We start from the raw sequence: 56,665 nt of genomic DNA, 5'->3' as shown, positions 1-56,665 counted from the left end.
ACCCGACGCCGCGCGCGTTTTCATTATCCCGCTTCCACCAGGATATGCGCATTCGTCTCGCCCGACAGCCCGACGCGCTGCTGGGCACCTCCACGCACGATACCAAGCGCGGGGAAGACGCCCGGGCGCGTCTCTATACCCTGACGGAAGCCCCGGAACTATGGGGTGACAACCTGGCCCGCTGGCGACAGATGAACCAGACCCAGGTGCGTTTTCTCAATGACGGTACCGCGCCGAACGCCGCCGATACGTGGATGATCTATCAGGCGCTGGCGGGCGTCTGGCCCGCCACGCTGTCTCCGGACGACGCCGACGGGCTGAAATCGCTGGAAGAACGTTTCCTCGGCTTCCTCGAGAAAGCGCTGCGGGAGGCAAAACAGCGCACCGACTGGATCGACAGCAACGAGAGCTATGAGAGCGTGGTGCTGAGCTACGCGCGGCACCTGCTTTCCCCGGACAACGCCCTGTTCCTGCAGGATTTTAGCGAGGCGATGCAGCTTTTTATCCGGGCCGGGCTGATGAACAGCCTCAGCCAGACGGTAATCAAGCTGACGGCGCCTGGCGTGCCGGACATCTATCAGGGCAGCGAGGCGCTTAACTTTAGCCTCGTCGACCCGGATAACCGACGGGAGCCGGATTTCAACGCGCTGGTGCAGAACCTCAGCGCGGCGGATGCCTCGGTGTTTGACAACCCGGCCTGCTGGCGAGACGGGCGCGTTAAGCAGTTCGTCACCGCCACGCTGCTGCGGCTTCGACCGCATTACGACGCGCTATTCCGCTACGGCGACTGGCTGCCGCTTAAGGTCTCCGGCGAGCGCGAGGAGAATCTGATTGTCTATGCGCGCGTTAAGGACGAGGAGGCGCTGATTGTCGCCGTGCCGCGTCTGGTTTTTGATGTCACCGATAATCATCAGCTGTGGGTCAATACCACGGTAGCGATACCCGACGAACTGGTCGGGAAGCGCTATCGGGACCTGTTCAGCGGTGAGAGCCGCATTCTGCAAGAGACGCTGGATTTAACGTCAGAAAAGGGATGTGTACTGGTTCTGCTTACCTGCGAATAATCGTGGAGAACGAAAATGGCAAAGGATACTACGTTTGAAATTCGGGCCGGTCATGGCCAGCAGTTGGGGGCGAATTATGATGGGAAAGGGGTTAACTTCGCGCTGTTCTCCGCTCACGCCGAGCGGGTAGAGCTCTGTCTTTTTGACCCGTCCGGGAAAACGGAAATCGCCCGGCTGGAGCTGCCGGAATATACCCATGAGGTCTGGCACGGCTATGTGCCGGACCTGAAGCCCGGCGCGCTGTACGGCTATCGCGTCTACGGACCCTACGATCCTGAAAACGGTCACCGCTTCAACCCGCATAAGCTGCTTATCGACCCGTACGCGCGTGAACTGGTGGGTGATATCGACTGGAACGACGCCCATTTCGGCTATGAGCTTGGGCATGATGAACTGGATCTCAGTTTTGATACGCGCGACAGCGCGCCGTTCACGCCCAAATGCAAGGTTATCGATCCGGACGCCTTCGACTGGCAGGACAACAACCGGCCGGAGGTGCCATGGCCGCATACCGTCGTCTATGAGAGCCACGTGAAGGGCTTTACCCAGATGAACCCGGCTATTCCGCCCGAGCTGCGCGGCACGTTTGAGGGGATGGGACACAAAGCCTCGGTCGATTACATCAAGAGTCTTGGCATCACCTCGGTTGAGCTGCTGCCGGTTCACTGGTTCCCGGACGACCAGCATCTGCTCGACCGGGGCCTGAAAAATTTCTGGGGATATAACACGCTGGGCTTTTTTGCCCCGGCGTCGCGGTATTACGGCCCGGCGGGGATCCAGGGCTTCCGCGACATGGTGCGCGCGTATCACGATGCGGGCATCGAGGTGATTCTGGACGTGGTGTACAACCACACGGCGGAGGGGAATGAGCTTGGCCCCACGCTCTCGTTTAAGGGGATTGATAACTACAGCTATTACCGCACCCTGCCGGACCAGCACCGGTACTACATCAACGACACCGGGACGGGAAACACGGTCAATACTTCGCACCCGCGCGTGCTGCAGATGGTGATGGATTCGCTGCGCTACTGGGCGGAATCGATGCATATTGACGGTTTTCGTTTCGACCTGGGGACGATACTGGGCCGCGAGCCGGAAGGGTTTGACCCGCGCGGCGGTTTCTTCGACGCCATATCGCAGGATCCGGTGTTATCGAGACTTAAGCTGATTGGTGAACCCTGGGACATCGGTCCCGGCGGGTATCAGGTCGGCGGTTTCCCGCCGGGCTGGGGTGAGTGGAACGACAAATACCGTGATACCGTACGCGAGTACTGGAAGGGTGATAACGTCTCCAACGACTTTGCCGCACGCCTGCTGGGCTCCGGGGATCTGTACGACCTGCGCGGACGTCGTCCGTGGGCCAGCGTCAACTTCATCACCGCTCACGACGGCTTTACGCTGAATGACCTGGTGTCGTACAACGAAAAGCACAACGCCGACAACGGCGAGGACAATAACGACGGGCATAATGACAATCGCTCGTACAACTATGGCGAAGAAGGGCCGACGGATAACCCGGATATTATCGCCACCCGGGAGCGGCAGAAGCGTAATTTCCTGACCACGCTGCTGTTTTCCCACGGCACGCCGATGCTGTTGGCGGGGGACGAGTTTGGCCGCACGCAGAAGGGCAACAATAACGGCTACTGTCAGGACAGCGAGATCTCGTGGATCGACTGGAAGGGGCTTTCCGAAAACGACGCCGCGCTGCGCGAGTTCACCCGACGGCTCATCGCCCTTCGCGCGCAACAGCCGCTGCTGCGCCGTGAAAGCTGGCGCGACGGGCTGGAGATCCGCTGGTTTAATGCCGGAGGCGGCCCGCAGCAGGCCGAACAGTGGGATGAAGGTTCGACGCTCGGCGTCTCCATCAGCAGGCCGGATCTGCGGCAGGAGGACGGCATCTGGCACGACGTGCTGATGCTGTTCAACCCGTTTGAAGGGACCGTGCCGTTCCAGATCCCGCAGTTTGGCGAAGGGGGATGGGTGCTGGAGCTCTCCACGGCGGATGACGCTGCCGCAGGGACCGCGATCACCGAAACCGTAGAGTACGAGCTGGCCGGACGGAGTATTACCCTCTTCAGACGTCCTTAGCGTTAGAGTGATGCCGCCGCGCGGGCGGCGGTGTCATACAGGGAGGAGATCGTGCGTAACAGCTGCGCGGTTTCTCCAATCGACTTCCCGGCAATGCCGCTCTCCGCGTGGATCGCAATCAGACACGCTTCCCGCACGTCCCGGTACTTCATGCACAACGCTTTCCCTTCCTCGGTGGTATAGAAAAAGAGCTCTTTGCCCGCTTTCTCACTCGTCACGTAGCCCGCTTTAACCAGCTTTTTAAGGGCGTAGGTCACCACGTGGGTATCTTCCACGTTGAGGACGAAGCAGATATCGGCCAGCTTTTTCTTGCGGTCGCGGTGGTTCACGTGATGCAGCAGCGAAACGTCAAAGGCGCCCATATCGGGCTCACCGGCTGCGGTCATGCAGCGCACCATCCATTTGTTGAACGCGTTGCTGGTCATGATCAGCGCATATTCCAGCTCTGACAGTTCCGCGCAGCGCTCGGACACCAGATGGCGGGAAGAGACGATCCGGCCATCGTTGATATCGTCGCGATCGGGTGAAGCACTCTTTTTCGAGTTCATAACGTTCCTTAGCCAGAAATGTAAACTCATCGATAAAATAAGAACATTTTATTGATAATTTGTTTACATGTTTTTGAGGTTCAGATATAGCTTTTTAGCGCAGGTTTTGTGAAGCCTGCCAACAAAACACAACATCGCTCGCCGCAAATTAAAAAAATAGCCGCCGGCGCGCAACGCTCACTTTCGATAGGGTAAACGTTATGGACGGTACTACGCTGCTGCCGCTGATCGGGATACCGATCGTGGTTATTGGTTTTGCACTACGCTTCAACCCGCTGCTGGTGGTCGTGGTGGCGGGGCTGGCAACGGGTCTGCTGGTCGGGATGGATTTCGGGATGCTGCTGGAGACCTTTGGCGAAAAGTTCGTGAATAGTCGCTCGCTGGCAACCTTCATTCTGATCCTGCCGGTGATTGGTCTGCTGGAATACTACGGGCTGAAGGAGCGCGCCCAGGCCTGGGTGGCGAAGATCGCCAGCGCCACCTCGGCGCGAATTCTGATGCTCTATTTTGTCGCGCGTGAAGGTACCGCCGCGCTGGGGCTGATGTCGCTGGGCGGTCATGCCCAGACGGTGCGTCCGCTGCTGGCGCCGATGGCCGAAGGGGCGGCGCTGAACGAATACGGCGAGCTGCCGCAGCACATCCGCGACAAAATCAAAGCCCATGCCGCCGCGTGCGACAACATCGCGGTCTTCTTTGGCGAAGATATCTTTATTGCCTTTGGCGCGGTGCTGCTGATCGACGCGTTCCTGAAAGAGAACGGTATTCCGGGCATTGAACCGCTGCATATCGGCCTGTGGGCCATTCCAACCGCCATTGCGGCATTAATTATTCATATGACGCGCCTGCTGCGTCTGGATGCCAGCATCCGTCGCGACGTCATGGCCTGGCGCGCGGAGCAGGGCACGCAGGGGGCCGCGCAATGATGACGCTTATCACCATTAACCGCGTGTACTACCTGATCGGCTTTGTCGTGATGCTGCTGGTTGTGATGACCCTGCGCGATCGCGCCAATCCGAAGCGTTTTACCACCGCGCTGTTCTGGTTTTTATTCGGCGGGATCTTCCTGTTCGGCGACCTTATGGTGCAGGAGCTGGGGAAATCGCTGGCGTACCGGATAATCGGCGGGGGCGTCATCGCTATCGCGCTGCTGGCGGGCTTTGGTCTGGTCGGAAAAGGGCACTATAAAATGTCGACCGAAGACGAACGTCTCGCGTCGTCAAACCGCCTTAAAAACTGGCTGTTCCTGCCCGCGCTGATGATCCCGGTGGTGACGGTTATCGGGACGCTGTTTCTGAAGGGCGTGTCGATTGGCGGCGTGTTCCTGCTCGATCAGAAACAGCTCACCCTGGCGGCGCTTTGCGTGGCCTGCGTCGCGGCGATCCTCACCGGCTGGTGGCTCACCAAAGGCACGCCGCTGCACGCCATTCGTCAGTCTCGCCGTCTTGTCGATACTATTGGCTGGGCGGTGATCCTGCCGCAGATGCTCGCCATGCTCGGCGGCGTGTTCGTGGCGGCCAACACCGGTGATTCGGTGCAGAAGGTGGTGAGCCTGTTCGTTAACCCGGATAACCGCTTTATGCTGGTGGTGATTTACTGCGTGGGGATGGCGCTGTTTACCATGATTATGGGCAACGCCTTTGCGGCCTTCCCGGTGCTGAGTGCCGGCATCGCGTTACCGTTTCTGATCAATGTGCATCACGGCAACCCGGCGCCGCTGCTGGCGATTGGCATGTACGCGGGCTACTGCGGCACGCTGATGACGCCGATGGCAGCGAACTTCAATATCGTTCCCGCCGCGCTGCTGGAGCTCAAAGACAAATATCAGGTGATCAAGATTCAGATCCCGACCGCGTTAACCCTGCTGGTGGTGAACGTGTTCCTCATGTATTTCCTCGTGTTTCGCTAAGGAGCTGTTATGGAATTAACGCAACATCAGGCTGACGCGTTTGCCCGCATGCCTTTAACCTATTTGCGCCAGGAATACCCGAACCACATTATGCACCTGCTTAATGATGATGGCGACGTTCTGCCGCCGCGCGAGCTGCACCCCATTTTCTACGGCTGTTTTGACTGGCATTCTGCGGTGCACGGCTACTGGCTGCTGCTGCGCTGCGTGCGCCTCTATCCGGAACTGCCGAGCCGTGACGCGATCGTCGCGCTTGTCGACGAGCACCTGACGGAAGAGAACGTGGCGAAGGAGTTGGCCTATTTCACCGCGCCTTTCCGCGCCTCGTTTGAGCGCCCGTATGGCTACGGCTGGCTGCTGGCGCTGGCCCAGGAGCTAAAGCAGTCGTCGCTGCCGCAGGCTGCGGTCTGGTACCGGACGCTGGAGCCGCTCACCCAGGATATTCGCGACAGGCTGGTGGATTATCTCGGCAAGCTCACCTATCCGATCCGCGTCGGAACGCACTACAACACGGCGTTTGCCCTGGCGCTGGGGCTGGACTACGCCCGAGCTGTAGAAGATAGCGCGCTTGAGCAGGCGATTGTCACGGCGGCGGAGCGGTTTTATCTCGCCGACACGCGCTATCCTGCGCACTACGAACCGGGCGGCGATGAGTATATTTCCGGGGCGCTGACCGAGGCGCTGCTGATGAGCAAGGTGTTAAAAGACTTCCCGGCCTGGTTTGACGCGTTTCTGCCGGATGTCGGCTCCGTTGCGGCACTGATGAATCCGGCGGAAGTGAGCGATCGTACCGACCCGAAAATTGCCCATCTCGACGGGTTAAACCTCAGCCGCGCCTGGTGCATGAAGCATATTGCCCGCGCGCTTCCCGCAGACCATCCTGGGCAGCAGGCGCTGCGTGAGTCTGTGGCGAAACACCTGACGGCAAGCGTCGAGCATGTGGTCGGCAGCCACTATAGCGGCGGGCACTGGCTGGCTAGCTTTGCGCTGCTGGCGCTGGAGTAAACAAACGCGCCATCTTTCTTGCCGGGTGGCGCTGCTCTTACCCGGACTACATTGTGCAACGCTTACCTGCGGGCGTGCAGGGCGCAGCCTAAATTTCTTTGATTTTTAATGCGATTAATACCTTAGTCGAATATTTTTCCGTCATTTCTCTGGAAACAGATATCTTTTTTACCATCGCAAAAGTGTACGATACGCGCCATATACCCATAGTAGATGGAAGGTTAATGTGGCTGTCATACCTTTGTTACCTAAAGAAGGAGTCGCACTTGTGTTGGCAAACATGAGGATTGCAAGAGCGCATGGTATGAGTAGAAACATGGCTATCCCTACGACCTATCTTTGGTTTTATCAAAAAGTAAGAAATAAGGGGCCGTGGGATTACAAGCAAGGACACCCGGAGTTAGCAAATTTTGGGAACTTCAATTATGGTTCGGCTGGCTATGCTGCCGGGATACCATCAGAAACGTTATTGATGGGTGCTGGATGGGCGCAGGAAAGAGCTAAAACCTCCAAAAAGAAATGGGGGCACTGGTATCAAAAACCGCCTTATGGGGATGATCCTCACGATCAGTTTTGGATAAGGCAAGGTATAGAATATGCAAAGAAATACGGTTATTAAACGGCTCCATTGCTTACTCACAACGATTCTATTGCTCGTTGTTTGTGGGTTTCTGACATATCAATACTATTTTAATGCACCTCCTCAAGATAGTTTTGTCAGCAAACAGAAACTCTCTGATACCGTCACACTGTACATAACTAAGTATGATGATGGAGGCGCTACGGTGTCGGATGTTTACCGCTTCTATTTAGAAAAAGACAACAGCGGGAACATTATGAAAGCCCTTGAAGATCGATCACCATTCCTTGAAGCCAACACAAGCAATGTTACTGCTTCAGCTTATGGAAACACGGTAAATGTAAAAATCACCGGCAAGATTTATTCATTCACTAATTCTGATCTGTTCTATGCAGATGGTGTAGCGATCATGCCTGTAATTAACCTCATAGCCAATGGAATAAGAGATTAATTAACATAAGGAGTTATAGAAATGGCTGTACCAGTACACCTCTTTTTGAAAGACGATGGCGGAGCAATGATCCGTGGCGGTTCTGATGTTGCAGACCGTGAAGGAAGTATAGAGCTCAGAGATCTGATTCATAACCTGAGCATTCCAACAGATGATGCAACGGGTAAACTTACAGGTACAAGGCAACACTCAGCTTTCAGTCTAACAAAAGCAATTGATTCATCTTCACCCTATCTATACAAAGCAGTGGCTACAGGTCAGACGCTTCATAGTGCTGAATTAAAGTTCTACCACATCAATGATGCTGGTCAGGAAGTGGAATACTTCAATATCCTTATGGAAGGGGTGAAGGTCATTTCAATAACTCCAATAATGCATGATACAAGAGATTGTCCCGGTACAGGTCACATGGAAAATGTATCTTTGCGATATGCAAAAATCACATGGAAAATTCTGGACGGAAATATTCAGTACACTGATGCGTGGAACGAACGCCCTACAGCGTAGGCATTATAAATAAGCAGCGCCGAAAGACGCTGCAACAGTTTACGCTGACGCCCGAACCGCAGGGCGCAGCCGGCTCAGGCTGAATAACACCGAAGCCATTGAGGCGATGACGCCTATCCACAGCGCAACATGGACGGCATGTTGAGGGTCCGATCCTGCCTCTGCGGCCATCAGAACCCCTACCACGGCCGCCCCCAGACACTGCCCAAACGTCCTGACGATAGACAACACGCCGGAGGCATAGCTGGCATATTCCCGCGCCACGTTAGAGAGCATCTCCCGGTTATTGGGGCTCTGGAAGCAGCCAAACCCAATCCCGCAAACCAGACTGCGCAGGCAGATATTCCATGCGGAAGGGCTGTCCGGCAACGTCGCCAGCAGGACCAGCCCACCGACAAAAATCATCAGCCCGATTGTCGAGATCAGCGGCGCGGAAATCGTATCTGCCCAGCGCCCCGCGTGCGGCGCGATCAGCACGATGCCAATCGGCCACGGGGTGAACAGCAGCGCGGAGACCACCGGGCTGTAGCCATACACGCTCTGAAACAGGAACGGTAGCGCGACAAAGGTGATGCCCTGACTGACAAACGAGGCCAGCGAGGTCAGCGCGGCGAGGGTAAAGCGCCCGTTTTTGAAGATAACAGGCGGCAGTATGGGATTTTTTGCCCGCCGAATCCGCCAGATAAAGGCGAAGGCGCTGACCAGCGTGAGAACACCCCAGCATACGGCCGCCGGGCTAATCGGGCGCGTCACGCTCTGAAGGCTGTCGGCCAGCATGATCGCCGAACCTAACAGGACGGCGGAGAGCACGGCGCCCGGCGCGTCAAAGGTTGAGCGGTCAACGGCCGATTCCCGCGGCAGGGCCCGCCATGCCAGCAGCAGGGCGATGCTGCCCGGGACAATGTTAATGGCGAACAGCCACTGCCAGCTCAACATGTCCAGTATGGTTCCGCCGAGTACCGGGGCAATAGCCGTGCTGGAGGCGATAAGCAGGGCGTGCAGCCCCAGAATGCGGCCCAGAAGCCGACCCGGAAAAACGGATCGCAGGATCGCCGGAGCGATACTCAGGGTCGCCGCGCCGCCGATGCCCTGCAGAATTCGCATCCCGGTTAACATTTCCGGCGTTGTTGCCAGCGCGCAGCCGAGCGAGGTGAGCGTAAAGGTAGCAAGCCCAACAAGAAACACCGGGCGATAGCCCACGCGCGCCGCCAGCGCCGCGAAGATGGCTAGCGTCATTGCCGCTGACAGCAGGTAACCGTTGGCGAACCAGACCGCAACGTTCGCGGGAACCTGCATCGCCCTTGCCATGGAGGGCAGCGCGATGTTGATCATGGTGCCGTCAAAGACGCCCATCAGCGTGGTGGTCATGACGGCGGCCATCACCCGGGCGCGTTCATGACCGGGTAAGCCTTCATCGCCGGGCAGGTTTGAAAATAGCGTCATCGTCGTTACTCCGGATAAGAATCGTGATGACGAAACTATAATCATGCGGTATACAGGGCGGAAGACGCAGCATTTGCACTTAATCATTGCACGTAACGCCACATCTGAGGAGCCACCGTGTCCGATCCTGATTTTAACCTTCTGGTTGCGCTCGACGTTCTGCTGGCAGAAGCCAGCGTGGCGGGCGCGGCGCGACGTTTGAACCTCAGCACCTCCGCCATGAGCCGCACCCTGAGCAGGCTGCGGGAGGTGACCGGCGATCCTATTCTCGTGCGGGCCGGCCGTCATATGGTGCTGACGCCCTGGGCCGAAGCCACGCGGGACCGCGCCAGAAGCGCCGTACATGAGGCGAGGGCGGTGCTGCAGCCCTCCACCGACACGCTGAAGGTGGAAAATCTCGAACGGCTGTTCACCATCCGGGCCAACGACGGTTTTGTGGTGGCGTTTGGTCCAATGCTAATTGCTGCGGTGGCGAGCGTTGCGCCCGGGGTATGCATCCGCTTCTCACCGAAACCGGAAAAAACGTCACGCTACTTGCGGGAGGGGCTTGTCGATCTGGAGATCGGCGTGCAGAACAATATGGGGCCTGAAATACGGCTGCAAAGGCTCTTTCAGGACCGGTTTGTTGGCGCGGTGCGCAAGGGACATCCGCTGTCATTTCAGCCTGATGTCAGCCTTGACGATTATGTCGCGTGGGGCCATGTGGTGGCCTCTCCGAACGGAGCCTTACATGGGGCTGTCGATGACGCGCTGGCGGAACGGGGGATGAAACGCAAGATCGCCAGCGTAGTGCCCGGATTTCCGACGGCATTATCCGTGGCGCTGGCGTCCGATTTGATTGCCATGGTGCCGGCGCTGTACCTGCTCAATCAGCCGATGAACGAGCATGTACACGTCTTTGAGCTGCCGTTTAAAACCCGGACCATTACGGTGTCGCAGATGTGGCATCCGCGCATGGAAAGGGATCCGGGGCATCGCTGGCTCAGGGAAAAGGTACTGGAAGTGTGTCGGACCGTGTGCTGACGCCTCAGGCCACTTTTCCCGGCACGGAGAGGATGAAGCGCGTCGATACCGCATCCGACTCCACGCGGACTTTTCCGTGGTGCGCCGTGACGATGGACTTCACGATGGCAAGCCCGATCCCGCTGCCTTCACCTTTGCGCTGTCTGGACGGATCGACGCGATAAAACCGGTCAAATAGCTTCGACAGATGCTCTTGCGGGATCGGCGTACCGGGATTTTCTATCATCAGCTCAACGTCGTCATCCCGTTCTCTGATGGAGACCGTCACCGCTTTCCCGGCTGGCGTATAGCGCAGGGCGTTGGAGAGCAGATTATTTACTGCTCTTCTGAACATCTGCGGATCGCCTTCTATCAGGCAGGGCATCCCGTTAAATTTCAGCGTAACGTTGCGTTCTTCCGCCCAGGCTTCGAAGAAATCGAAGACTTTTATGACCTCCGCACTTAAATCAAACATCACCCGGTCAGGGATGAGCTGATTATTATCCGCCTGCGCCAGGAAAAGCATGTCGCTGACCATGCGGGTCATCCGGTTGTACTCTTCAAGGCTGGAGTACAGAACATCTTCCAGCTCTTTCTGGGAGCGGTTCTGGCTCAGCGCGATTTCCGTTTGCGTCACCAGGTTGGTGATGGGGGTTCTGATTTCGTGCGCGATGTCAGCGGAAAAGTTCGCCTGGCGGGTAAAGACATCTTCAATCTTTTCGATCATCTGGTTGAAGGAGATGACCAGCTGTTCCAGCTCAACGGGCACGCGAGACGGCTCCAGACGGGCATCCAGGTTTTCTGAAGTGATATTTTTAATGGCGTTGCTGACGTTACGCAGGGGCAAATGGCCCTGACGAACCGCGATGCGAATGACAAGAATAATCAGCAGGCTGATCGCCGCGGCAATCATCAGGAGATTCCTTTTCAGCGCCTCAAGGTAGTGCAGATGAAAATTAATCGAGAGCCCGATAAGCATCACGTAACCCTGCGTTTTGCCCTGCAGCGTCGCCGTGCCTGAAGAGGCGATAATCCGGTACGTTTCCATTTTCATATCGGACCCGGCGTGCATGTTTTCGGCAGGGTCTTCAACCGTCCAGAGAAACACATCCTGCGCGCGGCGGTGTTCGCTAAAGCCTGCCGCGTTCATTGCAGGGCGCAGTGCCGCCCCTTGCGCCGAGCTGAACAGGGTATTTCCCTGCGGATCCAGGAGCAGGACGGCCACGTTGCGGTAGCTGGCGATCGACTCTTTGATTTTACTGATTTTCTTTTGGTCAGGATCGACCGGAGACTGCAGGATGCGGTGCATCGCGGTGCTGATCTGCTCAAGGTCGCTGATATCCTGCTCGGCAAAGTGCTTCTCAACGGAGTGCAGCATGAACCAGGTAAAGGCGAAGAAGGCCAGAATGGTGGAGAGGCTGATAAAAAAGGTCAGCCGCAGGGCAAGCGAAAAAGGGCGCCCGGGAAGCTTAACGCGCATCCGGCACCTCCAGCATATAGCCCACGCCGCGCACCGTCTGGATCAGCTTCGGTTCAAAATCGTTATCGATTTTCGCCCGAAGCCGCTTTACCGCCACGTCAATCGCGTTTGTGTCGCTGTCAAAATTCATGTCCCACACCTGGGAGGCAATCAGGGACCGGGGAAGCACCTCTCCCTGATGACGCATGAAAAACTCCAGCAGGCTGAACTCTTTGCTGGTTAACGAGATGCGGCTTCCAGCCCGGCTTACCTTTCTCGACACGAGGTCAACCGTCAGATCTGCCACCTGAAGCTGGCTTTCCGCAATCACCGTATTACCGCGCCTTAACAGCGTCCTTACCCTGGCGAGCAGTTCGGCAAAAGCGAATGGCTTAATCAGATAGTCATCCGCGCCCAGCTCAAGCCCTTTAACCCGGTGTTCAATCGTGCCGAGAGCCGTGAGTAACAGGATGGGCATCCCTTTTCCCGCAGAGCGGAGCATGCGGACAATGTCCCAGCCGTTCACGTCGGGCAGCATGATATCCAGAATCAGCAGATCGTATTCCGCGGTCATGGCGAGATGGTAGCCGTTCAGGCCATTATCCGCGTGGTCCACCACAAACCCCGCTTCAGTCAGCCCCTTACTCAGGTACTCACCGGTTTTCATTTCGTCTTCGACGATCAGTATTTTCATCGTGCTCCCCTGACTGGCTGCTGAAGACATTCTAGTGAGCGTACCGCCGTTAACAATGACTTACGCTAAAAATGACAACATTGTCATTATCCTGTCACCCGTCAAACAGGATGCGTTGCGTAGAGTAGCCATAAAACTACTCTGGACTTTATTTGAACCGTTATGTTCCTGTTAAAACGACTAAGCATCAGTACGGTATTTATTCTGGCAGGCTGCGTCTCGCTGGCCCCGGAGTACCAGCGGCCGGAAGCACCTGTCCCCCGGCAGTTTTCGCTCTCCCGAAACGGCCTGACGCCCGCGGCGGCGGGGTATCAGGACACCGGCTGGCGCAACTTCTTCGTCGACCCTCAGGTTGCCGGGCTGATTACGGAGGCCCTGAAGAACAATCGCGATCTAAAAATGGCCGCTCTGAAGGTTGAGGAAGCCCGGGCGCAGTTCAACGTGACGGATGCGGATCGCTATCCTCAGCTGAATGCCTCCTCGGGCATCACGTACAGCGGCGGGCTGAAAAGTGACAAACCCACCGCGCAGCAGTACGACGCGGGCCTTGCGCTTAGCTATGAACTCGATTTCTTCGGCAAGCTGAAGAACATGAGCGAGGCCGACCGACAAAACTTTTTCGCCAGCGAAGAGGCCCGTCGCGCGGTGCATATCCTGCTCGTCTCTAACGTTTCCCAGAGCTATTTCAACCAGCAGCTGGCGTACAAACAGCTGCGCATCGCGCGGGATACGCTGAACAATTACCGGCAGTCCTATGCGTTCGTTGAGCAGCAACTGGTGACGGGCAGTACGAACGTCCTGGCGCTGGAACAGGCCCGGGGACAGATCGAAAGCACGCGGGCAGAGATTGCCAAAAGAGAGGGGGAGCTGGCGCAGGCCAATAACTCTCTGCAGCTGGTCCTCGGCACGTATCGCGCGCTGCCGGGTGACGGCGGCATGAACGCCAGCGACGTTGCGCCGGTAAAGCTGCCTCCTCATCTTTCCTCCGCGATACTGCTACAGCGCCCGGATATTATGGAGGCGGAGTATCAGCTTAAAGCGGCCGATGCGAATATCGGTGCGGCGCGCGCCGCCTTTTTCCCGTCAATATCACTCACCAGCGGGCTTTCAACCGGCAGCACGGAGTTGTCCAGCCTGTTCACGTCAGGGAGCGGGATGTGGAACTTTATTCCTAAAATTGAAATTCCCATTTTTAATGCGGGCAGAAATAAGGCCAACCTGAAGCTGGCCGAAATTCGCCAGCAGCAGTCGGTGGTTAATTACGAACAAAAAATTCAGTCCGCCTTCAAACAGGTTGCCGACGCGCTCGCGCTGCGGGACAGCATTAACCAGCAGCTTGCTGCACAGCAGCGGTATCTGGATTCGCTCCGCATCACGCTTCAACGTGCCAGAGGGTTATATTCCAGCGGCGCTGTCAGCTATATCGAAGTGCTTGACGCGGAGCGTTCTCTTTTCTCTACCCAGCAAAATATTCTCGACCTTATTTATGCCCGACAGGTTAACGAAATTAACCTCTTCACCGCGCTCGGCGGCGGTTGGGTCGAATAATCTTACTTAATTAAACAGGAAAATAACCATGCGCAATTCACTTAAGGCCGTTGTATTTGGTGCGATTTCTATTGTGTTTTCTGCCGGCCTCCAGGCTGAGGTTCATCAGCACGAGATGATGAGTGCTGCCAGCGAAGGGGCCTCAGAGCAGGTCATCAGGGGAACCGGTATCGTGAAGGGCATTGATCTGACGAATAAAAAAGTCACGATTTCCCATGAAGCGATCCCGGAAATTGGCTGGCCCGCGATGACCATGCGTTTTACCTTTATTCAGGCTGACGAGAGTATTAATTCTTTAAAAGTCGGCAGTCACGTGAATTTCTCGTTTGTTCAGCAGGGCAATCTCTCTTTACTCAAGAGCATTAAATAGCGAGACGCGGCATGGCCTCATTAAAAATAAAATATGCTGCCATGATAGTCAGCAGCCTGATTGCGGGAGGGCTGATATCGGTGACGGTATGGCAGGCGCTTCATTCATCTGCAAAAACGGAAAATAGCGTCTCTGAAAGAAAGGTGCTTTTCTGGTATGACCCGATGAAGCCAGACGTGAAATTCGATAAGCCCGGCAAATCGCCGTTTATGGATATGGATCTGGTTCCGAAATATGCGGATGAAGACGACAGTAAAAGCAGTGCCGGTATCCGTATCGATCCGACGCAGGTCCAGAATTTAGGATTAAAAACGCAAAAAGTGACGCGCGGAACGCTGAACTATGCCCAGACGATCCCGGCTAACGTCAGCTATAACGACTATCAGTTTGTCATTGTGCAGGCGCGCGCGGAAGGCTTTGTGGAAAAAGTGTATCCGCTGACGACGGGCGATAAGGTGAAGAAAGGCACGCCGCTCATTGATATAACCATTCCTGACTGGGTAGAGGCGCAGAGCGAGTTTCTGCTGTTGTCCGGTACCGGCGGAACGCCGACGCAAATCAAAGGGGTTCTGGAACGGCTTCGTCTGGCGGGTATGCCGGATGACGATATTCAGAGACTGCGTGCGACCCGTACCATCCAGACCCGATTTACCATCAGGGCGCCGATCGACGGAGCGATCACGGCCTTTGACCTGCGTACCGGCATGAATATTTCGAAAGATAAGGTGGTGGCGCAAATTCAGGGGATGGATCCGATCTGGATCGGCGCGGCAGTGCCTGAATCCATTGCTTATCTGCTGAAAGAGACCTCGCAGTTTGCTGTTTCGATACCGGCTTATCCGGATAAATCCTTCCCGGTTGAAAAATGGAGTCTTCTGCCGAGCGTGGATCAAACCACCCGTACGCTACAGGTGCGCCTGCAGGTATCCAACAAGGATGAGCTGCTGAAACCGGGCATGAATGCCTACCTGAAGCTGAATACTCGAAGCCAGGAAATGCTGCTGATCCCCTCCCAGGCCGTTATTGATACCGGCAAAGAACAGCGCGTGATTACCGTCGATGCGGACGGGAATTTTGTACCGAAAAGGATCCACGTACTGCATGAATCTCAGCAGCAGTCCGGCATTGGTAGCGGGCTGGAAGAGGGGGAGTCGGTAGTGGTCAGCGGTCTGTTCCTGATTGACTCGGAGGCCAATATTACCGGCGCGCTGGAGCGCATGCGCCACGCTGAAGCCGCTGACGACGCGAATTCTGGCCATTAAGGAGACGATGATGATTGAATGGATTATCCGGCGGTCGGTCGCCAACCGTTTCCTGGTCATGATGGGGGCGCTGTTCCTCAGCGTCTGGGGCACATGGACGATTATTAACACGCCAGTTGATGCCTTGCCCGATCTCTCTGACGTTCAGGTGATTATCAAAACCAGCTACCCCGGCCAGGCCCCGCAGATTGTTGAAAACCAGATGACCTATCCACTGACTACCACCATGCTGTCGGTTCCCGGCGCAAAGACCGTGCGCGGTTTTTCGCAGTTTGGCGATTCGTACGTGTACGTCATTTTTGAAGACGGCACCGATTTGTACTGGGCCCGTTCGCGCGTGCTTGAGTATCTGAACCAGGTTCAGGGCAAGCTGCCTGCCGGCGTGAGCTCTGAAATTGGTCCTGATGCCACGGGCGTGGGCTGGATATTTGAGTATGCGCTGGTGGATCGCAGCGGAAAACACGATCTCGCTGAGTTGCGCTCATTGCAGGACTGGTTCCTGAAATTTGAGCTGAAAACGATCCCGAACGTGGCCGAAGTGGCCTCCGTCGGCGGCGTGGTAAAGCAGTATCAGATCCAGATCAATCCGTTAAGGCTGGCTCAGTACGGCGTTAGCCTGCCGGAGGTTAAGCAGGCGCTTGAGTCGTCTAACCAGGAGGCGGGGGGATCGTCAGTTGAAATGGCGGAAGCGGAGTATATGGTCCGGGCCAGCGGCTATCTGCAGACGATGGACGATTTCAATAACATCGTCCTGAAAACCGCCGAGAACGGGGTACCGATTTACCTTCGCGATGTTGCCCGCGTACAAACGGGGCCGGAAATGCGGCGCGGTATTGCCGAGCTGAACGGGCAGGGGGAAGTTGCGGGCGGCGTGGTGATCCTGCGTTCGGGCAAAAACGCGCGCGAGGTCATCACGGCGGTGAAAGATAAGCTGGAGACGCTGAAGGCCAGCCTGCCGGAAGGCGTTGAGATTGTGACCACCTACGATCGCAGCCAGCTCGTCGATCGGGCAATCGACAACCTGAGTTCCAAACTGCTCGAAGAGTTTATCGTGGTGGCGATTGTTTGCGCCCTGTTCCTCTGGCACGTCCGCTCCGCGCTGGTGGCGATTATCTCTCTGCCGCTTGGCCTGTGTATTGCCTTTATCGTCATGCATTTCCAGGGGCTGAACGCCAATATCATGTCGCTGGGCGGGATTGCCATTGCGGTCGGCGCGATGGTGGATGCCGCCATCGTCATGATTGAAAACGCGCACAAACGGCTGGAGGAGTGGGATCGCCAGCATCCGGGAGAGCAGATTGACAACGCTACGCGATGGACGGTGATCACCAACGCCTCTGTCGAGGTTGGCCCCGCGCTGTTTATCAGCCTGCTGATCATTACCTTGTCGTTCATTCCCATCTTTACCCTCGAGGGGCAGGAAGGGCGGCTGTTCGGCCCGTTGGCCTTTACGAAAACGTACGCCATGGCGGGCGCGGCCGCGCTGGCCATTATCGTCATACCGATTCTGATGGGGTTCTGGATCCGGGGAAAAATTCCCGCGGAGACCAGCAATCCGCTGAACAGACTGCTGATTAAAGCCTACCACCCGCTACTGATTAAGGTGCTCCGCTGGCCAAAAACAACCCTGCTGGTTGCGGCCTTATCCCTCATCACGGTGATCTGGCCCCTGAGCCAGGTGGGCGGGGAGTTCCTGCCGAAGATTAATGAGGGCGATCTGCTGTATATGCCGTCAACGTTGCCGGGCGTCTCTCCGGCAGAAGCGGCCGCGCTCCTGCAGACCACGGACAAACTCATCAAAACCGTGCCAGAAGTGGCCTCTGTTTTCGGCAAGACGGGTAAGGCCGAAACGGCTACGGATTCCGCGCCGCTCGAGATGGTGGAAACCACCATTCAGCTCAAACCCGAGAATGAGTGGCGGTCCGGCATGACGATTGACAAGATTATTGACGAGCTCGATAAGACCGTTCGGTTGCCCGGCCTGGCGAACCTCTGGGTTCCGCCCATCCGTAACCGTATCGATATGCTTTCCACCGGGATAAAAAGCCCGATTGGTATCAAGGTGTCAGGTACCGTTTTGTCGGATATCGACGCCACGGCGCAGAGCATCGAGGCGGTAGCCAAAACGGTGCCGGGCGTGGTGTCTGCCCTGGCTGAACGCCTTGAGGGCGGGCGCTACATTGATGTCGATATCAACCGGGAAAAAGCCTCCCGCTATGGGATGACGGTGGGTGATGTGCAGCTCTTTGTCTCCTCGGCTATCGGCGGGGCGACGGTGGGGGAAACGGTGGAAGGCGTGGCCCGGTACCCGATTAATATTCGCTATCCTCAGGACTACCGGAACAGCCCGAACGCGTTGAAGCAGATGCCGATCCTGACGCCGATGAAACAGCAGATCACGCTGGGCGATGTTGCGAATATCAACGTGGTTTCCGGCCCCACGATGCTGAAAACGGAGAATGCCCGGCCTGCGAGCTGGATTTATATCGATGCTCGCGGCAGGGATATGGTGTCGGTGGTGAACGACATTAAGACGGCCATCAGTCAGAACGTAAAGCTGAGGCCGGGCACCAGCGTCACATTCTCCGGGCAGTTTGAGCTGCTCGAGCACGCCAACAAGAAACTGAAGCTGATGGTGCCGATGACGGTAATGATCATCTTTATTCTGCTGTATCTGGCGTTCCGCCGCGTGGATGAAGCGCTGTTAATCCTGATGAGTCTGCCGTTCGCCCTGGTCGGTGGGATATGGTTCCTCTACTGGCAGGGCTTCCATATGTCTGTGGCAACCGGCACCGGTTTTATCGCTCTGGCCGGGGTGGCAGCAGAATTTGGGGTGGTCATGCTGATGTATTTGCGCCATGCCGTTGAAGCGCATCCGGCGTTGTCCCATCGGGACACGTTCACCGAACAGGGGCTGGATGAGGCGCTTTATCATGGCGCCGTGCTGCGCGTGCGGCCAAAGGCAATGACCGTCGCGGTGATCGTTGCCGGTCTGCTGCCCATTCTGTGGGGTACCGGTGCCGGGTCAGAAGTCATGAGCCGGATAGCGGCGCCCATGATCGGCGGGATGATCACGGCGCCGCTGTTATCGCTGTTTATTATTCCGGCGGCGTATAAATTAATCTGGTTGCGCAGGAAGAGAACGACGACGGCCGTTAGTAAAGAGGAGAGGTGGGTAATACCTGATAAATAAGCTATTCATATGCGCAATGTCTTGCGGCATTGCGCAGCCATCTGGACGAGGCGAGATTAAGGATATCGCCTCCGGGGTAATATGGTTACCGCCCTCGCGTAATGGCGGGATTATTCAGCGATTCGCCAGCACGTCTACGTATTGCTTGTTATTACATTAAACACTAATATTGATAACTCACAGCAATCCCCCAATACCTGAAATAACATTAATTCCTTTTTTCTCTCCAGAAATCAGCGGCCCGAGAAAAGAAATGGATTGAGACCCGTCAAGCCTGCATATCTTGCCATTAAATACTCTTTTTTAGTCTCATTTGACACTGTGTTGTTGTTGAAGCAGCCCCCTCGAAAGGGAAGAATATATACACATTGCTCTTGTCAGAAAAACTGAGAAAGCAATGAACCCAAATGGGCAATATCTTATTGAAGAGAGTTCTTATATGAAGGCAAAGAAAATCGCTCTCGCGATTGCGATGATAGCTGGTGCTATGATCGCAAATGCGAATGCAAAAGATCAGGGACATGGTACCGTAACGTTTACGGGTTCTATTATTGATGCGCCTTGCTCCATTACACCGGACAGTGCTGATCAAACCGTTGATTTGGGTCAGATCTCTAACCTGGCGCTGGAAGATGGCGGTACCTCTATTCCTCAGGTTTTCGCTATCAAACTGCAACAGTGTAATACCGAAACCAAGAAATCAGTGACCACCACGTTCTCTGGCACCGCATCTGCAGCTAACCCGGATCTGCTCGGTATTCAGGGCACCGCGAAAGGCGCTTCTGTTGAGATTACCACGGACACCGGTACGCCGATTAAACTGGGCCAGGCTTCTCCGGCGCAGGCACTGCTGAATGGTGATAACGACCTGACGTTTGCTGCTTTCCTGAAGGGTGATGGCGCGTCTGCGACAATCGTCCCAGGTAAATTCCAGGCCATTGCAAGCTTCGCTCTGGATTACCCATAATCCCGGCATGACTTATTACGCAAGTAATTAACCTTGTTGTTGTGCTGGTGATTAGTCAACTGTCTTAATCACTGGCACTTTTTTCATGAAACCAGAGCGTATTTTAATGATTGTATTATCTGGACTTCGGGTGATTATATTTCCCTGTATATTGATACCCTGCATAGCGGCGGCAAATAATCCCCGCCATGCGCTGACCGATCAAGGTCACGGTATTGTCAATATGCAGGGAAGTATAATTGATACCCCATGCGCTATCGCCACCGCGGATCGTGAGCAAAGCATTGAAATGATGACCACGACCGTGGGTGAAATTATTCACAACGGCCGTGGAAATAAAAATCCCTTTTCGTTAACGCTGGGTCAATTGCAATCTGCATATAAATAAGGATGCGCAAACCCTGTCATCCCATTTCCAGACGACTTTTGATGGTCCATCTTTAGATGGACTTTTTTCCGTGGACGGCGCCTCAGGCGTAGGGATTGAAATTACGGATGACGCCGGAAATGTGGCGCAACCTGGGAAAGCGCTCCCTCCGGGTACATTGAGCAACGGTTCACAAATTCTTAAATACCAGTTGCGTCTTATGAGTAATCGCGACCGCCTGAAAGTGGGTGAGTATACGGCCACGATACGCTTCAAAGTTGATTACTTTTGAAAATGAAAAAAGTCAATAAAACCATCTTTCTGGGCAAGTTACACCCTGTAGCGATTGGTGTGTTTCTTGCGTTTCTTGCAGTCAAAGGCGTTCACGCTGAAGAGAATGTCGAATTTAACACTGATGTACTCGACATTAAAGAGCGGAATAATGTTGATTTGAGCCAGTTTTCCCGGGCGGGTTATTTAATGCCCGGTAAGTATCAGCTTACGCTAAAGGTCAATAAAACCGACATACCGGATCAGACGGTAGAGTATTTCCCGCCTGAAGACGATCCGAAAGGGAGCGAAGTTTGCCTCACAGCCGAGCATGTCTTACAAATTGGCCTGAAAGAGTCCATCGTTAAGGGTGTTTCATGGTGGCATAACGGACAGTGTCTGGATCTTCATTCTCTGGAAGGAATGGTAGCCAGAGCCGATCTGGGAACAAGTACCCTCTATCTCAGCATTCCTCAGGCATACCTTGAGTATACGGCAGAAAACTGGGATCCGCCTTCTCGCTGGGATGAGGGAATTCCGGGCGTACTGTTTGATTACACCGTCAATGCAACGTCGTCGAAACAACAGGAACAGCGTTCCAGTTCCGTCACGGGTAACGGCACGACGGGAGCGAATTTGGGTGCCTGGCGCCTGCGAGGTGACTGGCAAGCGCAATACATACGCAATACCGGAAATGAGAGTCAAAAACAGCAAAGCTGGGACTGGAGCCGGGTTTATACCTATCGGGCTATCACTGCACTGCGGGCAAAACTGGTGCTGGGAGAAGACTATTTAAATTCCTCTCTGTTTGACAGTTTCCGTTTTACCGGCGCCAGCCTGTCTACAGACGATAACCAGTTGCCGCCCAATCTCCGCGGATATGCGCCGGAAGTGGTGGGGGTCGCGAAGACGAACGCCAAAGTGACTATCAGCCAGCAGGGGCGCGTGATTTATGAAACCACTGTCGCGCCAGGTCCGTTTCGTATCCAGGATCTCAACTCGGCGGTATCCGGCAAGCTGGATGTCAAAGTGGAAGAGCAGGATGGCGGAACCCAGACTTTCCAGGTCGACACCGCCTCCATTCCCTATCTGACGCGACCGGGGCTGGTGCGCTACAAAATAGCGATGGGCAAACCGTCTGATTATGACCACCATTCTCAGGGGCCAAATTTTGCTACTGGCGAAGCATCATGGGGCGTGAATAGCGGCTGGTCATTATATGGCGGAACGCTACTTGCAGGGGACTATAACGCGCTCTCCTTAGGGGTCGGGCGCGATCTGTTGATGTTTGGGGCAATTTCCTTTGACGTCACGCAGTCCCGGGCTGCGATTCCTAATCAGGACACATTAAGCGGTAAATCTTATCGCGTCAGCTATTCGAAACGCTTCGATGAGTTTGACAGCCAGGTGACCTTTGCGGGTTACCGCTTCTCAGAACGTGACTTTATGAGCATGTCTCAGTATCTGGACCGCCGCTATCACAACGGCGATAACGGTGGGCGCGATAAAGAACTGTACACCATCACCATGAATAAACAGTTCCGCGAACAGAACATGAGCGCGTTTCTGAACTATAGCCACCAGACTTACTGGGACAGGGAAGCGACGAACACCTGGAACGTTTCGGTATCGAGCTTTTTTGACGTCAGTCGGTTTAAGAACATCAGCCTGACACTGTCTGCCTACAGAACTGAATATGACGATTCTAAAGATGATGGCGTCTATCTGAGCTTATCTGTGCCGTGGTCCAACGGCGCAACATTAAGCTACAACAGTCAGTACAGCGGAGACAGCAGTAGCAATACGGTGGGTTATTACCAGCGCATCAATGCCAACAATTATTACCAGGTTAATGCCGGCAGCACGACTGACGGCCGAGGTACCGGGAGCGGGTACTTTACCCATGATGGCGATAGCGCAAGTGTGACCGCCAATGCCAGCTATACCGGCAGCAAATCCAGCGCCGCAGGTCTTTCGCTACAAGGAGGCGTTACCGCTACCGCTAAAGGTGCGGCGCTGCACAGAACCAATTCGGCAGGCGGAACCCGAATGCTCGTTGATACGGCAGGGGTGGAAGATGTTCCCGTGCAGGGCATGGCGGGGATTGTTCGTACCAATGCCTTCGGTAAGGCGGTCGTTGCGGATGTTAGCAGCTACTACCGAAGCAGCGTGAGCGTTGATCTGGACAGCCTGCCGGAAAACGTCGATGCCACACGTTCAGTTGTGCAGGACACGTTAACGGAAGGCGCGATTGGCTACCGTGCCTTTGGCATTCTTGCCGGACAGAAGGGCATGGCGGTGATCAAACTGGCTGACGGCAGCGAACCGCCGTTTGGCGCAGAAGTACGCAATGGAGACAACATGACAACAGGGATTGTCGCCGAAAACGGCAGCGTCTGGCTTTCAGGTATGCGTCCTGGAGAGCGCATGGACGTGTACTGGGGCAACGACGCGCAATGTTACATCGAGTTGCCACCATCGCTGCCGGAAACAATCAACAATCTGTTGTTGCCTTGCCTCTCACGCTGATCGTCGTGATGGGGTCAGGCAAAACCGTCATTATCATTTTGTAATAAAGAGAGTGAGTTATGTGTTTTGTGCAGAAAAAGATCGGTTTAACGCTGGGTGTACTCGCACTGGCGTTAGTCGCACAGCAGGTGAATGCGGCCATTGCGCTTGATCGCACCCGGGTGATTTATAGCGGCAACCAGAAATCAATGAGTGTCACCGTGACGAATCAAAATAAATCCTTGCCGTATCTGGCGCAGTCCTGGATTGAGGACAGCAACGGTAATAAAACCGAGACGCCGTTTATGGCATTACCACCGGTACAACGCGTTGAGCCCGGCACGAAAGGTCAGGTAAAAATTCAGGGTAATAACGCCCAGGCGTTACCGCAGGACAGAGAATCGCTGTTCTATTTTAACGTACGCGAAATTCCGCCGAAGAGTTCTAAACCCAATACGCTTCAGCTCGCGTTGCAAACCCGCGTCAAACTCTTTTACCGCCCGGAAGCGTTGCAGTTACAAAACGGGATGGAGAACGAGGCCGCGAAAAAACTCACCTTAACTCATCAGGGTGAAGGATTCCAGTTAACCAATCCCACGCCTTACTACCTGACGATTGTCGCAGCAGCGACGTCAGAGAAGGGCGGTGATATTGAGAGTTTTAAACCTGTAATGGTCGCGCCTAAAGAAAGCATTGCACTGGGCATAACCGCGGCTTCACTGGGCTCACATCCGGTACTGACCTCCGTGAATGATTACGGTGGTCGGCCGAAACTTGTTTTTAACTGTGCAGGGAATACCTGTTCAGTGGACCATGTTAACGCGGGCTAAGGAGAAAGACCTGTGAACGGAAAAGCATTTTACCGCTACTCGCGCACGTGTGCGTTGAGTCTGCTCCTGAGCGGCAGCGTGGCGAGTAATGCTCTGGCTGTCGATGACTGGAATGTCCAGGGTGAGAATGGACAGTTGCACGTTCACGGCGTTCTGCGTAACGGAAGTTGCCTGATCAGCATGCGTTCAAAACTGCAGGATGTGGTAATGGATAACTCGGCGCTAGGGGCGATGAAACGCCCGGGCGATACCGGTAAACCGACACAGATCGTATTTCGTCTTCTGGGTTGCGAAAGCACCGGTGGTCTGCAGCGCAGTAATCGGGTAGGGCCATCGACATGGGATGAAACCCAACCGGTGGTCACAGTCAGCTTCGTTGGTGCAACGGATCCTGACGATCCTACGTTATTGCTGATCGCCGGGATGTCTGGCGTCGGCCTTCGCATCCTTGACAGTAACGGCAGAATCGTAATTCCCGGCACTCGCGGCAAACCGCAGTTTGTGACGACGGGCAGTGATGAACTGACCTATACCGTTATCCCTGTTCGTACCATCGCCCCGCTGATTGCGGGAGAATTTCGCGCCTCAGTTGATTTCGGAATCAGTTATGACTAATTCACGCGTGATGACGTTTAAACGCCTTGTCCGTACACCGCTCCTCGCGCTGGTGCTGCTGGCCCCGACGGTATGTCAGGCGAATAAAGGCGACACCTATAAGCTGACGATCAATATCGATGGCACCCTGGTGGCAAACGGTTCTTGTCAGTTTAATCAGGGCGACAGCCTGACGGTCGACTTTGGTGATGTGAAATTGCTCCCGGAAGGGACGGACACCATGACGCTGGATGGGAATTACCGTAAATCGATTACCAGCGCTTTTACCTGTACTGGTGACACTGCCGGACTCTTGCAAATGCAATTGGCTAGCCTATCAGGAAGCTATAAAGCTTATAACGGAACCGACGTGATTGAGATAGACAAAGGTATGCTTGGCGTCGAACTGTTAGTAAATGGCGCTCCGCAGGCGTCGGGGAAGTGGTTCACCATCGACCAAAGCAAGCCACCCACGCTTGAGGCAGAGTTAGTACAAATCAGCACAACGAACAGCAAACAGGTGACAAATGGCGATACGTTCACGGCTTCTGCCACATTGCAACTTTCGTTTAATTGAGCAGACAGTTATGAAGAGAATATTTCACATTGTCACCTTATCTGGCTTGCTGCTGACCGGGACGCCGCAGGCCGCGCAGGTTGGCGATCAGATGTCTGTCAATTTTAAAGGCACATTTATCATTACCACGCCCTGTACGGTTTCGGGCGATGAGGTGATAGATGTATCGTTTGGCAGCATCAGCGTGGGTAAAGTAAACGGCATCGACAATAAACAGGACATTCCTTATACCGTTGACTGCCACGGCGCGCCGGATGATTCCGCGCTCAATATTCAGGTGAGCGGGGTGGCCGAAATTTTCGATGACGCCGCCGTTACGACCTCTGCTGACGGGCTGGGTATCCAGATTCAGGCTAACGGCGTGCCGATGAAACTCAACCAGCCTCTGAAGACGACGCTTGGCGGCCTGCAATCCCTGGTGCTGAGCGCGGTACCGGTGAAGGATCCGGCAAAAGTATTGAGCGAACAGACATTTTCCGCCACTGCCACCCTAACCGCTGATTATTTCTGAGGCACAAAATGAACAGTCACAGAATGAAGATAACTTGCTTGGGCGCGGTTGCGCTCATTCTCCTGGCCGGTCTGCCTGCCAGGCCGGCGCTGGCTCTCGAAGACAATCTGCATTTTAGCGGCACGCTGACCAGTGCACCCTGCGGGCTGGATCCGCTGACCACCGATCTGAACGTCGATTTCGACATGATCATGGAGCCGGATATGTATGCCTATGCCCGCTCAAAAGGGGTGCCGTTTACCATTACCCTGACGGACTGTGATTTGTCGATAGCCAGCAAAGCGACGATTACCTTCAAAGGTACAGAAAGTTCGGAATTACCCGGGTTTTTAGCGGTGACGGGAGAAGCAGCAGGTATTGCTATCGGTATGGAAACGCAGAACGGGATCGCCGTACCCTTTAATACACAGACGCCGGAACACGTGCTGACCAGCGGAGATAACAGCGTAACCCTGATGGCGTATGTCCGGGGGGAGCCGACCGCTCTGCGTCAGGAGAAAATCACACCTGGCAATTTTTCTGCGGTGACAACCTTTGTGCTGGCTTACCCCTAATTAAGAGATAACAGCGTGACTATTTTTAAACGATTTAAACGTAATATGAAGATGACGATCAATATCCTGCTTTTCGCGATAATCATTATTACGGGGCAGGGAAAGTCTATGGCTACGATATTAGGTGGTACCTTCAATGGAATATGTGCTCCTACCACTATACCTCCATCGTATAACGATTTATATACATTTGCTTTAGGTCAGTGCTCGATTACATTGAGTAAGACTGTTTACCCTCCCGTTTCAGGTTATTACTCCCTTGGTATCGGGGAGGTTTATTATAATGGTTCGCTTGGTTACCAATTATTTTCTTCAACCTTAACTTATCTCGATGCATCTAAGCCGCTAAATAGCCAGGATATGAGGCCTGGCTATAGTGTATATTATTTTCACGAATATAGTGGTGGTCTTGCCTGTAATTTGCTTAAAGCGCCAGACGGAAAAATCTATACCCTTGATTTAGGATATCAACTCTGTAAAATTAATTCTTCGCCACCTTTGCCACCTACGCCTCAGGTCGACACCTCCTGTACCATTAACAGCGGTAACGCATTAAGTGTGTCGTTAGGTTCACTGGATCGCGCCACGCTACCCACCACACCAAGCTCAGGCACCGCCAAGCACATCAAGATCCCGGTGAGTTGCACAGGCGGAGACGTCACCGTCTCGATGAATATCACCTATACGGCGATTACCATTGGCAGCACGCAGGCAGTAAAAACCTCGGCGAATGGGGTAGGCACGGCGATTATTTATAACAACGCCGCCGTAACCCCAACCAGCAAAGCCACAATTAACTTAAAAAGTGGATCGAATACGGTCGATCTGGGTTTTCAGGCAATTCGTGACTCAGCGGTGGCAGTGAAGGATATTCCCACCGGGGCGTTTACGGCCAGCGCAGTCATGGTAATGACTCAACAGTAATCCCCAAATAATTCTGCTTACCTTTAACGGGACGGAAATGATTTTTCGTCCCGATATTTATGAATACATTCATGTTAAATATAAAGTGCAATTATTATTCAACATGACAGGCTGGATTTTGACCGCCACGTAGCTCTGCTGCTGCGGTTCAATTTGACCAGAGATCCTGATTTATTAACTCGCTTCCAGTCCTGGGCCGAGCACTATCGGAAGGTTCACAATAGTCCTGATGTCAACTTCAGCCTGATGATGATCTACAGGGCGCAACACAGCGAAAAAGCAAAAGAGATATGTATGCAAAGCAACGCACTGTGGCCAGAGGATATGCGCTTTAGATGCGAGAAGTTTTAGCGCTCATCTGACGGGAGGACGAGGGAAGGATATTGGGTTGTATGGCCGTTAGTGGTCTACATACCACAGATTAAATTTAACATAATATACATTATGCGCACCAATATGGAACCAGAAGAAATCTGGCATTTTATGGGCATCGTTTTCCTGGATGCTAATAGCCTCAACATAACCTGCACGTTCAGAAAGAGTTGAAAAATGTCTGATATACTTCAGCTTTTGATAAACGCTGTTGTAAGCAAATGGAAATTGAATTAAATAAAAGTGTTAAAGAGAGAGTTTTCCACGCTGTCATTTTTGAAGTGACGGCCAACGTTATCATCGCGCTGTCACTCGCCTGGCTGATGAACGTGTCGGTACTTCAGTCAGGCTCGTTGTCCGTGATATCTGCACTTACCGCAACGGTCTGGAATTTTATTTTTAATAAGCTCTTTGATTCCCTGCAGAAAAAACATCAGTTTCAACGCACATTTCTCGTTCGCGCAATCCATGCGGTTGGTTTTGAAACGGGACTTATCATCTCCTTAATCCCTGTGGCAATGGTTATGCTGAACCTGACCGTGACGGAGGCATTTTTTGTCGAGATTGGCCTGGTGCTGTTTTTCCTGCCCTATACGATGCTGTTTAACTGGCTTTACGACTACCTGCGCTGGACGTTCGTTGGACGAAAGCGTTCGGCGTTATAGCTAAGTGAATCAATGTAAAAAATGAAGAAGCGCGTGTAGCTCAAGGCTTCTTCAGTCACTCTCTGAGGTCAACACGACGGAGACCCCTTTTTCAGATACCGCGCGGATCCAGTCCCGATCGGTATTGTCTTCAACGACGATGGTGTTCACCGATGACACATCGCCAATCACAAACGAAGACGCTGTGTTGACCTTTTCCGGAGAAGCCAGGACGACCGTCTCCGCGGCTCTGCCGGAAAATGCACGTTTGATGCACGCTTCTTCGAAATCGCCGGTTGTCAGCCCCGCATCAGGATGGATCCCGGTCACGCCCATAAAGAACAGATCTGCATGAATATTCTCGATGCCTTTGATGGCCGCAGCGCCGACCGCAACAATGGAGTGCTTATACAAGCGACCGCCGATCAGAATCACCTCGATGGAAGGATGATTCACGAGCCTCAGGGCGATGCTCGGGCTGTGCGTAACCACCGTAATGCGCAGGTCAGGAGGGAAAAACGTAATCAGCTCCGAAGTTGTCGTGCCGCCGTCAACGATCACCACCTGCCCTGATGAAATCAGCTGAGCCCCTTTCCGGGCGATCCTCTTTTTTGCATCCATCTTCACGGATTGCCGTTCGGCAAATGGCGCAATAGCAGAAGATGACGGCAGCGCGCCGCCGTGTACCCGCTGTAAACGCCCTTCTGCCGCCAGCTCGCGTAAATCACGTCGAATGGTGTCTTCAGAGACGTCAAAGAGCATGCTGAGTGCTTTTGACTGGACCTGACCTTCGGCGCCGAGCTTTTCGAGGATTAATTGTTTTCGCTGACTGGTGAGCATCATGAATTCCTGATGTTGCATGTTTTATCTTGAAAGTGCACTATAATGCTGTTTATGATAATTACTCTACGTAAGGAGGAACAAACGTGCAATCAAAACGTGCAGATGTGCGCATCATTGACAGTGAAACCCTGTCCGATCACTGGTACAACCTAAAAAAATACACCTTCGACCTGCAGCGCCGTGATGGTGAATGGCAGCGGCAGCAACGGGAGGTCTATGACCGTGGCAACGGCGCGACTATTCTTCTCTACAACCGTGAGAAAAAGACGGTGATCCTGACGCGCCAGTTCCGTTTCCCTGTCTTTATCAACGGGCATGAGGACGATTTAATTGAAGCCGCGGCGGGACTGCTGGACAACATGGATCCCGAAAGCCGCATAAAAGCAGAAGCGGAAGAAGAGACAGGATTTCACGTTTCGAGCGTGCAGAAAATCTTTGAAGCCTATATGAGCCCGGGCTCCGTCACGGAAAAACTCTATTTTTATCTTGCCGAGTATCAGCCAAAAGACAGAACCGGCGCAGGCGGCGGGATCAAGTCTGAGGGAGAAGATATCGACGTGCTGGAAATGACGCTTGAAGAGGCATTACGCGGCATTGAAACAGGCAAGATTGTCGACGGTAAAACCATCATGCTGCTTTATCATATTGCTCTTAAAGGCATTATGTAGACTGCTGGTTAAAATCCTGATTTGAATCTGGGTCGGTACGCTTGTCCAATACTCGAATGTAAAGCGGAAAACCTCCTAAATTTTGCAGCCTACTATATTTAGTGAACGATTCGGGATTTGACAAAATCTTCAAAAATTTGCTGAGTCATCTGCGTTTACCATTAGAAATGCCACAAGTTGACCAGGCTACCAGTTGAGGTAGCCTGTCTTATCTGTTGGCTGGATTAAAATGCGACTCGCTACAGATAACGAAGCATATTATACTTGCTCCTCCACTCGAACAGGAGGCAAGCAACTCACGTGAAGGATACATATTACAACGACATAGCGATCAATACGCTAATTCAGAGTGAGCTGGACGCGTTTTTTGAGGATTTCAAAGGGATCGTCTTCGCCTACGCCATTATGAACAAGAAAGATCCTTCACAGATGCGGATAATCAATAACAGCCCCGAGTGGTTTGATATCTACCTCGACAGGAAATATCAGTTCATTGACCCTGTTATCATTCGGGCTTTGCGCTGTGTTGAAGATTTTTTTTGGGAAAGTGATGTCGTCCTGTCGGATGGTTATAACCTGACGCGCATTTTCAACGAAAGCGTCCAGTATGATATTTACCAGGGGCAGACTTTCCCTCTGCATGACTATCTGAATAATCTTGTTGTATTATCCGTCATCAGTCCAAAGCATTCTGGGATTGATATAGAAAGATATCGGCCACAATTTCTAAGCTTCCTTGTTCAATTGCATCAGAAGACACTAAATCTGTATAGCCAGCATCAACAGAAAAAGAATGTTTTTCTGTCGCCACGTGAGCGACAAATCCTTAAATGGGTCAGCGCCGGGAAAACCTACGCAGAAATTTCTGTTATTTTATCTATTGCTGAACGCACCGTTAAGTTCCATATGGGAAATGTAATGAAAAAGCTCGGTGTGAATAATGCCAGACACGCAATAAAACTCGGAACAGAACTACGGTTACTGGACGACTGAGCCTCAGCCACTGGCTATAAGTAGCGTAAATGCTCCAGCATTTCGCTAAGCCAGTGGCTGGATTTGTCTTTGCTAATAATGTCTTCAATAATGTTGGTGTTGGCAGGCATATAAATATAATAAATAACCTCCCCTTTTTCAGAGACACCGCGCTGAATAACGTCAACTTTCCAGTTTGCATGGCGAAATATGGCATACATGCCACGACTGGCTACTGCGTACATCCCATGATATTTATTCTTTATGCAATACATATTCATCGCAAGAAACAACGCTTTACTGGCAGGCACGCCTTGTAGACTTGCAGAGTCCCGTGTTTCTTTATCTAAAAATAAACGGCTCACTTCACAGCAGGGAACATCTGCTGGAAAAACAATAGGATTATCGAAATAATTGTGAAAGATTTCGCTTATCATTGTCGGCTTCGTCGAATTAATAAATCGCGCGCCGCATAACAGCTGTCCATCATACATACCCAGCAGGTATGTCGTGTTATGGGAATCAAAGCGATCTTTTTCCAGGCCTTCGACGCATTCCACTTTCCAGTCGAGCCGGTCCCGAAAGGTTTTTCTTCTCAGCCGGTAGAGTTCGCGCGCTAATGCTGGTGGTAAATCATCGTAGCCGTGCAAAAAAAATTCAATGACAGAATTCATTCTCTTGTTCCTGATAATAACACCTGAAACTATTATCACCTGTCTTTAAGGACAGCTTTCATTGTGCCGCATATTCCCTATACTTAAAAAGTACCTGACCACAAAGTTCTCGCAAAACTAAGCGGTCAGGAGGTCAAAGACCTACGAAACACCAGGGATATACCCATCGATGATTATCTAATATTTAAAGTTTCGGGTACAGAGCATAAGAAGCACTTTGCCGTTAAAATATTAAAAAACAATAATCATAAAATTATTACAATAAAAGCATTGCCCCTTAATTTTTTAAGGGGTAATATTTCTGTTTTCATGTTTTTTTGCCTCATCTTCGTTTAGTCCACTCTGATGACTTCATCTACGTCTACTCAAACATCCTCGCCGATAGGGTTTTCCGGGCACCTCCCTGTGCTATTCTTGCAGAAGCATGCAAAACGGAGAACAAATAATGGCCGACTGGAATCCCTCTCTTTACCTGCAATATGGCGCTGAAAGAACGCGTCCAGCTGCCGAATTGCTCGCCAGAATTCCTCTGGATGAGGCCGACACTATCGTCGATCTGGGCTGTGGGCCAGGAAACAGTACGGCGCTTCTGAAGCATCGCTGGCCTTCTGCTCACATTACCGGGGTAGATAACTCCCCTGCTATGCTCGTGGAAGCGCGCGCCGCCTTACCTGACTGCCATTTTGTTGAGGCCGATATCCGCCAGTACAAGCCCGGCCAGCCGCTGAGCCTGATTTATGCCAACGCGTCGCTGCAATGGGTTCCTGACCATTACGATCTCCTGCCGCACCTTGTTTCCCTGCTTAAGTTAAATGGCGTGCTGGCGATCCAGATGCCTGACAACTGGCTTGAGCCCACTCACTTAGCGATGCGCGAAGTGGCGCTGGAGCAAGACTACCCTGACCGCGGCCGCGAACCTCTGCCGGGAGTGCATGCCTACTACGATATCTTGTCCGAGGCGGGCTGTGACGTGGATATCTGGCGAACAACTTATTTCCATAAAATGAGCTCGCACCAGGCCATTATTGACTGGGTAAGCGCTACTGGCTTGCGCCCGTGGCTCCAGGAACTGAATGAGAACGAGCAGAAACGTTTCCTGAAACGCTACCTTGAACTGCTGGAAGAGCAGTATCCGCTCCAGGAAAATGGGCAGATACTGCTCGCTTTCCCGCGACTGTTTATTGTGGCTCAACGCCAGCCCTGACGGGTTATGACCGGGCTTCTTTCAGCAGCTGCTGAATGACCTTTTCCTGCTGCGCATAATCTCCTTCGCCAAAGGCGGTATAGCGTAGCTGGCCTTTGGCATCGAAATAGTAATGCGCTGGCCAGTACTGGTTCCCGAAAGCGTTCCAGATTTTATAGTTGTTATCCGTCACCACCCGGTACGGCAGCTGCCATTTATTTACCGCGTTTTTCACCGAGGCGAGCGGTTTTTCCCAGGGGTATTCAGGCGTGTGAACCCCAATCACGACCAGCCCCTGCGACTGATACTTCCTGGCCCAGTCTCGCACGTGCGGAAGCGTATGCTGGCAGTTAATGCAATCCCACGTCCAGAAATCAATCAACACCACCTTCCCTCGCAGGGATTCAGACGTGACAGGGTCACCGTTAATCCACCCTGTTCCGCCGCTTAACGAAGGCAACTGGCTGCTGGGCTCTGCCATCACGACCGGCTGGAGCTTCACCGGCGCGGCTGTGGGTTTCGCCAGCGTCAAAAGTGTTGTCTCCAGACGGTCTGCAACGCCGTTTGCTCCTTTCAGAAGCGAGGTCATTCCTGTCGCGTTAAATACGACAGCCGACAGCATCACCACGCCCGTCCCCTGCCGCAGCTTTTCCATCAGCGCCGATTTAGCTCTTAACGGCGCCATCAGCGTGCGGCCGCCGAAAACGAGCAGGCTCAGCATTAGCGCACATCCGCTACCGTAGGCCGCCAGCAGCGCGCCCGTCGCAATGGCCGAGTGGCCGGCGATATTAATGCTGAAAATGGCGCCCAGTATGGGACCGGCGCAGGGAGACCAGAGCAGCCCCACCGCGAGCCCGGCCAGAAAAGCCGATGCCAGACCGCGCGTTTGCCCGCTTCGGGCATTCAGAATATTGCCCGCGCTGACGGCCGGACCCGCAATACGCTGGGCGAATGACGGAAAAATCAGGGCCAGCGCGGCCGTGGCCAGAATAACAAGGGCGATCCAGCGCCCGACGATAGTTGCCTCTGCGATCCACTCGCTGGCGACGGTGACGGCCATCGCCACCAGGGTGAACATCACGATCATCCCCACGAGCAGGGCCAGAATATGTCGTCGTTGTCCCTGAAAGCCGGCGAACAGGAGTGGAATAACCGGGAGCGTACATGGGCTGAGCAGGCTTATCATCCCGCCCAGAAAAGCGATTACCAGAAACATAGACACCTCACAATACAAGTCCTGCGACGCTGCAGTGAGGCTATTTCATCGTGCGGATGTGTTCAGGATATGTGTAAAAACGCGGGTTTTGTCTGGCTCTGTATCGCCCGGGCCGGGAGATACAAAGCCGTACAATTAACGGCGCGGTAGCGTAATGGAGACATCCAGTCCGCCTCCGGACCGATTCGTCAGGTTGAGCTTTCCTTCCAGCTGAGCGGTGAGCTGCGCGGCAATCGCCAGTCCGAGTCCTGTTCCGCCGGTATCGCGATTGCGGGATGTTTCCACCCGGTAAAACGGCTGTAATACCGCCTCAAGTTCGTCATCGGGTATTCCCGGCCCGCCGTCCGTGATGTGAATCACCACCTCTTCGGAAGACGAATTATCAATGGCAATAACGGCATGCTCACCGAACTTAAGGGCGTTATCCAGCAGGTTGGTCATCACCCGACGAAGCGCCTGGGGACGCGTAACGATCGGTAAACGGGCTTCGCCTGCCTGAAACTGTACGTTTTTACCGATGTCCTGATAATCGCAGGCGATGCTGTTGACCCAGGCGTTCAGCTCCAGCTTCAGCGGAGTCTCTTCCAGCGATTCTGATGACCGGGCATACGCAATACCCTCGCGAACAAGACGCGTCATGCTATCAAGATCGTTCAGGAGCTTGTCGCGAAGTTCAGGTTCACCTGCCATCTCGACGCGCAGCTTCATGCGGGTAATCGGGGTCTGGAGATCGTGAGAAATGGACGCCAGGATCTGCGCGCGCTCCCGGAGATAAGACTGAATGCGCGCCTGCATGGCGTTGAAGGCATGCGCTGCACGCTGCACCTCAAGCGGCCCTTTCTCCGTCATTGGCGTGCTGGCCGCCGGATCCAGCGAATCCACCGCGCGGGTAAATTGTGAAAAAGGCCGCACCACCTGCCGCACGCTAATCCAGGCGCACGCGCCCAGCAGCAGCAGCTGCAGGATCAGGACAACGGGCAGCCAGCTGGCGACCGGCGGCATGCGTGGGATGAGGTCAATGGTCAGCGGCGCGCCGTCGCGCAGCGTCAGATGCGCCTGGATGTGTGAAACGGCGCCGGGAACGGCGGTAAAGCTGAGCGGGTACTGTGTCGCGAGCGTCGCTTTTAAGGTCCGGATGGCGTCCTGCGAACGCTTATCCGTCGGCGCGTTGCCGGGCTCTCCCGGCCCCAGAATATAGCGGTAGTTACCCCGTTCGAGGCGCGGCAGCCAGGCCGCGCGTTCGCTGGCCGGTAAGCGGTCTAAAATGGCGACGCTGGTTGCGACGTCGTTTTCGAGATTGCCGAGCATCACCGTTCTGGCGCTGTGCATTCGTTCAATCATGACCAGCGTCAGGCTCAGGCCGTTAGCCAGCAGCAGGCCGGACAGCACGACGAGCAGCAAGCGGGCCAGCAGCGAGCGAGGCCAGAGCGTCATTCGTTAGCCTCTTTGATGGTGACCGGCATGGTAAACACATAGCCCTCGCTGCGCACGGTCTTGATATAGGCGGGCGTGCGGGCATCTTCATTCAGACGCTGGCGAACGCGGCTAACCAGCAGGTCGATAGAACGTTCAAACAGCTCGGCGTCGCGTCCCTGCGTCAGGTTGAGCAGCTGATCGCGGGTCAGCACCCGCTGAGGATGGTCAAGGAAAACGCGCAGCAGGCGATACTCCGCCCCGCTGAGCGCGACGATCACCCCTTCCGGATCGATTAAGTGACGGGCAACGGTATCGAGCTGCCATTCACCGAACATCACCAGCCGCCCGGCTTCTGTCACCTGCAGATTGGGCGGCATCGTGCGAAAACGCCGTAAAATCGCTTTGATACGCGCCAGCAGTTCGCGGGCGACAAACGGCTTCACCACGTAGTCATCCGCGCCCATCTCCAGACCCAGGATCCTGTCCGTCTCCTCGTTGCGCGCCGTCAGCATCAGGATGGGCAGATCTTTATATTTCCCGACGCGTAGCTCTCGACACAGCGTAAGCCCGTCGTCGCGGGGCATCATGACATCCAGCACCACCAGGTCGATATGCTGTTTATCCAGCACGACGCGCATCTCTTTGCCGTTGGCCGCGCCCGTCGCGCGATAGCCAGACTTAACGAGATAATCGACAATCAGTTCACGAATATCCCTGTCGTCATCGACGACAAGGATATGATCAATATGCTCCACCGAAATCTCCAGACCGAAGGGTAACGTACTGAAAATAGCACATTTCAGAGCTTGTCCGCGTCAACGACGGCCTTGACGAAATCCTGCGGATCTTCCTGAGGCGGATTGTGCCCCACGGTTGCCCCGAAGGTACGATGCTCATATTTACCGGTAAATTTACCCGCGTAGGCCTGCGGTGCCGGATGCGGTGCTCCGTTGTTTCCGCCTTCGATGGTGATCGTTGGAACGGTGATATTCGGCAGCGCGGCCAGTTTTTGCTCGTAGCCGTCGTATTTGCGTTCGCCTTTTTCCAGCCCTAAACGCCAGCGATAATTGCTGAGCGTCACGGCGACGTGATCCGGGTTATCGAGCGATTTGGCGCTGGCGTTGAAGACAGCATCGCTAAATTTCCAGTCAGGCGAGGCCTGAGACCAGATTAAGCGCGCGAAGTCATGCGTGTTTTTGGCATAACCCTCAGCACCGCGCGCTGTGGCGAAATAGAACTGATACCACCACTGCTGCTCCGCTTTTGGCGGCAGCGGCTGTTTGCCAATCTGCTGGCTGCTGATGAGATACCCGCTCACCGACACCAGTGACTTAACGCGCTCTGGCCACAGCGCCGCAACGATATCCGCGGTACGGGCGCCCCAGTCATATCCAGCAAATACCGCCTGCTTAATATTCAGGGCATCCATCAGGTTCACAATATCTTTCGCCATGGCGGAAGGCTGGCCGTTGCGCGGCGTTTTGGCTGACAGGAAGCGCGTGGTGCCGTAGCCGCGCAGAGACGGCACTATTACCCGATAGCCTTTTGCCGCCAGCGCGGGTGCAACCTCGGCGTAGCTGTGAATATCGTAGGGCCAGCCGTGCAGTAAAATTACCGGCTGGCCGTTTTTCGGGCCGATGTCGACATAACCGACGTTCAAATCGCCGGCGTTAATTTGCTGCGGACGATCGAAGGCTGCCGCGAAAGTTGTGCCGGTGACTTCGGCCTGACAGGACATCACTGTGCCAAGAGAAACGGTCAGTGCGAGAGTTGAATACGCGAGTTTGCTAAACATGTTGGTATCTCCGGTTGAGTACAATTCACGGGGATATAACAACACGGCAATGTATAGCGGATATGTGCGAAAGCGGGTTTATTGCAAGCCTGTGTATGTATCCGGGACGCTGATACAGTGTGATACAAACACAGGCGTTGTCGCCTTAAAGGGAGAGGCGATAGCGGACATAATCGTCAGCTTCACCATATTTGTCATAGAGTTTACGTGCCGGGTTATTCTCCCGGGTGACCCAGTAAAGTTTTGACCACCCTTCGCGCTTGCCTTCCTCTATCAGAGCATCAATAAGCGCCTTACCGGCTCCCGCCCCGCGTTCGTCGGCATCAACAAACAGATCTTCCAGATAGCAAACGGGGGCCGTTGACCAGGTTCCTTCGTGCAGAATGCACATCGCGAAACCGATGACCTTTTCATCCTTCTCTACCACGCGGCAGAACATCGTGGAATGCGCTGAGAGCGCCCTTTCCCATGTCGATGCGGTGACGGATTCCTCGAGGTAACAATCATAAAAATGGGTATAGCCATCCCACAGCGGTCGCCATTGGGAATAATCGTCTTCACGTAGAGATCTTACCGTGACAGCCATGTGTTCCTCACATTATTAGTAGTATGGGAAAAGAGTTCACCTGGGATAGAGTGCCGTAAAGATGAAAATACCAGAACGCAAACAAAAGCATAACGCTTAAATAGGGAGATCCGCGGATGACGATACCGACGCTCACGACAGAACGCTTATTGCTAAAACCGCTGGTTGCCGAAGATGCGGCCCAGATTCAAACGCTTTATCCGCGCTGGGAGAGCGTCCGGTATATGGTCTCCTCCGTGCCCTGGCCCTACCCGGACAACGGCGCGGAAAACTATGTCAACAACGTGGCGCTGCCGGATATGGCAAAAGGGATCGCCTGGTTCTGGAGCATCCGTCGTCGCGAGGTGCCGGATGAGTTGATGGGTATTATTTGCCTGTATGACGTCGAAGATAACAACCGTGGATTCTGGTTGGCGCCGGAGTTTCAGGGCCAGGGATACATGCGTGAGGCCAGCATTGCTGCGACGGATTACTGGTTCAATACGCTAAACAAACCCGTATTACGCGCCCCGAAAGCCGCCGCAAACAGCCGCTCCCGGCGTATTTCAGACAGTAGCGGCATGCGGCTTATCAGGACGGAAAAGAAAGCCTACGTCAGCGGCATGCTGGATTCCGAGCTGTGGGAAATCACCCGCGACGAGTGGAACGCCCGTCAGGTCAGCTGATAATACTTATCCGGCATCAGCCTTTCAGGAATGTTGTCTTCATCGTTCATCTGAAGCAGATCGCGTTCCATCATGTTGCAGATGGCGTCCAGCGGCAGATCGTTATCTTCTGTGCCGAACGGGTCTTCCAGCTCTTCCGCCAGGGTGTCCAGCGAGATAAAGGTATATGAGATCAGCGCCGAGACAAACGGCGTCATGTAGTGCAGATCCACAACCAGCGCGAACGGCAGCATGATGCAGAACAGATACACCGTGCGGTGCAAAATCAGCGTATAGGCAAACGGCACCGGCGTAGTCGCAATGCGCTCGCAGCCGGAGAGGACGATGGACATATCGTTCAGACGGTTGTTCAGGCTGTGGAACAGGATGTCTGAAAGCTGCCCATTACGCCGCCGCACGGCCAGCCACTCCCCCATGATCAGTAAAATACGGTTCGCCGGCGAGTTGGCGCTCATCACGTGGCGTAAATCATCCGGAGCAAGATAGCGAGAGAGCTGTTCCGCGTTCAGGTCCCGGCGCAGGGTCATGCGCAGGCAGTTGGCAAAAGCTATCTGCAGGCGGACAAATTCACCCAGGTGCTTATCGTCAGGCAAGGTGTTTTTTACCTCGCGAAACAGCGAGCGTGCCGCTATCATCAACTGCCCCCACAGCAGGCGAGCCTCAACGTAGCGCGAATAACAGGCGTTGTTTCTGAAACCCAGAAAGATAGCGATCGCGACGCCGAGAATGCTGAATGGCGCGACGGTAAATTTGATGCCCAGCGAGGTATACCACGGCAGCATCAGGATAACGGCGATTGAAAGCAGGAAGTTGAGCAGCAGTCGGGTGTAGATTTTGGGAAGTACTGAACCGTGCCAGACAAAAATCAGTTGTAGCCAGTGCTGTTTAGGACGAACAATCATAGTGAGTTTCAGGAAGGAAAAGAGCGTGGCTATTAAACGTGATCTCCCTCACCGTTGCAAGCATGTTAACGAAACATTGAATTCTATGACCTGCCTGGCGATAACCGCACGGTGCTGCATGTTGTTTTAAAAAAAGACCCAATAGTATGTTGTAACTAACATAAGTCGTAGTTAAACCCGGCCGAAGCCGGGTGACGTCATTAGCAAAGAGGTTTCACCGCTGCGCGCATTCCCTTCAGCAGAATAGCATCCAGGTCCAGGGTCACCTGGTCGACGAGACCGGAGATTTGCGTCAGATCCTGTTCCCAGTGCTCGCTCACGCTCAGTACGGACAGCACCAGCTCACGGGTGCTCAACTGCCGATCGCGGTGCTGCGCCCAGAGCTGCTGATAACGTTCCAGCCAGAATGCATCATCCTGCACCGGATAGTTCTCCCCGTTACGTTCCGCGCGGTAAAACGCTATCAATGCAGCCAGCGCGAACTTCAGACGTGCAGGCAATTGTCCGCTTGCCTTATGCCCTGCCAGCAGCTGCGGCAGGATGCGGGTGCGGTATTTGGTCATACCGTTGAGCGCAATGGAAAGCAGCTGGTGTCTGATGTAAGGGTTGCGAAAACGCCCTGTTACCGCGCTGGCGAAAGATTCCAGCTCGTCACGCGGCAGATCGAGCACAGGAATAATCTCCTGATAAATCGCTTTTTCGACAAAGGCGCAGATCTCTGCATCATTCATCGCCTCGCCAACCGTCTCTAACCCTGCCTGGAATGCCACCGGCACCAGCGCCGTATGCGCACCGTTCAGGATTGCGACTTTGCGCTCTTTGTAGGGCCTGATGTCGTCGACAATCAGCACATTCAACGGGTACTTATCCAGACGAAGTTCCTGCGCAAGGGATGCCGGCCCCTGGATAACAAACAGATAGAAATGTTCAGCCGTATCCAGGAAACCATCGTGATAACCCAGCTCAGCCTCCAGCGTGGCCGCTTCGTCGCGCGGGTAACCGGTCACGATACGGTCAACCAGCGTCGAGCAGAAGTTGTTTGCCTCGTTAAGCCACTGGATAAAGGCGGCAGGCAGCGCCCACTCCCGGGCATAGCGCAGGACGAGTTCACGCAGCGCGTCACCGTTGTAGTCAATCAATTCGCACGGAATGATGATCCAGCCTTTATCCGCCGCACCGTTGAAGTGGCTAAAGCGCTCAAACAGCAGTCGAGTTAGCTTCGCCGGGTAGCTCACCGCAGGGGCATCGTCGAATCTGTCCCCCGCGTGGTAGCTGATACCCGCTTCGGTGGTGTTCGAGAAAACAAAGCGCATATCCGGATTGTGCGCAAGTTTCAGGAACGCATCATACTGGCCATAGATGTCGATCTCCCGGTTAACCGAGCGGATAAGACGGCTCTGACTCACCGCTTCACCCTGCCCGTTCAGGCCGCGAATGATTGTGGTATAGAGACCATCCTGAGCGTTCAGCGACGGCGGGAAGTCGCTCTGAATAGGACGGACGATCACCACTCCGGCGTTAAGATCGGTATGTTCATTTAGCAGATCAATTTGCCAGTCTACAAACGCACGCAGGAAGTTGCCTTCACCAAACTGAATAATGCGTTCCGGGTATTGAGCACCGGGAAACTCACGACGGTTGAGCGTGTTCACAAGAGGGTTCCTTTTATGATTAGTCATACAGCCTGATAAGATTGGTACGATAACTTATCAAAACTTAACGACCAGAAACCCTGTTTTGATCAATCCACGGTGTAGTTGTACAAAATAATCATAAGAACTTATAGAACACGGACGTGGCCGTCATGGCGCCGTCCGGCATCAGGGCATAGCGCGGGATCTCCCCCACCTTTTGCCAGCCGGCACGCTGGTAGAACGTCTCGGCACCGCTGCCGGTGGAAGTATCGAGTACCAGAACCGAAATATCTCTGGCCCGCGCCTCCGCTTCAAGCGCTTCCATCAATGCCATAGCGGCACCTTTCCGGCGCGCTTTCTCGTGAACCAGCAGCTTCGCCACATCGGCGCGATGCGGCTGGTTTTCCGGCTGGTCGACGATCAGCTGCACCGTACCGATGACGCCGTCCTGCGGGTCGATACTGGCCAGCACCAGCCGCTCGCCTCGCGCGACGCTTTCGGCAATGCCGAGCCAGAATGAACGAGCCTTATCCAGACTAAAGGGAAGCATAAAGCTGACGGATGCCCCGCCGTTCACACAGTTTTCGAGGATCCCGGCCAGCGCATCTAGGTGGGTGAGAATGTCGTCGCGGGTGAGGTTTTTGATTTGCAGTGAGGTATTCATTGTTTTTCCTTACGTTGAATACCGTCACTGTGCATTTAACATCTTCTTAACGCAAACGGTTCGAACATACGCTTTCGTTATGTTACCGGGCGCGCTGTCGCTGCTGTTTCATGGCATACATCTTTTCATCGGCATCTTTTAACCACTGCTGCAGGTCGTTGCCATTATGATCGAATTCACTGAGCCCCCACGAGAAATGAAGCGACCAGGGATGTAGCCTGCGGGCGTTATAATTTTCTACCTGCTCGGCAAGATACTGCATGGCAATCCAGGCACCCTGCTCATCCGTATCCGCGAACAGCACGGCGAACTCGTCCCCGCCGAAACGCACCAGCAGATCCGCTTCACGGAAAGAGGTGCGCATCAACTGCGCCATCGATTTCAGCGCCTTATCCCCCTCTTCATGCCCGAAGCGATCGTTAATCTCCTTAAAGCGATCCAAGTCCAGCCAGCCGAGCGTGAGCGGCTCAGCGCGACGCCGGGCAACGGAAAGCGTGAACCTCACGAGCTGATTAAAGCCCCGACGGTTGAATAACCCGGTCAATTCATCGGTGGTCGCCGCGCTGATGGCAGCAAATTCATCCTCAGCCAGCGCGCCAAGGTCTCCCAGCACGGCGAGGTCGGCGGCAGAAAACTCGCGGGGAGCGTAATCAATCAGGCACAGCGAGCCAACGCTTGCGCCGTCGCGCAGGCGCAGCGGGAAGCCCGCGTAAAACCGCACGCGAGGCTCACCGGCCACCAGCGGGTTATCCGCAAAACGATCGTCCTGAAGCATATCTCCCACCACCAGCGGTGCTTCGGTGAGGATCGTATGACCACAAAATGAGATATTACGCGGAACGCTGCCGGGCGCCTGACCGTCGGCCGACTTAACGATCAGCGAATGCTCATCAATGAGATTGACCATCGCCAGCGGCACCTGGAAGAAGCGTTTTGCCAGACGCGTTAAGCGGTCAAACGCCGGGGAGCTGTCGATCTCAAGCAGACCTGATTCTCTAAGCGAGTTGAGTCTGTCCGTTTCATTTTCAGGGGTTGCAGGTGCTTTCATAATGTCTCCTGACGTAAAGCGTTACTAAAAGCGTAGCTTAAACAGAGACATTGTCAGCGATCTGACAGCCTGTTAAGCCGCTTACTATTCACGTCAATGCCTTATGACGATTAACGCAGCTATGTTTCACTCCCGGAGGGCGCGGCAATGTGCTCGTCCGCCACCCGGGCGCTGGTACGGTTTCGACCCGCTTTTTTTGAACGATAGAGATGATCGTCCGCTTCGGCCATGAGCTTGTTGAAGACCTCGGTCAACTGCCATGACTCGGCCTTTCCGCTGCCGAGGCCAATGCTGACCGTCAGATAGAGCGTCTGGTTACGCCATGTAAAAGGATGGCTGGCCACGGTGGATCGGATACGTTCAGCCAGTTCAAAACCGTGCTGCGCGTCGCCTGAATTGACCACCACGGCGAACTCTTCCCCGCCCATGCGCGCCACCATGCCGTCTTCACCGACGACCTGCTGCACCTGTCGGGCAAACGACGCCAGCACGCGGTCTCCGCACTCGTGGCCGTAGTTATCATTAATGCTTTTGAAATAATCAATATCCAGCAGCATGACGGTCAGAAAACGCGTGTGCCGGTAGCTTTCTTCATGCTTTAACGCCTCATAAAGCCCGGAACGCGAGTAGACGTGCGTTAAGAAGTCATAATCTGCCCTCAGCGAAACCTGGCGGATCAGGGAATTAATCGCCGCCATGCTGACGGAAACCATCACCGGGCAGATCGCCATCGTGGCGATCCCCAGCCGGGCTGAAAACATCATTGGCGTCGTAAACGGCGTCGCCACGGCAATATTAATAATCGAGTTGGCGACCAGAATGATTTCAGTGGCGCCAGTGACAAACGTCAGCAGGCAGGTCGCCGGCAATGAGTAGCGAACCGCACACCAGATAAGCGCAGGCAGAGGAAATGAGAGGCTCCCCGCGCCGCCAATCACCACCGACGCGACCACCGAGACGATCAACGCAATTACCGGCAGCAGCTGTTCCAGACGTAACCTGAATTCGCGCACGGGCATGCTTATCGTGAGCATACAGGGCACAACAAGCACGCCGGTTGAGAACTGCTCGCTAAACCAGTCGGCAAACAGCGGCCAGAAGGTATGACTATCAATCCCCACAGACCCCACTGCGCCGAGCAAGGCACAAAGCAGCGCGGCAATCAGACAGTAGTTAAACAGGCGTAATGCGTTAAGCGGATCGGGGGTTTTCTTCATCAGCCGCTTGTCGCGTTGAACCAGCACGGCGACAACGACGATAAAGATCATGTTAGACAGGTTGATCGTCACTGAGGCCAACCCCCAGTTGGTCGTTACCGCGTCGTACAACAGCATCGCGACATAACATACCGCATAGTAATGCAGGCGATTCAGATAAACAAAGCGGGCGAAGATCCCTGCCATGACGCCATTCAGCGGCCAGAACAGCGACAGGGCCTCAATGAGCCGTAATTCCGCGCCCACAAAATAGAATAAGGTGGTAAGGATGAAGATCGTCGCTGCATTTCGCAGCGGCGTGTCAACCTGGAACGGCCTGATAGCGGTAAGAGCAGAACGCATTAAATATCATTCCATATGAGAGCTTATGGCAATTATTGCGGTCGTCAGCACGATCTGGACTAACTTGGGATGCATCTATAACACAAATACTACTGGAGCATAACTCGTCAAATTTAGGCGTTCATCTGCAGCACCAGCCAGTGGTGGATAACGCTGACGATATAATTTTGTTGCGGCGCCGTGAGCGTTACACCCTGTGGAATATTGTGCCACTTTGCCAGACAGCCCCGACAACAGGTGGCGGTGGCATGCTGGGCGATAAACACCGGGTGTCCGCGCATGGGCGTCTGTTTACCGTCGTTTGCGGGGTGCGCGGGCGCCAGGCGCTTTTCGACAAAATCCGCGGCGTGCCGGTCAATGGTTTCGGGGCCTTTGTCCCAGCAGTACTGTCGTTCCTTATCGCCTAACCGAAAGCGCGAGCGAAATGTCGATCGCGCCAGGCGGGAAAAGAGAGGATCCAGTTCGGACATCAGTATACGGAACGTCCCAGGCGCTGGGTCAGTTTCTCCAGAACCGCCACGCCGGCAAGTGAATTTCCCGTTTCATCCAGTTCCGGGCTCCAGACGGCTATCGCCATTTCATGCGGTACAATCGCCACGACTCCGCCGCCGACGCCCGATTTAGCCGGAAGTCCAACGCGCCAGGCAAACTCACCGGCGTTTTGATACATCCCGCTGGTGGCCATCAGCGCGTTAACCTGCCGGGCCTGAAGCGGAGAAACCACCTCCTGATCGAGATGCGGCGCGTGCCCCTGGTGCGCAAGGAACAGGAACGTCTGGGCCAGCTCAACGCAGCTCATTTTCAGGGCGCAGTAATGGAAGTAGTTTTGCAGCACGGTCGCCACGTCGTTGTGGAAATTACCAAAGGATTTCATCAGCCACGCGATAGCCGCGTTACGGGCGGAGTGTTCAAACTCCGAGCGTGCCACCACCGCATCATAAGCAATATCGTCAACGCCCGAGAGCTGGCGAACAATCTCCAGCATTCGCTGACGCGGTGCGCTGAGGCGGCTTTGCAGCATATCGCAGACCACCAGCGCTCCGGCATTGATAAAGGGATTTCGCGGTTTACCCTGTTCAATCTCGAGCTGAAGCAGCGAGTTAAAAGGCTGGCCGGAAGGATCTTTACCCACGCGCTGCCAAATCTCTTCTTCTTCATACTGGCGCATCGCCGCAACCAGACTGAGCACTTTCGAAATGGACTGAATTGAAAAACGTTCGGTCGCATCGCCTGCCTGGTATCGCTGTCCGTCGATGGTACAGATAGCAATCCCCAGCTTATTCCCGCTCACCGAGGCAAGGGCCGGAATATAGTCGGCAACCTTCCCCTTTCCAATTAACGGACGAACCTGCGCCAGAATCTCGTCCAACATCTCATTATGGATGACCGCAGCCACACTTTGCTCCTTGCCCTCAGGCTAAAACGGGCTGCGAGTATAACAGAGGCTTATGTATTGCGTCAGGCGCTAAGACGAAAACGCGAAACGGCCTGCAATAAAAGATCGGATTGCTTTTGCAGCCGCTCTGAGGCATCCGAGGCGTCTGAGACCAGCAGGTCCGTCTGACGGGAGACCTGATTCAGCGCCTGAAGCTGGCGCGTCATCTGGTGAATACTGTCTCCCTGGCTGAGCGTGGCGGTTGAGATATCATTAAGCAAACTGCTTAAATTGCCCACCAGACCGGTGACCTGCTGCAAATTTTCTTCCATCAGGTTAACGGCGCGGGAACCGTCTTCAATGCCCTGCAGCGAGCGGTTGATCAGCTCCTGAATGGTCTGCGTCGAGTGGCTGCTCTTTCTGGCCAAAAGACCGACCTCCCGGGCGACGACGGCAAAGCCGCGCCCCTGGTTTCCGGCATGAGCCGCCTCGATGGCCGCGTTCAGCGCCAGGATGTTGGTCTGAAACGCCACGCTGTCGATCATCGCCACGATCCCGCGCATCTCAGAAGATCGGTCAACGATCGCCTGCATGGACGCATTCACGGTAGACATCATTCGATCGCCGCCCACGGCCGCCTGACGCGCCTCATCGGCACGCGAGCTGGCGAGCCTGGCATAGCCGGTATTCCCTTCCACATGGCTTTCCAGCGCCGCAATATGCGCCGTCACATCCTCAAGCTCTTTTGCCTGGCGCGCTGACTGCTGATACAGCTTCTGGTTACCCTGCGCAAGGGTGTCAATATTCTCCACCATCGTGGCGGTGGCATGGCTGACCTGCGTCACCAGCTGCTGCAGACCGTGCTGCATCGTCGCAATACTGTCGCTAAGCTCCCCTATTTCCCGGTTGAAGCGCATGACGTTCGGCGGCGTGCCGGAGAGATCCCCTGCCGCCAGCCGGTTAATATGCGCGATCAACCGACGCAGCGGCGTAATCACCCATCTGGACATGCCGAACCAGACGACAACCGCGATGGCGAGCAACAGCACCGGCGCAAACAGGAACAACGTTTGCAGGCCGGAGAGCTGCGCCATTAAGCTCTGGCGCCCCTGCATGGCCTGCTTCTCGCTTGCCTGCTGATAGCGCGCATAGTTGTCGTTAAAATCAGACTGAAACGCCTGAGCCGGTACGGCAAAAAAAGCGTCGATGGTGTTGGTCTTAATCAGAGCTTCAGCCTGCTCGTTGATCGCGCCGTAGAAAAGCTGATAGCTGTTCACCAGGGCGTCGTCTTTCGGCGGATTCAGCGCCAGCCAGGCCTTCCACGCCTGCTGAGAAACCGCCAGCGCCTTTTGCGCATCGTCCATCAGGCTATGCCAGCTCCCGTCGGATCCGGTCTCTTTATCCTGCATAAACCAGACGCCGGAGCGGTTAAGCAGATCGCTTGCCGCCAGCAGGGAAACACGAGCAAGATCCAGCTTGCTCTGCTGCTGCCAGGCCAGCAGGTTTTGCTGCTCGTTGCGCTGGGCGTCGTTCAGGGAGGCGTTAAGCAGGAATGAGGAGGAGAGCTGCAGCGCGGAGAAAAGGCCAATAATGCAAAAGATACCCGTCAGCAGGCCAAAGTGACGAGGAGTGAGACGCTGCGCAATACGGCGAAAAATTTGCGTTAGGTTCATGATTATCTTCATTAACAATGCGTTAGACGCGTGCGAGTCTACGAAATGAAAATGACAGAACCATTGCAGATAAATGACAACGGCCCTCGTGATGAGGGCCGAAATCACTGGCGGGTGCCGCCGGGTGAAAAACTACACGCGATCCTTCCACACCGTCTGCACGTTACAGAACTCGTGCAAACCAAAGCGGGAAAGCTCGCGTCCAAAGCCGCTTTTCTTCACGCCGCCGAAGGCTACGCGCGCGTCGCTGGCGCTAAAGCCGTTGATAAACACGCCGCCGCATTCCAGTTCGCGGGAGAATTTATCCGCAAGCGCTGCGTCAGCGGTAAAGACGGTGGCGGACAGGCCAAAGTCGCTGTCGTTGGCAAGCGCCAGAGCGTGCTCCGCGTCTTTTGCGACAGTCACGGCCGCGACCGGACCAAACAGTTCCTGGCGGAACGCCGTCATCGACGGGGTAACGTTGGTCAGCACGGTTGGCGCATAATAATTGCCCTCTCCGCTGATTTTCTCTCCGCCCAGCAGCAGCGTTGCCCCTTCGGCCAGGGTGGCCTGCACCTGCTGATGCAGTTCATCGCGCAGGTCATAACGCGCCATCGGGCCCAGGTAGTTCTCTTCTGCTTCCGGCGTGCCCATCTTTAACGCGGCGACGGCGTCGACGAAGCGGCGGGTAAAGGTATCCGCAATCCCCTCTTCCACAATGAAGCGTTTGGCCGCCGCGCACACCTGCCCGGTATTCTGGAAGCGCCCCGCCACCGCCGCCTTCACGGCAAGATCCAGGTCGGCATCGTTAAGTACGATGAACGGGTCGGAGCCACCCAGCTCAAGCACGCATTTTTTCAGCGCGGCTCCTGCCTGCGCGCCAATGGCCGCACCGGCACGCACGCTGCCGGTGACGGTCACCGCCGCAATACGGCGATCGTTAATCGCCTGGCTTACGCCGTCATTAGTGGCGTTCACCCAGCCGAATACGCCTTCAGGGAAACCGGCATCCGCAAAGATCTGCGCAATCAGCTCCGCAGAGCCGAGCACGTTTGGCGCATGCTTAAGCAGATAGCTGTTACCTGCCAGCAGAATCGGTACCGCGCCGCGCAGCACCTGCCAGAGCGGAAAGTTCCAGGGCATCACCGCGAGAATCGGCCCCAGCGGACGGTATTCAATGACCGCGTTGTGGTTTTCCACAAGCGTAGGCTCCGCACGCAGCATCGCCGGACCGTGCTCGGCATACCAGTCGCACAGACCGGCGGATTTTGCCACTTCCGCCCGCGCCTGCAGGATGGGTTTCCCCATTTCACGGGAGATGGTCTGCGCCATCTCTTCTGCGCGGTTTCGCAGCGCTGCGCCGAGATCCCGGAGCTTCTGCGCCCGGTGGGACACGCTTTCGCGTCGCCACAGGCGATATCCCGCGTCAGACTGAGAAATCGCGCGTTCAACCTCTTCCGGCGTCGCCCAGGCAACGGCGCCGAGAGTTTCCCCCGTTGCCGGGTTAACGGACAGGGCATGTGTAGCAGATGAATATTTCATGATGTTCTCCACGCATTTCGGTTGATTCATTGTGGCTCACTCTGCTATTTCTTAAAAATGAATAATACTAACCACCTTATTCACGAAACGAGAATGCTATGGACTTAACCCAGCTTGAAATGTTTAACGCCGTCGCGCTGACGGGCAGCATCACCCAGGCGGCGCAGAAGGTGCATCGCGTGCCGTCCAACCTGACGACCCGCATCCGCCAGCTGGAAGCCGATCTTGGCGTTGAGCTGTTTATTCGTGAGAACCAGCGTTTGCGCTTATCTCCCGCCGGGCATAACTTCCTGCGCTACAGCAGGCAGATCCTCGCCCTGGTGGATGAAGCGCGCATGGTCGTCGCGGGTGATGAGCCGCAGGGGTTATTTGCCCTCGGCGCGCTGGAAAGCACCGCCGCGGTGCGCATTCCCGAAACGCTGGCGCAGTTTAACCAGCGCTATCCGCGCATTCAGTTTGCCCTTTCTACCGGGCCTTCCGGGACGATGATTGATGGCGTACTGGAGGGCACCTTAAGCGCCGCCTTTGTCGACGGGCCGCTGTCGCACCCGGAGCTGGAGGGCATGCCGGTCTACCGGGAAGAGATGATGCTAGTCACGCCTGCCGGGCACGCCGAGGTTGCACGCGCCACGCAGGTTAGCGGCAGCGACGTTTACGCATTTCGCGCGAACTGCTCGTACCGTCGACATCTGGAAAGCTGGTTTCATGCGGACAGAGCCACGCCTGGCCGCATTCATGAGATGGAGTCCTACCACGGCATGCTCGCCTGCGTCATTGCGGGCGCGGGCATCGCGCTGATGCCGCGCTCGATGCTGGAGAGTATGCCGGGACATCATCAGGTTGAAGCCTGGCCGCTGGCGGAAAACTGGCGCTGGCTTACAACCTGGCTGGTGTGGCGGCGCGGGGCGATGACCCGCCAGCTGGAAGCTTTTATAGCGCTGCTAAACGAACGTCTTCAACCAGCGCCTTCTCCATAAACAGGCTGAGCGGATCGTCAGCGTACGGGGCAAACGCCGGCCGCAAATCATATCCGCACTGCTCGTACAGGCGAACCGCGGCGCGCTGTTTGATGCCCGTCTCCAGCCTTACCGTGTGGCAATGACGGCTCAGGGCCTCATCTTCCAGAGCGGCCAGCAGCGTCTCGCCCAGATGCTGCCCGCGATGGGCCGGATCGATATAGACCCGCTTCATCTCCCCCGTTCCGTCGCCGTTGAGCACGATGGCCCCGCAGCCTACGGCGTGCAGCTGCTGGTCACGAATGACCATCAGGATCAGCGAAGCTTCCGGCAGCGCGGACAGGTCGAGAAGATGATTGCTTTCGGCGGGATAGAGTTCGCTCTGGTAGCGGTCAAGCGCCGCGATCAGCGTGAGAATGTCCGGATGACGTGCAGATTCAGAGGTAATGGAATACATGGCAGGCTCCTTGCTGTTTTTATATCAACATAGCTCAGGCCTGCCGGGGTGGTTCATAGTATTAACTTATAGCGCGTCTCTCAGCTAGCGCAGGAAGATTCGCCCTTTCAGGTACAGCGTAGCCTGGCCGCCAATCAGCACGCGGTCGCCCTTCAGCTCGCAGCGCAGATCCCCGCCACGGTATGACACCTGGCGGGCATTGAGTGACGTTTTGCCCAGCTTTTCGCTCCAGTAAGGGATCAGCATGCTGTGGGCGGATCCGGTGACCGGATCTTCCGGCACCCCTTCGCCCGGGCAGAAGAAGCGGCTGACGAAGTCATATTCTTCTCCCGGCGCCGTCACGCAGACCATTTTATCCAGCGGAAGCATGGCCCCAATATCCGGCGTTAACGCTTCAATCTGCTGCTGGCTCTCCAGCACCACCATGTAATCGCGTCCGACACGCACCTCTTTTGCCTCCGTGATGCCCAGCGCGCTAAACAGCAGCGCAGGTGGGTTCTCGACAACTTCCGTTGACCACGCCGGGAAGTTCAGCGTCAGCCAGTCGCCGCTGCGCTTGACGGTCAGCTCGCCCACGAAGCGGGTGGTGAAGGTGATTTCGGTATGCGGATAATCAAGGTATTCGAAAATGACGTGCGATGCGGCAAGCGTGGCGTGACCGCACAGGTTAATTTCATCCAGCGTGGTGAACCAGCGCAGCTCAAACCCGCCGTCGGTGCGCACGAAAAAGGCGGTCTCAGACTGGTTATGCTGCTGCGCCATTTTGAGCAGCGTCTCGTCCGGCAGCCACTCTTCCAGAGGACATACCGCTGCGGCGTTGCCGCCAAAGGTTTTATCGCTGAAGGCATCCACCAGATAAAAATCAATTTCCTGCATTGTCTCTTCCTCTCTTGTTATGGGTTTTTAGCGCAGAAAAAATGTGCCTTTCAGATAAAGCGCGGCCTGCCCGCTCATCAGCACGCGCGAACCTTTCAGCTCACAGCATACATCGCCGCCGCGCGCGGAAACCTGACGGGCAAACATCGTGGTTTTGCCCAGATTTTCGCTCCAGTACGGGATCAGCATGGTATGTGCGGAGCCGGTAACCGGGTCTTCCGGGACGGAAACGCCCGGTGAGAAAAAGCGGCTGACAAAATCATATTCCCCCTGTCCGCGTGCCGTAACGCTCACCTTATGCTCGCCTGGCGTCATCGCCGAGAAGCGCGGCGCAAGCGCTTCAACCTGCTGGCGATTGTCCAGAACGATCAGCCAGGCGCGCCCTTTACGGGCTTCAACGTAGCGGCTGATACCCAGCGCCGAGAGCATCTCCGGCGGGGGTGTCTTTTCATGGGTTGGACATGCCGGGAAGTCCAGCGTCATCCACTCCCCCTCCCGGCTGACCGTCAGGCGGCCAGAGGCGGTATCAAAGTGGATCCGCGAATCCGGGTAATCCAGCTCGGTAAACAGCACGTGCGCGGCCGCCAGCGTAGCGTGGCCGCAGAGATTGACTTCGGTAAGCGTGGTAAACCAGCGTAGCTCAATGCCCCCTTTACTGCAGACGAAAAAAGCCGTTTCCGACTGATTATGCTGCTGCGCCATTTTCAGTAAGGTCTCATCGGGTAACCATTCCTTAAGCGGGCAAACGGCGGCCGGATTTCCGCCAAACGAGGTATCGCTGAACGCATCTACCAGATAAAAATCAATCTCCTGCATTGTCTTACCGCCTGTTTTTATTGTGTTGTTCTTTTATATTCAATGAAAACAGCGTTCCCGGCTACCGCTTTCATAAGGTAAATATTGAGATCTGAGTCACATAATGGTTGAGTTTTCGCCGTTCAACGTTTTAAGATCGTCTCCTCTTCTTTTCAGCAACGAATCTCCGACATCCCTATGACAACGAACACAGTTTCCCGCAGGGTTGCGTGGCTACGCGTGGTCACGCTGGCCATTGCCGCGTTTATTTTTAACACCACAGAATTTGTTCCGGTTGGGCTGTTGTCTGACATCGCTGAAAGTTTCCAGATGGAAACGGCTCAGGTGGGCATTATGTTGACTATCTACGCCTGGGTAGTCGCGCTGATGTCCCTGCCGTTTATGCTTTTGACCTGCCAGATGGAGCGGCGCAGGCTGCTGATCGGTCTGTTTGTGCTGTTCATCGCCAGCCATGTCCTGTCGTTTATGGCGTGGAATTTTACGGTGCTGGTTATTAGCCGCATCGGCATTGCCTTTGCCCACGCGGTGTTCTGGTCGATCACCGCGTCGCTGGCTATTCGACTCGCACCGGCGGGGAAACGCGCCCAGGCGCTGAGCCTGATTGCTACCGGTACCGCGCTGGCGATGGTGCTGGGTCTGCCGATTGGCCGCATCGTGGGGCAATACTTCGGCTGGCGCACGACCTTCTTCGCCATCGGCATGGGCGCGCTGGTTACGCTGGTGTGCCTGATTAAGCTGCTGCCCGCGCTGCCGAGCGAACATTCCGGCTCGCTGAAAAGCCTGCCGCTGCTGATGCGTCGCCCGGCGCTGCTGGGTATCTACCTGCTTACCGTCATTGTGGTGACGGCCCATTACACGGCGTACAGCTACATTGAACCTTTTGTGCAGGTGGTGGCGGGCTTTAGCGCCAACTTTGCCACCGTCTTACTGTTGATCCTCGGCGGAGCGGGCATTATTGGCAGCGTGCTGTTCGGCAAGCTGGGTAACCGGCACGCCTCGACGCTGGTGAGCAGCGCTATCGGTCTGCTGCTGGCCTGCCTGCTGCTGCTGATGCCTGCCGCTGGCAGCGAAAGCCATCTGGCGATCCTCAGCCTGTTCTGGGGCGTGGCGATCATGATTATTGGTCTGGGCATGCAGGTGAAAGTTTTGGCCCTGGCGCCGGATGCAACGGACGTCGCCATGTCGCTGTTCTCAGGGATTTTCAATCTGGGGATTGGCGCGGGCGCGCTGGTGGGAAATCAGGTAATACTGCACGTATCGATGTCGGCGATTGGCTATCTCGGCGCCATTCCGGCCCTGGTAGCGCTGGTCTGGTCGGTGCTCATCTTCCGTAAATGGCCGGTGGCGCTGGAGGAACAGGGTCAGCACGGGTGAGGGTTGTTTGTGACGGGTGGCGCAACGCCACCCGGCAATGACTTAATGGTAGGTCTTAATAATTTCCAGCACGCCGTTAATAATAAACTGCACGCCCATACAGACCAGCAAGAAGCCCATCAGACGGGAAATCGCCTCGATACCGCCCTTGCCTACCCAGCGCATGATGGCGCCGGAGCTGCGCAGCGACGCCCACACGATAACCCCGATAATCGCAAAAATGAGCGGCGGCGCAACCGTCAGCACCCAGTCCGGGAAGGTTGCGCTGTCCCGCACCGTTGAGGCGGAGCTGATGATCATCGCGATGGTACCTGGCCCCGCCGTGCTCGGCATGGCAATCGGCACAAAGGCGATATTCGCACTCGGTTCGGTTTCCAGCTCTTCGGACTTGTGCGTGGCCTCCGGCGACTCATGCGCTTTTTGCGCCGGGAACAGCATGCGGAAACCAATAAAGGCCACAATCAGCCCCCCGGCGATACGCAGGCCGGGAATGGAGATCCCGAAGGTGTTCATCACCACCTGTCCGGCGTAGTAAGCCACCATCATGATGGCAAACACATACACGGAGGCCATCATCGACTGATGGTTGCGTTCGGCGCTGTTCATATTCCCTGCCAGCCCGAGGAACAGCGCCACCGTCGTTAACGGGTTTGCCAACGGCAGCAAGACCACCAGCCCAAGGCTGATTGCTTTTATTAAATCCAACATAGTGCGTTGTCGTCCTTATCCATATTTAACCCAGCAATTATAGGGTGAAAGTGTGACATTCAGCCATGGTCACAATGTAAGGATTATTTCCCTCCCGGAATGATAACTGACAGTTATCTATATGATTTGAAAGACCTCAAAAAAAGTTCATGAAACGTTTTAGCAATTCGTGGCATCGGCTGACTCATTCAGTTGACTTATACTTGCCTGAGCAATAATATCTGCCGTGACTAACTACTTGCCAGGGCAACCATTGTGAAAAGCACCAGTGATATCTTTAACGACGTTGTTCCGCTGGGTCGTCTTATTCATATGGTCAATCAGAAAAAAGATCGCCTGCTCAATGACTACCTGTCACCGCTGGATATCACCGCAACACAGTTCAAAGTGCTGTGTTCCATTCGCTGCGAAGTGTGTATCACGCCGGTTGAGCTGAAAAAGGTGCTCTCTGTCGATCTGGGTGCGTTAACCCGCATGCTCGATCGTCTCGTCTGCAAAGGATGGATAGAACGAAGCCCTAACCCGAATGACAAACGCGGCGTACTGGTGAAGCTGACCAGCGATGGCGCTGACATGTGCGAGCAATGTCATCAATTAGTAGGACAAACACTGCATCAGGAACTAACAAAAAACTTAACGGCAGATGAAGTGGCAACCCTTGAGCTTTTGCTGAAGAAAATCCTGCCGTAAACAGAAAAAGAGGTATGACGATGTCCAGACGCAATACTGACGCTATCACCATTCATAGCATTTTGGACTGGATCGAAGATAACCTGGAATCGCCGCTCTCCCTTGAAAAAGTGTCAGAGCGTTCAGGTTACTCCAAATGGCACCTGCAACGGATGTTCAAAAAAGAGACCGGTCATTCATTAGGTCAATACATTCGCAGCCGCAAGCTGACGGAAATTGCCCAGAAACTGAAAGAAAGCAATGAGCCGATCCTTTATCTGGCGGAGCGTTACGGATTTGAATCGCAACAAACCCTGACGCGTACCTTCAAGAACTATTTTGACGTGCCGCCTCATAAGTACCGAATCACCAGCGTGCCGGGCGAATCCCGATACCTGTATCCGTTAAAACACTGTAGTTAATCATCGCCTGTAAAGACGTAACCGAGGAAATCATGAAAGTTACCGCCTCCGCCGCCCTCGCCTTGCTGGTGCTCTTCTCCAGCCAGACCTTCGCGGAGCAAACCCCTCGTGCAACGCAGCAAAATAATCCTGATACGATGATTTTGCCGTCAGCACATGACCAGTCGCCTTATGATTTCAACCATATGGGTGCTGGTAGCGACAAATCCGACGAATTAGGCGTGCCTTATTATAATCAGCACGGCCTCTGATTCGTTTTTGCCCCGCAGACGCGGGGCTTTTTTATGCCTTTTCGCTTACCCGCGTCGCCCGACGAACCCGCAGGCCAAACACGTTAATGTATAGCCCGGCCATGATCAGCACGGCGCCAAACAGCTGCAGCGCGCTCAGCGTTTCATCCAGCAATATCGCCGCACTGGCAAGCCCCACCACCGGCACGAGCAGGGATAACGGCGCCACGCGCCAGGTTTCATAACGCCCCAGCAGCGATCCCCAAATCCCGTAGCCCACAATGGTGGCGACAAAGGCCAGATAGACAAGAGAAAGGATCGTGGTCAGGTCTATCTCAACCAGGCTGTTCAGCATCACATCTGGACCATCAAGAATAAACGACGCCACCATAAATGGGATTATCGGGATCAGCGCGCTCCAGACCACCAGAGACATCACCTGCGGGCGCGCCTCGTGCTGCATAATCAGCTTGTTGAAGATATTCCCGCATGCCCAGCTCAGCCCCGCCGCCAGCGTCAGCATAAAGCCGAGCAGTGCCACATGCTGACCATTCAGGCTGGCTTCAATGAGCACCAGAACGCCAAACACCGCCAGCGTAATGCCCGCCAGCTGTTTTCCCTGTAATCGTTCGCCAAACACGAAGGCGCCGAGAATAATGGTAAAGAACGCCTGCGCCTGCAGCACCAGCGAGGCAAGACCGGCCGGCATCCCGAACTTGATGGCGCAGAAGAGAAAGGCGAACTGGCCAAAGCTGATGGTCAGGCCATAGCCCAGCAGCAGTTTTAGCGGGATCTTCGGACGGGCGACGAAAAAAAGTGCCGGGAAAGCCACCAGCAAAAAACGCAAACCGGCCAGCATCAGCGGCGGCATGTTGTGCAACCCCAGCTTGATGACCACAAAATTGAGCCCCCATACTACGACCACCAGCAACGCCAGCAGCCCGTCTTTACGCGTCATACCCTGCCCCTGAATTATTAATTATTTGTTAACACTTCAAGGTAACAGAAAAAAGCGCGCCGCGAGAAGATCATTAATTCTGGCAGTCAGGCGAAGCACTTACGGATAAATTGGGCGCTATACAAGCCCCTTATGTCGTGATAATCCTTTTAGGACACAACATAAAAAGCATAAGCAATTGTCGGGCAGGAATATGAAACCATCTCTCAGGCGCTCAACCGCAGCGCTGCTGGCGTCGTCATTGTTATTAACCATCGGTCGGGGGGCAACGCTGCCGTTCATGACCATTTATCTCACGCGCGTCTACAGCATGAGCGTCGAGAATATTGGTTATGCCCTGACGATTGCGCTGACTATCGGCGTGGTGTTCAGCCTGGGATTTGGCATTCTTGCCGATAAGTTTGATAAAAAGCGCTACATGCTGATCGCGATCGTGGCCTTTATCGCCGGCTTTGTCGCGATCCCGCTGGTGGATAACGTCACGCTGGTGGTGCTGTTCTTTGCGCTGATCAACTGCGCCTATTCCGTCTTTTCGACGGTGCTGAAGGCCTGGTTCTCCGACGT

The 56,665-nt window shown here is 54.7% G+C and carries 58 protein-coding genes (1 of these 58 cut by a window edge); 33 read left to right on the top strand and 25 right to left on the bottom strand.

The genetic code is table 11. The features are described from left to right. Both treY and glgX read left to right on the top strand, forming a co-directional pair. Window positions 1–1,064, top strand: partial view of a malto-oligosyltrehalose synthase gene (gene treY / locus LA04_RS22895; RefSeq protein WP_047653334.1) — the 3' end only. It extends 1,405 nt beyond the left edge of the window; 1,064 of the gene's 2,469 nt are visible here — the last part of the coding sequence; the start codon falls outside the window, past its left edge; it ends in the stop codon at window positions 1,062–1,064. A gap of 15 nt (window positions 1,065–1,079) precedes the next feature. Beyond that, window positions 1,080–3,155 (top strand): glycogen debranching protein GlgX, encoded by a 2,076-nt coding sequence (gene glgX, locus LA04_RS22890; RefSeq protein WP_047653333.1) that lies wholly within the window; start codon window positions 1,080–1,082, stop codon window positions 3,153–3,155. 2 nt (window positions 3,156–3,157) lie between these two features. On the opposite strand, the gene LA04_RS22885 is transcribed toward glgX, so the two are convergent. Next, a complete protein-coding gene (locus LA04_RS22885) occupies window positions 3,158–3,703 on the bottom strand; it encodes a winged helix DNA-binding protein (protein WP_047653332.1) in 546 nt (181 codons plus the stop codon). Window positions 3,704–3,903: 200 nt separating this feature from the next. Between LA04_RS22885 and LA04_RS22880 the strand changes: the two genes are divergently transcribed. From LA04_RS22880 to LA04_RS22855, 6 genes are all read left to right on the top strand, one after another. Further along, window positions 3,904–4,626 carry a DUF969 domain-containing protein gene (locus LA04_RS22880; protein ID WP_047653331.1) on the top strand — a complete coding sequence of 241 codons (723 nt, stop codon included), beginning with the start codon at window positions 3,904–3,906 and terminating at the stop codon, window positions 4,624–4,626. Next, on the top strand, window positions 4,623–5,609 hold the full coding sequence (locus LA04_RS22875; RefSeq protein WP_047653330.1) for a DUF979 domain-containing protein: 987 nt from the start codon (window positions 4,623–4,625) through the stop codon (window positions 5,607–5,609). The genes LA04_RS22880 and LA04_RS22875 overlap by 4 nt, the downstream gene beginning before the upstream one ends. A gap of 9 nt (window positions 5,610–5,618) precedes the next feature. Further along, window positions 5,619–6,614, top strand: a complete 996-nt coding sequence (locus LA04_RS22870) for a DUF2891 domain-containing protein (protein ID WP_047653329.1) — start codon at window positions 5,619–5,621, stop codon at window positions 6,612–6,614. A 226-nt stretch (window positions 6,615–6,840) separates the two neighbouring features. Continuing rightward, on the top strand, window positions 6,841–7,233 hold the full coding sequence (locus LA04_RS22865) for a polymorphic toxin type 44 domain-containing protein (RefSeq protein WP_047653328.1): 393 nt from the start codon (window positions 6,841–6,843) through the stop codon (window positions 7,231–7,233). Beyond that, a complete protein-coding gene (locus LA04_RS22860; protein WP_047653327.1) occupies window positions 7,211–7,645 on the top strand; it encodes a hypothetical protein in 435 nt (144 codons plus the stop codon). Before LA04_RS22865 ends, LA04_RS22860 begins: the two co-directional genes overlap by 23 nt. A 21-nt stretch (window positions 7,646–7,666) precedes the next feature. Continuing rightward, the gene (locus LA04_RS22855) at window positions 7,667–8,152 is read left to right on the top strand and encodes an Hcp family type VI secretion system effector (protein ID WP_047653326.1); all 486 of its coding nucleotides are present in this window, start codon (window positions 7,667–7,669) and stop codon (window positions 8,150–8,152) included. A gap of 39 nt (window positions 8,153–8,191) precedes the next feature. Here the strand turns inward: LA04_RS22855 and LA04_RS22850 are convergent, their stop codons facing one another. Then, the gene (locus LA04_RS22850) at window positions 8,192–9,595 is read right to left on the bottom strand and encodes an MFS transporter (protein WP_047653325.1); all 1,404 of its coding nucleotides are present in this window, start codon (window positions 9,593–9,595) and stop codon (window positions 8,192–8,194) included. Between the two features lie 117 nt (window positions 9,596–9,712). On the opposite strand from LA04_RS22850, the gene LA04_RS22845 reads away from it, so the two are divergent. Next, on the top strand, window positions 9,713–10,618 hold the full coding sequence (locus LA04_RS22845) for a LysR family transcriptional regulator (RefSeq protein WP_047653324.1): 906 nt from the start codon (window positions 9,713–9,715) through the stop codon (window positions 10,616–10,618). A 4-nt stretch (window positions 10,619–10,622) separates the two neighbouring features. Here LA04_RS22845 and LA04_RS22840 read toward each other — a convergent pair whose 3' ends face one another. Further along, complete coding sequence (locus LA04_RS22840; protein ID WP_047653323.1) at window positions 10,623–12,077, bottom strand: Cu(+)/Ag(+) sensor histidine kinase; 1,455 nt, start codon at window positions 12,075–12,077, stop codon at window positions 10,623–10,625. Then, window positions 12,067–12,750 carry a copper/silver response regulator transcription factor gene (locus LA04_RS22835; protein WP_029741284.1) on the bottom strand — a complete coding sequence of 228 codons (684 nt, stop codon included), beginning with the start codon at window positions 12,748–12,750 and terminating at the stop codon, window positions 12,067–12,069. The genes LA04_RS22840 and LA04_RS22835 overlap by 11 nt, the downstream gene beginning before the upstream one ends. Window positions 12,751–12,912: 162 nt before the next feature. Between LA04_RS22835 and LA04_RS22830 the strand changes: the two genes are divergently transcribed. The 14 genes from LA04_RS22830 (at window position 12,913) to LA04_RS22765 (ending at window position 28,262) form a co-directional block, all read left to right on the top strand. Next, on the top strand, window positions 12,913–14,298 hold the full coding sequence (locus tag LA04_RS22830; protein WP_047653322.1) for an efflux transporter outer membrane subunit: 1,386 nt from the start codon (window positions 12,913–12,915) through the stop codon (window positions 14,296–14,298). Between the two features lie 28 nt (window positions 14,299–14,326). After that, a complete protein-coding gene (cusF, locus tag LA04_RS22825; RefSeq protein ID WP_047653321.1) occupies window positions 14,327–14,668 on the top strand; it encodes a cation efflux system protein CusF in 342 nt (113 codons plus the stop codon). An 11-nt stretch (window positions 14,669–14,679) separates the two neighbouring features. Further along, a complete protein-coding gene (locus LA04_RS22820) occupies window positions 14,680–15,930 on the top strand; it encodes an efflux RND transporter periplasmic adaptor subunit (RefSeq protein ID WP_047653320.1) in 1,251 nt (416 codons plus the stop codon). Between the two features lie 10 nt (window positions 15,931–15,940). Further along, on the top strand, window positions 15,941–19,123 hold the full coding sequence (gene silA, locus LA04_RS22815; RefSeq protein WP_047653319.1) for a Cu(+)/Ag(+) efflux RND transporter permease subunit SilA: 3,183 nt from the start codon (window positions 15,941–15,943) through the stop codon (window positions 19,121–19,123). A gap of 439 nt (window positions 19,124–19,562) precedes the next feature. Beyond that, on the top strand, window positions 19,563–20,090 hold the full coding sequence (locus tag LA04_RS22810; RefSeq protein ID WP_047653366.1) for a fimbrial protein: 528 nt from the start codon (window positions 19,563–19,565) through the stop codon (window positions 20,088–20,090). 85 nt (window positions 20,091–20,175) lie between these two features. Then, entirely contained in the window at window positions 20,176–20,478 is a 303-nt protein-coding gene (locus LA04_RS24610; RefSeq protein WP_152594390.1) for a fimbrial protein, read from the top strand. Between the two features lie 273 nt (window positions 20,479–20,751). Next, the gene (locus LA04_RS22800; protein ID WP_047653318.1) at window positions 20,752–23,256 is read left to right on the top strand and encodes an outer membrane usher protein; all 2,505 of its coding nucleotides are present in this window, start codon (window positions 20,752–20,754) and stop codon (window positions 23,254–23,256) included. Between the two features lie 59 nt (window positions 23,257–23,315). Then, window positions 23,316–24,065, top strand: coding sequence for a fimbria/pilus periplasmic chaperone (locus LA04_RS22795; protein ID WP_047653317.1), 750 nt, complete (start codon window positions 23,316–23,318; stop codon window positions 24,063–24,065). A gap of 12 nt (window positions 24,066–24,077) precedes the next feature. Continuing rightward, on the top strand, window positions 24,078–24,680 hold the full coding sequence (locus LA04_RS22790; protein ID WP_052119571.1) for a fimbrial protein: 603 nt from the start codon (window positions 24,078–24,080) through the stop codon (window positions 24,678–24,680). Next, window positions 24,673–25,236 carry a fimbrial protein gene (locus tag LA04_RS22785; RefSeq protein ID WP_161785601.1) on the top strand — a complete coding sequence of 188 codons (564 nt, stop codon included), beginning with the start codon at window positions 24,673–24,675 and terminating at the stop codon, window positions 25,234–25,236. The genes LA04_RS22790 and LA04_RS22785 overlap by 8 nt, the downstream gene beginning before the upstream one ends. A 10-nt stretch (window positions 25,237–25,246) precedes the next feature. Continuing rightward, complete coding sequence (locus LA04_RS22780; protein ID WP_052119570.1) at window positions 25,247–25,747, top strand: fimbrial protein; 501 nt, start codon at window positions 25,247–25,249, stop codon at window positions 25,745–25,747. A 23-nt stretch (window positions 25,748–25,770) separates the two neighbouring features. After that, window positions 25,771–26,301 (top strand): fimbrial protein, encoded by a 531-nt coding sequence (locus tag LA04_RS22775; RefSeq protein ID WP_047653316.1) that lies wholly within the window; start codon window positions 25,771–25,773, stop codon window positions 26,299–26,301. A gap of 108 nt (window positions 26,302–26,409) precedes the next feature. After that, window positions 26,410–27,225: a fimbrial protein gene (locus LA04_RS24210; RefSeq protein WP_161785600.1), complete on the top strand. Its 816-nt coding sequence runs from the start codon at window positions 26,410–26,412 to the stop codon at window positions 27,223–27,225. A gap of 593 nt (window positions 27,226–27,818) precedes the next feature. After that, complete coding sequence (locus LA04_RS22765; protein WP_047653315.1) at window positions 27,819–28,262, top strand: PACE efflux transporter; 444 nt, start codon at window positions 27,819–27,821, stop codon at window positions 28,260–28,262. 51 nt (window positions 28,263–28,313) lie between these two features. Here LA04_RS22765 and LA04_RS22760 read toward each other — a convergent pair whose 3' ends face one another. After that, on the bottom strand, window positions 28,314–29,081 hold the full coding sequence (locus LA04_RS22760; protein WP_047653314.1) for a DeoR/GlpR family DNA-binding transcription regulator: 768 nt from the start codon (window positions 29,079–29,081) through the stop codon (window positions 28,314–28,316). An 86-nt stretch (window positions 29,082–29,167) separates the two neighbouring features. Between LA04_RS22760 and LA04_RS22755 the strand changes: the two genes are divergently transcribed. Together LA04_RS22755 and LA04_RS22750 are read left to right on the top strand one after the other, a co-directional pair. After that, window positions 29,168–29,752 (top strand): GDP-mannose pyrophosphatase, encoded by a 585-nt coding sequence (locus tag LA04_RS22755; RefSeq protein WP_047653313.1) that lies wholly within the window; start codon window positions 29,168–29,170, stop codon window positions 29,750–29,752. A 300-nt stretch (window positions 29,753–30,052) separates the two neighbouring features. Then, a complete protein-coding gene (locus LA04_RS22750) occupies window positions 30,053–30,745 on the top strand; it encodes a helix-turn-helix transcriptional regulator (protein WP_047653312.1) in 693 nt (230 codons plus the stop codon). A gap of 14 nt (window positions 30,746–30,759) precedes the next feature. Here LA04_RS22750 and LA04_RS22745 read toward each other — a convergent pair whose 3' ends face one another. Next, complete coding sequence (locus LA04_RS22745) at window positions 30,760–31,398, bottom strand: acyl-homoserine-lactone synthase (RefSeq protein WP_047653311.1); 639 nt, start codon at window positions 31,396–31,398, stop codon at window positions 30,760–30,762. A gap of 445 nt (window positions 31,399–31,843) precedes the next feature. On the opposite strand from LA04_RS22745, the gene tam reads away from it, so the two are divergent. Further along, complete coding sequence (gene tam, locus LA04_RS22740) at window positions 31,844–32,602, top strand: trans-aconitate 2-methyltransferase (RefSeq protein WP_047653310.1); 759 nt, start codon at window positions 31,844–31,846, stop codon at window positions 32,600–32,602. Between the two features lie 4 nt (window positions 32,603–32,606). Here tam and LA04_RS22735 read toward each other — a convergent pair whose 3' ends face one another. The 5 genes from LA04_RS22735 to LA04_RS22715 all read right to left on the bottom strand — a co-directional run bounded on the left by LA04_RS22735 (window position 32,607) and on the right by LA04_RS22715 (window position 37,594). Then, complete coding sequence (locus LA04_RS22735; protein ID WP_047653309.1) at window positions 32,607–33,797, bottom strand: cytochrome c biogenesis protein/redoxin; 1,191 nt, start codon at window positions 33,795–33,797, stop codon at window positions 32,607–32,609. Window positions 33,798–33,932: 135 nt separating this feature from the next. Then, on the bottom strand, window positions 33,933–35,231 hold the full coding sequence (locus LA04_RS22730; protein WP_047653308.1) for an ATP-binding protein: 1,299 nt from the start codon (window positions 35,229–35,231) through the stop codon (window positions 33,933–33,935). Continuing rightward, on the bottom strand, window positions 35,228–35,968 hold the full coding sequence (locus LA04_RS22725; protein WP_047653307.1) for a response regulator: 741 nt from the start codon (window positions 35,966–35,968) through the stop codon (window positions 35,228–35,230). The genes LA04_RS22730 and LA04_RS22725 overlap by 4 nt, the downstream gene beginning before the upstream one ends. Window positions 35,969–36,012: 44 nt before the next feature. Continuing rightward, window positions 36,013–37,008: an alpha/beta fold hydrolase gene (locus LA04_RS22720; protein ID WP_047653306.1), complete on the bottom strand. Its 996-nt coding sequence runs from the start codon at window positions 37,006–37,008 to the stop codon at window positions 36,013–36,015. Between the two features lie 145 nt (window positions 37,009–37,153). Beyond that, a complete protein-coding gene (locus tag LA04_RS22715; protein WP_047653305.1) occupies window positions 37,154–37,594 on the bottom strand; it encodes a GNAT family N-acetyltransferase in 441 nt (146 codons plus the stop codon). A gap of 116 nt (window positions 37,595–37,710) precedes the next feature. Here LA04_RS22715 and LA04_RS22710 point away from each other — a divergent pair, with 116 nt between their 5' ends. After that, entirely contained in the window at window positions 37,711–38,259 is a 549-nt protein-coding gene (locus tag LA04_RS22710) for a GNAT family N-acetyltransferase (RefSeq protein WP_047653304.1), read from the top strand. Here the strand turns inward: LA04_RS22710 and LA04_RS22705 are convergent. From LA04_RS22705 to sad, 9 genes are all read right to left on the bottom strand, one after another. Further along, window positions 38,247–39,161 (bottom strand): bestrophin family protein, encoded by a 915-nt coding sequence (locus LA04_RS22705; RefSeq protein WP_047653303.1) that lies wholly within the window; start codon window positions 39,159–39,161, stop codon window positions 38,247–38,249. The genes LA04_RS22710 and LA04_RS22705 overlap by 13 nt on opposite strands. 200 nt (window positions 39,162–39,361) lie before the next feature. Beyond that, window positions 39,362–40,813 (bottom strand): tagaturonate reductase, encoded by a 1,452-nt coding sequence (locus LA04_RS22700; protein ID WP_047653302.1) that lies wholly within the window; start codon window positions 40,811–40,813, stop codon window positions 39,362–39,364. A 118-nt stretch (window positions 40,814–40,931) separates the two neighbouring features. Continuing rightward, on the bottom strand, window positions 40,932–41,459 hold the full coding sequence (locus tag LA04_RS22695) for a GNAT family N-acetyltransferase (RefSeq protein WP_047653301.1): 528 nt from the start codon (window positions 41,457–41,459) through the stop codon (window positions 40,932–40,934). Window positions 41,460–41,541: 82 nt separating this feature from the next. Next, window positions 41,542–42,507, bottom strand: coding sequence for a sensor domain-containing diguanylate cyclase (locus LA04_RS22690; protein ID WP_047653300.1), 966 nt, complete (start codon window positions 42,505–42,507; stop codon window positions 41,542–41,544). Window positions 42,508–42,626: 119 nt separating this feature from the next. Next, window positions 42,627–44,066, bottom strand: a complete 1,440-nt coding sequence (locus LA04_RS22685; RefSeq protein ID WP_047653299.1) for a sensor domain-containing diguanylate cyclase — start codon at window positions 44,064–44,066, stop codon at window positions 42,627–42,629. A gap of 113 nt (window positions 44,067–44,179) precedes the next feature. Beyond that, on the bottom strand, window positions 44,180–44,536 hold the full coding sequence (locus LA04_RS22680; protein ID WP_047653298.1) for a DUF4186 domain-containing protein: 357 nt from the start codon (window positions 44,534–44,536) through the stop codon (window positions 44,180–44,182). Then, a complete protein-coding gene (gene glsB, locus LA04_RS22675) occupies window positions 44,536–45,462 on the bottom strand; it encodes a glutaminase B (protein ID WP_023311792.1) in 927 nt (308 codons plus the stop codon). Before glsB ends, LA04_RS22680 begins: the two co-directional genes overlap by 1 nt. Window positions 45,463–45,524: 62 nt before the next feature. Continuing rightward, window positions 45,525–47,114, bottom strand: coding sequence for a methyl-accepting chemotaxis protein (locus LA04_RS22670; RefSeq protein ID WP_047653297.1), 1,590 nt, complete (start codon window positions 47,112–47,114; stop codon window positions 45,525–45,527). A 132-nt stretch (window positions 47,115–47,246) separates the two neighbouring features. Beyond that, the gene (gene sad, locus LA04_RS22665) at window positions 47,247–48,635 is read right to left on the bottom strand and encodes a succinate-semialdehyde dehydrogenase (protein ID WP_047653296.1); all 1,389 of its coding nucleotides are present in this window, start codon (window positions 48,633–48,635) and stop codon (window positions 47,247–47,249) included. Between the two features lie 98 nt (window positions 48,636–48,733). On the opposite strand from sad, the gene ptrR reads away from it, so the two are divergent. Continuing rightward, window positions 48,734–49,612 carry a putrescine utilization regulator PtrR gene (gene ptrR / locus LA04_RS22660; RefSeq protein ID WP_033145537.1) on the top strand — a complete coding sequence of 293 codons (879 nt, stop codon included), beginning with the start codon at window positions 48,734–48,736 and terminating at the stop codon, window positions 49,610–49,612. On the opposite strand, the gene LA04_RS22655 is transcribed toward ptrR, so the two are convergent. The 3 genes from LA04_RS22655 to LA04_RS22645 form a co-directional block, all read right to left on the bottom strand. After that, a complete protein-coding gene (locus tag LA04_RS22655; RefSeq protein WP_047653295.1) occupies window positions 49,566–50,048 on the bottom strand; it encodes a GNAT family N-acetyltransferase in 483 nt (160 codons plus the stop codon). The genes ptrR and LA04_RS22655 overlap by 47 nt on opposite strands. A gap of 84 nt (window positions 50,049–50,132) precedes the next feature. Further along, window positions 50,133–50,924: a PhzF family phenazine biosynthesis protein gene (locus LA04_RS22650; protein WP_047653294.1), complete on the bottom strand. Its 792-nt coding sequence runs from the start codon at window positions 50,922–50,924 to the stop codon at window positions 50,133–50,135. 27 nt (window positions 50,925–50,951) lie between these two features. Next, a complete protein-coding gene (locus LA04_RS22645) occupies window positions 50,952–51,740 on the bottom strand; it encodes a PhzF family phenazine biosynthesis protein (RefSeq protein ID WP_047653293.1) in 789 nt (262 codons plus the stop codon). Window positions 51,741–51,917: 177 nt separating this feature from the next. On the opposite strand from LA04_RS22645, the gene LA04_RS22640 reads away from it, so the two are divergent. Beyond that, window positions 51,918–53,114: a sugar transporter gene (locus tag LA04_RS22640; RefSeq protein ID WP_047653292.1), complete on the top strand. Its 1,197-nt coding sequence runs from the start codon at window positions 51,918–51,920 to the stop codon at window positions 53,112–53,114. A 42-nt stretch (window positions 53,115–53,156) separates the two neighbouring features. Here LA04_RS22640 and LA04_RS22635 read toward each other — a convergent pair whose 3' ends face one another. After that, window positions 53,157–53,822 carry a MarC family NAAT transporter gene (locus LA04_RS22635; protein WP_047653291.1) on the bottom strand — a complete coding sequence of 222 codons (666 nt, stop codon included), beginning with the start codon at window positions 53,820–53,822 and terminating at the stop codon, window positions 53,157–53,159. 255 nt (window positions 53,823–54,077) lie between these two features. On the opposite strand from LA04_RS22635, the gene marR reads away from it, so the two are divergent. From marR to marB, 3 genes are read left to right on the top strand one after another with little or no spacing between them, the layout of a single operon-like run. Then, window positions 54,078–54,512, top strand: a complete 435-nt coding sequence (gene marR / locus LA04_RS22630; protein WP_032647191.1) for a multiple antibiotic resistance transcriptional regulator MarR — start codon at window positions 54,078–54,080, stop codon at window positions 54,510–54,512. Window positions 54,513–54,532: 20 nt separating this feature from the next. Further along, window positions 54,533–54,913 carry an MDR efflux pump AcrAB transcriptional activator MarA gene (gene marA, locus LA04_RS22625; protein ID WP_008502237.1) on the top strand — a complete coding sequence of 127 codons (381 nt, stop codon included), beginning with the start codon at window positions 54,533–54,535 and terminating at the stop codon, window positions 54,911–54,913. A gap of 32 nt (window positions 54,914–54,945) precedes the next feature. Then, the gene (gene marB, locus LA04_RS22620) at window positions 54,946–55,164 is read left to right on the top strand and encodes a multiple antibiotic resistance protein MarB (protein ID WP_029741246.1); all 219 of its coding nucleotides are present in this window, start codon (window positions 54,946–54,948) and stop codon (window positions 55,162–55,164) included. A 31-nt stretch (window positions 55,165–55,195) separates the two neighbouring features. On the opposite strand, the gene eamA is transcribed toward marB, so the two are convergent. Then, on the bottom strand, window positions 55,196–56,101 hold the full coding sequence (eamA, locus tag LA04_RS22615) for an O-acetylserine/cysteine exporter (RefSeq protein WP_047653290.1): 906 nt from the start codon (window positions 56,099–56,101) through the stop codon (window positions 55,196–55,198). A gap of 193 nt (window positions 56,102–56,294) precedes the next feature. On the opposite strand from eamA, the gene LA04_RS22610 reads away from it, so the two are divergent. After that, a partial coding sequence (locus LA04_RS22610) for an MFS transporter (protein WP_047653289.1) occupies window positions 56,295–56,665 on the top strand: 371 nt, incomplete at its 3' end.

Origin of the sequence: Enterobacter sp. UCD-UG_FMILLET (genome assembly GCF_000762975.1) — a bacterium.
GTDB lineage: Bacteria > Pseudomonadota > Gammaproteobacteria > Enterobacterales > Enterobacteriaceae > Enterobacter > Enterobacter dykesii.
The sequence above is the reverse complement of the archived record's forward strand: the minus strand, read 5'-3'. Positions and strand labels throughout refer to the sequence as shown.

What these genes read in the sequence shown, in the direction of transcription:
- glgX (WP_047653333.1), top strand. Translation starts at nt 1,080, where the DNA reads ATGGCAAAGGATACTACGTTTGAAATTCGGGCCGGTCATGGCCAGCAG.
- LA04_RS22885 (WP_047653332.1), bottom strand. Translation starts at nt 3,703, where the DNA reads ATGAACTCGAAAAAGAGTGCTTCACCCGATCGCGACGATATCAACGAT.
- LA04_RS22880 (WP_047653331.1), top strand. Translation starts at nt 3,904, where the DNA reads ATGGACGGTACTACGCTGCTGCCGCTGATCGGGATACCGATCGTGGTT.
- LA04_RS22875 (WP_047653330.1), top strand. Translation starts at nt 4,623, where the DNA reads ATGATGACGCTTATCACCATTAACCGCGTGTACTACCTGATCGGCTTT.
- LA04_RS22870 (WP_047653329.1), top strand. Translation starts at nt 5,619, where the DNA reads ATGGAATTAACGCAACATCAGGCTGACGCGTTTGCCCGCATGCCTTTA.
- LA04_RS22860 (WP_047653327.1), top strand. Translation starts at nt 7,211, where the DNA reads ATGCAAAGAAATACGGTTATTAAACGGCTCCATTGCTTACTCACAACG.
- LA04_RS22855 (WP_047653326.1), top strand. Translation starts at nt 7,667, where the DNA reads ATGGCTGTACCAGTACACCTCTTTTTGAAAGACGATGGCGGAGCAATG.
- LA04_RS22850 (WP_047653325.1), bottom strand. Translation starts at nt 9,595, where the DNA reads ATGACGCTATTTTCAAACCTGCCCGGCGATGAAGGCTTACCCGGTCAT.
- LA04_RS22840 (WP_047653323.1), bottom strand. Translation starts at nt 12,077, where the DNA reads ATGCGCGTTAAGCTTCCCGGGCGCCCTTTTTCGCTTGCCCTGCGGCTG.
- LA04_RS22835 (WP_029741284.1), bottom strand. Translation starts at nt 12,750, where the DNA reads ATGAAAATACTGATCGTCGAAGACGAAATGAAAACCGGTGAGTACCTG.
- LA04_RS22830 (WP_047653322.1), top strand. Translation starts at nt 12,913, where the DNA reads ATGTTCCTGTTAAAACGACTAAGCATCAGTACGGTATTTATTCTGGCA.
- cusF (WP_047653321.1), top strand. Translation starts at nt 14,327, where the DNA reads ATGCGCAATTCACTTAAGGCCGTTGTATTTGGTGCGATTTCTATTGTG.
- LA04_RS22820 (WP_047653320.1), top strand. Translation starts at nt 14,680, where the DNA reads ATGGCCTCATTAAAAATAAAATATGCTGCCATGATAGTCAGCAGCCTG.
- silA (WP_047653319.1), top strand. Translation starts at nt 15,941, where the DNA reads ATGATTGAATGGATTATCCGGCGGTCGGTCGCCAACCGTTTCCTGGTC.
- LA04_RS22810 (WP_047653366.1), top strand. Translation starts at nt 19,563, where the DNA reads ATGAAGGCAAAGAAAATCGCTCTCGCGATTGCGATGATAGCTGGTGCT.
- LA04_RS24610 (WP_152594390.1), top strand. Translation starts at nt 20,176, where the DNA reads ATGAAACCAGAGCGTATTTTAATGATTGTATTATCTGGACTTCGGGTG.
- LA04_RS22800 (WP_047653318.1), top strand. Translation starts at nt 20,752, where the DNA reads ATGAAAAAAGTCAATAAAACCATCTTTCTGGGCAAGTTACACCCTGTA.
- LA04_RS22795 (WP_047653317.1), top strand. Translation starts at nt 23,316, where the DNA reads ATGTGTTTTGTGCAGAAAAAGATCGGTTTAACGCTGGGTGTACTCGCA.
- LA04_RS22785 (WP_161785601.1), top strand. Translation starts at nt 24,673, where the DNA reads ATGACTAATTCACGCGTGATGACGTTTAAACGCCTTGTCCGTACACCG.
- LA04_RS22780 (WP_052119570.1), top strand. Translation starts at nt 25,247, where the DNA reads ATGAAGAGAATATTTCACATTGTCACCTTATCTGGCTTGCTGCTGACC.
- LA04_RS22775 (WP_047653316.1), top strand. Translation starts at nt 25,771, where the DNA reads ATGAAGATAACTTGCTTGGGCGCGGTTGCGCTCATTCTCCTGGCCGGT.
- LA04_RS24210 (WP_161785600.1), top strand. Translation starts at nt 26,410, where the DNA reads ATGGCTACGATATTAGGTGGTACCTTCAATGGAATATGTGCTCCTACC.
- LA04_RS22765 (WP_047653315.1), top strand. Translation starts at nt 27,819, where the DNA reads ATGGAAATTGAATTAAATAAAAGTGTTAAAGAGAGAGTTTTCCACGCT.
- LA04_RS22760 (WP_047653314.1), bottom strand. Translation starts at nt 29,081, where the DNA reads ATGCTCACCAGTCAGCGAAAACAATTAATCCTCGAAAAGCTCGGCGCC.
- LA04_RS22745 (WP_047653311.1), bottom strand. Translation starts at nt 31,398, where the DNA reads ATGAATTCTGTCATTGAATTTTTTTTGCACGGCTACGATGATTTACCA.
- tam (WP_047653310.1), top strand. Translation starts at nt 31,844, where the DNA reads ATGGCCGACTGGAATCCCTCTCTTTACCTGCAATATGGCGCTGAAAGA.
- LA04_RS22735 (WP_047653309.1), bottom strand. Translation starts at nt 33,797, where the DNA reads ATGTTTCTGGTAATCGCTTTTCTGGGCGGGATGATAAGCCTGCTCAGC.
- LA04_RS22730 (WP_047653308.1), bottom strand. Translation starts at nt 35,231, where the DNA reads ATGACGCTCTGGCCTCGCTCGCTGCTGGCCCGCTTGCTGCTCGTCGTG.
- LA04_RS22720 (WP_047653306.1), bottom strand. Translation starts at nt 37,008, where the DNA reads ATGTTTAGCAAACTCGCGTATTCAACTCTCGCACTGACCGTTTCTCTT.
- LA04_RS22715 (WP_047653305.1), bottom strand. Translation starts at nt 37,594, where the DNA reads ATGGCTGTCACGGTAAGATCTCTACGTGAAGACGATTATTCCCAATGG.
- LA04_RS22710 (WP_047653304.1), top strand. Translation starts at nt 37,711, where the DNA reads ATGACGATACCGACGCTCACGACAGAACGCTTATTGCTAAAACCGCTG.
- LA04_RS22705 (WP_047653303.1), bottom strand. Translation starts at nt 39,161, where the DNA reads ATGATTGTTCGTCCTAAACAGCACTGGCTACAACTGATTTTTGTCTGG.
- LA04_RS22695 (WP_047653301.1), bottom strand. Translation starts at nt 41,459, where the DNA reads ATGAATACCTCACTGCAAATCAAAAACCTCACCCGCGACGACATTCTC.
- LA04_RS22690 (WP_047653300.1), bottom strand. Translation starts at nt 42,507, where the DNA reads ATGAAAGCACCTGCAACCCCTGAAAATGAAACGGACAGACTCAACTCG.
- LA04_RS22685 (WP_047653299.1), bottom strand. Translation starts at nt 44,066, where the DNA reads ATGCGTTCTGCTCTTACCGCTATCAGGCCGTTCCAGGTTGACACGCCG.
- LA04_RS22680 (WP_047653298.1), bottom strand. Translation starts at nt 44,536, where the DNA reads ATGTCCGAACTGGATCCTCTCTTTTCCCGCCTGGCGCGATCGACATTT.
- LA04_RS22670 (WP_047653297.1), bottom strand. Translation starts at nt 47,114, where the DNA reads ATGAACCTAACGCAAATTTTTCGCCGTATTGCGCAGCGTCTCACTCCT.
- sad (WP_047653296.1), bottom strand. Translation starts at nt 48,635, where the DNA reads ATGAAATATTCATCTGCTACACATGCCCTGTCCGTTAACCCGGCAACG.
- ptrR (WP_033145537.1), top strand. Translation starts at nt 48,734, where the DNA reads ATGGACTTAACCCAGCTTGAAATGTTTAACGCCGTCGCGCTGACGGGC.
- LA04_RS22655 (WP_047653295.1), bottom strand. Translation starts at nt 50,048, where the DNA reads ATGTATTCCATTACCTCTGAATCTGCACGTCATCCGGACATTCTCACG.
- LA04_RS22650 (WP_047653294.1), bottom strand. Translation starts at nt 50,924, where the DNA reads ATGCAGGAAATTGATTTTTATCTGGTGGATGCCTTCAGCGATAAAACC.
- LA04_RS22645 (WP_047653293.1), bottom strand. Translation starts at nt 51,740, where the DNA reads ATGCAGGAGATTGATTTTTATCTGGTAGATGCGTTCAGCGATACCTCG.
- LA04_RS22640 (WP_047653292.1), top strand. Translation starts at nt 51,918, where the DNA reads ATGACAACGAACACAGTTTCCCGCAGGGTTGCGTGGCTACGCGTGGTC.
- LA04_RS22635 (WP_047653291.1), bottom strand. Translation starts at nt 53,822, where the DNA reads ATGTTGGATTTAATAAAAGCAATCAGCCTTGGGCTGGTGGTCTTGCTG.
- marA (WP_008502237.1), top strand. Translation starts at nt 54,533, where the DNA reads ATGTCCAGACGCAATACTGACGCTATCACCATTCATAGCATTTTGGAC.
- marB (WP_029741246.1), top strand. Translation starts at nt 54,946, where the DNA reads ATGAAAGTTACCGCCTCCGCCGCCCTCGCCTTGCTGGTGCTCTTCTCC.
- eamA (WP_047653290.1), bottom strand. Translation starts at nt 56,101, where the DNA reads ATGACGCGTAAAGACGGGCTGCTGGCGTTGCTGGTGGTCGTAGTATGG.